The organism is bacterium, assembly GCA_035527515.1.
In the GTDB taxonomy this organism is placed as follows: domain Bacteria; phylum B130-G9; class B130-G9; order B130-G9; family B130-G9; genus B130-G9.
In genome coordinates this window covers 1-57,671 of record DATLAJ010000132.1, presented here as the reverse complement: position 1 = coordinate 57,671, position 57,671 = coordinate 1, and the positions used below count along the sequence as shown (strand labels likewise).

Here is a 57,671-nt window from a genome sequence, read left to right as displayed (position 1 = left end):
TTTCCGAGGGGAGCTCTGCGCTCACGGATTCGCTTTTCAGTGGTGCGCTCGACCTCGATCCTATCGATATCGTCGATCACATGGGCAGATTGAAGCCCTTACCAGATGTATTCGATGAGGCAGTGGTGCGGGATGCCAAGCGTATCGCAAATGCTGTGGCCAACGTAGATTCGAGCACGCGTCTGACTTTTTTTGAGGAAGAGGTCCAGACGATTGGGAAATCCCGTGCAGCGGCGGCGCTTCTCTACCTCTGTGAAACAGAAGAAGCGCCCGAGCGAGCTTGGCTCTTGGTGAGGTTTCTCTCATTCATTCCCTCGTGCACAACCAAACTCGCGCTTGATCGACTGGCGAAGACACATCCCAACTCAACAGTCAGGACTCTGGCCAAGAGAGGCTGTAAAACACTGCTTCGGAAACACCCGATAATCTTTCACACAGAGCGGCTGCTCTCCGACAAGACACCCCCTTCGGTCGCACGCAAGGCTGCCGCAGCGATCGCTATATGCGACAGCGAACTCGCGGTAGCTGTGCTGACCAGTGCCCTTGCGCTCAACCGCCCTGTGGTTCAAGACGCCGTGATCAGGGGTCTTGGCATGATAGGCACCGAGAGCGCCTTAAGGGTCATTTTCAGGAGGCTCAGGATATTCAAGCTGGTTCGTGAGACGGCCTTTTTCAAGGACCCCTACAGCCCCAGGGAACATCTCTCGTACCTAGAGGCGCTGGCCGCGACACTCAAGTCCGCTAGTGCAGAGCATCCTGAGGCAGCTCGGGAAGCCGCCCGCGATCTCCGCTCCAAGAACAAACAGACGAAGCTCAAAGCAATAGAGATCGTGGGCCTTTCACGAACACCGCTCTGCTGTGAACTTCTCGCCAAAAGCATCGAGTCAAGCGACTGGCGAGTGCGCCTGGCGGCGCTTCAGGCGGTCGCCAATTCACCCGGTCCCCACGCACGCGATGTGATCCGTGGTTTCATTGATGACCCTAACCACACGGTCAGCAACTCCGCGATGGAAGCCCTGGAGCGACTGAAAATGAAGGAACAGATCAGAGGCGCTCTTGGGGACCAGAAGGACCGGATCAGAAGCTCAGCAGCAGCAGCGCTCGGCCGGCTGGCAGACAAGGACTCCGTCTCTGAGCTCGTCCCTCTGGTCTTCGACGATGACCCGGACGTTGCACATGAGGCGCTCAAAAGTCTGGGAAGGATTGCTGACCCCACCTGCATCCCAACCATCCAAGACTTTCTCTTGAGATGCGACACGCCGGAGCTCATCGCCGACGCGGCGTCCTGTTTGGGCAATGTCACGACCGACGCCTCACTTGAGGTACTCATCGGTCAGGCGGAGCAGTTGATGCGTTCGGATGATTTCCGGCTGCCGCTTTTGATCCGCGCAATCGGCTCTATTATCAACTCTCGGGCCTGGCAGCGAAATGACACGCTCGTCGCAAGAGCGATTCGCATCTTCCAGCAGGCGAGCCTTTCGGGAGGCGACGCATCAAGGCTCGAGATAGCTGGCATCCTACTTCACATAAGCGGGCTGAACCTCAAATCATACTCCACAATGCTGGCACTGCTTGAGAAGTTTGCCATGATGCGGTCTGCGTCAAGTCCGAAGCAGCTCAGAATGGTCTCGATCTCTCGCAAGGCTATCGAACGAATCTACAAGAGAATACTAAGACTACGGGAAGTCCAGAAGACCTTTGACAAGGTCCAACAAGTGCTCGAATCACTGCCAGCACGACCGGAAGGAGAGAAACACCGGTCGTTCGCGGTGCTCGGTAGTTTGCTGTCCTCCTTGCCACACTCCGAGCGGGACACAAACACCGTGGCGAATCAGGCGGTTGATGAGCTCGTCAATACGCTCAGCAATCCGAACACAGCATGGAGAGACCGCGACGCAGCTATAAGAGCCCTGAGTGCCATCGGCGAGCGACGCGCTCTCCCCGCCCTTCGAGAGATTGAGAAGACCGGCCCGCCGCTTCAGAAAGAGCTCGCCAAGCAGGCGAGTCGCTCGATAATTAGGAAGAACCTCCTGGTGCATGCGCTACGCAGGATGCCCTTAAGTCCCATCCCACGGCGAACGAAAGTGGAATCTCAGACGTCAACCCGAGCGCACAACGGCCCCGCGCCAGCTGCCGCGTCGCCCGTTGGCAGGCGAGCGCCGGCGGCACATTTCTTCACCGCCTGAAGAGGCAGCCAGACCACTCGACGCTACCTCCAGTGCCAGGAAACCGCCGTTCGGAAGCATCGAAAGCATCATCAGCCCAGAACGCAACATATATCCAGCCTACTTCGCTGCGAGCGCCCGCGCCACGAGCCGCTCCATTGCGTTGACCATTTCCTCCCATGACTTACCTTTGGCCGCATCTTCGAGCCGGGCTCTAGCCTCGGAGCCAAGTCTCAGGCATCGGCTCACTGCGTCATCAAACGACGAGGGGCTGTCGAAAAACTCAACGAGCTCGGAGTAGTCTGCGACCACGTCTGGCACCCTGGACGAGACGACCGGAAGCCCAGCGCTCATGTACTCCAGCGTCTTCGTCGGACTGATCTTCAGCGTCAACTCCGTCAGCGCAAACGGCATCATAGCCACATCAAACGCCTTCATAAAACTCGCAAGCTCCGCGTATGGCTTGGCCCCGAGATAGAAGACGTTCGGCATTCCGAAAAGCCTCTGTGGATTGACCTTCAGAAGAGGCCCTATCAGCACAAATGACCAGCCCGGGCTCTTCTTTGCACTTACCTCGAGCAGCGAATAGTCGAGTCGCTCGTCAACCGCCCCAACGTAGCCAATGATGGGCCGAGGCACTTGCCTCATCTCATCGGCAAGCTCCGTATCCGGGGCCGTAGCCCGTGCGAAGTGGTCGAACTCCACGCCGCAGGGGAAGAGATGGGTATTGCGGTTCAATGCCCTCTTGGCCTCAAATAGGGAACGCCCGCCGGCAAAGACGACGTCAGCTCGCCCAATCAAGCGCCGTTCACACTCCCTCGTCTCAGGTTCCGAGTGCATGAAGGCTCGGAACTCGTCCATGCAATCATAGACAACAAGGTCAACATCAAGGAGGTCAATTATCCGATAATCCTTGGGGTGATACAGCCACAGCACGAGCGGTCTTGTGGACTTCCCCTTGATGATCGAGGCGGCCTTACGCGTGTAAAGCCGCCGGTTTATGCTCCTGAACAAACGCCACTTGCCGGTCATCGGCACGAACGGAAGGTAGTTGACGTTGACGTTCGCATCGGGCGAGAAACTGTAGCAAAACGTGCTCTCTCTCGGAAGAGACCAGAACAGCCTCGTGGGCACCTGACAGAAGAACTCTATCGGATGGCGCCTCGCCAGCCTGCTCATCACCTGCTGCGGTCTCTGGAACAGGTTCTTGTCCCAGGTCAGATGAGACAGGCATGCGATCGAGAACTGTTTGGGGCTATCGTCCTGGCCCCGTGCTGCTGCGGGATCAGCCATCGGACTTCTGTGACTTCGAGACCGTCTCAGTCGTCATGTCGGCGTGCGTCCCGCAGTGCATGATACGCCTCGTTGATCGCCTGGAACCGCTGGTTGGCAAGCTGAATGAACTCCTTGCCGAGGTGCGAAACACGGTCCGGGTGGTACTTCCCCGCCTGCTCGTGATAGGCCTTCTTGATCTCCTCATCAGTCGCGCCTTCGGACAGACCGAGCACCTGATAATAACGGTCCTCGTCCGAGACGAACTCGGACGCTATCGACCGCTTCTCGCTCTCGGAAATGCTGAGATGCTTTGCTATCGCGTCGATGACGCGCCTCTCCTCGGGATGGAACTCGCGGTCAGACATCGCAACCATGTAGAGCGTCCTGAGCAGCAGCAGACGGTCCTGTCGCTTGGCGATACGGCTGAACTCACTGCACACGGCGGCCAGGTCCGGCTTCTGTCGAGCAACCTCCTTCACGATGCGCTTTATGAGGTCCAGATCGCCGCCTGCAAAGCCGTTGCGCTTAAAGAAGGAGAGGATCGAGCGCTCCTCCTCGGGCCTAAACACGCCGTCTGCCATCGCGACCGAGACCAGCAGCGTCGCCAGATTCGTCACGAAGATAAGCTGCCTGTCGTCATTTGAGAGGTCGCGGACACGATCGTATGTCTGCCGCGGCCTGGCTCGCTGTGCCTGTTGGTAGGCGTGTGTCTGTCCGGCCCACGGGTCAGAGCCCGGACCCCCGTGGCCTTCAAGCGCCGCCCTCCTATTGGCCTTCTCATCGTATCCGTGCCCGATTACGGCGCCAATGATCGCCCCAAGCGGACCCATCAGGAACCAGCCGAGGCCTGCTCCTATTGCCTTCCCTTTCCATGTCGCCATCTTGTTCCTACCTCAATCCCATTTCCCACAAGTGCTTCTCATTGTCATTCTGCGTCGGCGCCATCATAAGATCAACATAAGCCCGCCGCCTTTCGTTTCGTGAAACCAGGGCGTAGATTCACGTCACGAGAATGAAACTTGTAGCTTGGAGCAACAAATGGAACAGGCGACACCAAACACAGCTCATCCGGTAGGGCCTCGATGGCCCCGACTGCGCCGCGAGCTGCTGATAATTCTCTTCCTGGCAGCCTTTGCGATAGCCGTAACCTGGCCGGTTGCGCCTCGAATGACGCGGGAGATCTTCGGCAGCTGGGGCGACGTGAATCTGAATTTCTGGAACTACTGGTGGTTCCGCTACGCTATTTTAGAGCTCAAGCAGAGCCCGTTCTTCTGCCCGCTACAACTCTACCCATACGGGGCGGACCTTGCATTCCACACGTTGTGTCCTCTCAATCAGATCATCGCTCTGCCGATTCACGTTCTGTTCGGGATACGTTTCGCCTACAACTTCATCGTCTTCTTCTCGCTCATCATGGCTGCGTACACCGCCTACAGGCTCGCGTTCGATGTGTGTGGCCATCGGATTGCGGCAGTGGCCGCCGGGGTGATGTTCGGCTTCTCGCCCTATATGCTCGTGCGCGCGACCGGCCACATCAACCTGATTGGCTCTTGGCCCTTACCCTTAGTTGTCATGTTCTCAATGCGCGCCTTCAAAAGCGGCAAGTTTCGGTGGGCCGCTCTAGCTGGGCTCTTCGCCGGCCTTCAGCTAGGGGTCTCTATGTACTACACTCTTTTTGCCGCCATCCTATTCGTGCTCCTATGGATTAACGCCGCCATCTTCGAACGTCGAACCCTCCGCAGTCTGCTCTGGTGTCCCGTCGTCACCGCAGCATGCGCCCTCGGCGCTGCATCACCCGTCCTAGTCATCCAGCTCCGGTCAATGCTGATATCAGGCGCTTCCTTCGCCCCACCCACCTGGATGAGCTTCACTGGCGGTGTGGACCTGCTCGCGTTCTTTGTCCCGCCCGAATTCAGTATGACCTATGGTTGGCTAGTGTGGCCCGCCTACGGGCATTTGCATTCAGGGTGTGTTGAGGGTCTGGCCTTTGCCGGAACAACCTGTCTGATCGCTGCTGTGATCGCGATGTATTCAGCTAGAGAGAGGTCCAAGTGGCTGTGGGCTGTTCTGGCGCTTCTATTTGCCGTGGCTGCATTGGGAGATAGGCTGCACATTCTGGGGCGTGGGGGGGCAACGGTATTCGGCCAATGGGTCTTTGTTCCGCTTCCCACAGTCGTTTTCAAGATCGTCCCAATCTTGAATCTCATCCGGGTCGCATCCCGCTTCGTCATTCTATACCAGCTTGCGCTCGTCTGCTTGGCCTCGCTTGGGCTTCGTTATATCTTGACCCGTTTCTCAGGACGTCATCGTAGTATTGCGATCGGCCTCCTGGTGCTTTGCCTGTTCGTTGACTATTCGTATGCCCCATACATGACGATGCCAATGCGCTTCGGGAGACTCTATGACATCATCGGCCGAATGCCGGTTGAGTTCGCGGTATTGGATGTGCCGTTCGGAGTGGGGGATGCGCTCAACTGGTATGGCAGGAATGATGGGCAGCTGTCGCATTGGCTCACAGCGCAGACCGTCCATAGGAAACCTGTCATTGGGACTGTGGCATCAAGGATGAATCCAGGGGTTTTTCAGAAGCTGTCACATAATCCGCTCTTGCATGCCATTGTTCAGGCACAGGACGGGAAGCTGACAGCTGAGACCCTGGAGGAACTTCCACCTAGTGTTGTGATGCGCGAAGTGCGCCGGCTCAACCTGAAGCTAATAATTGTCCATCGCCTGTCCCTGAATGCTCACAATGAAGGTCAGTTGGCGTATCTATTCAAGCACATGGGCTTCAAGCTTCTTTATCATAATGATGAGATCGCCGTCATAGAGGCGCCGCTTGGCCCATCGCTCGAGAAGTACGTGCCTCGCGACTTAGGATAGCGCGAGGGGCGTGTCAGGTCATGAGTATGCCATTGAAATGCAGTATGGTGAAAAAGACCAAGATCATAAGGAAAGCGGCAGCCAGGGCCATGAAAACTCTTTCTTTACTAGTCTTGATACCAAGCCAAATGAAGATCGGGAATAGCACGTGAGCGTATCTGAGCATGGAGTTAGGAGTTCCCGTTGATAAGGGAAGTAACGCCCCCATGCTTACGAATATCGCGGCCGGAATGCCGAGCTGACGGCCTATTGGCACAATTAAGATAAGAACAAGGAACGCAGCAACGATGCACGCGCCGTCTGCTATGGTAACCTGCAGCTTGTTGAAGTATTGCACGGAGATGTTGAGATCGAAGGTCTTCCAGTCTCTGATCAACACTGAAATAGGGTTCTGCATCGGATATCTCTCCCATGCTCTCTGGGCCGACACACTTGCGAACATGTCGCCTGTCTGGGCGTACTGGACGAAGCCGAACAACACTAGCCCCAATGGGATCATCAATAAGTAGGCGACGTCCAGCCTCAGTCTCCTTGGGTTGAAGCGAATGTGCTTGGCGTATTCCCAGAGCCCGACGGGCACGAGGATGATTCCGACGGATCTGGTCAGCAAGGCCAGAATGCCGCAGATGCCTGCCGCAAGCCATTTTCGGCTGCCTGCCAATGAGAAGAAGGCCAGGCAGAAGAGCAAGAATATCGATTCGGTGTAGATCGCGGAGAAGAAGAAGGAGACTGGCCCCACTGCCAGCAAGAAGACTGACCTCCTTGCGACGTCTTCACCCCACTTTTTAGCGGCGAGGTTGTATAGGAGACACAATGCCACCGGGAATGCCAGATTAGAGACGACAATCCCCGAAATGGTCATATTGCCGAAGAGGATATGCAGCGCTCTGATCAGGAAGGGATATAGGGGATAAAAGGCCGGTGTCCCACCTGGATGTGAAAACTCATATCCGGCTTGGGCGATATCAACATAAAAGGCGGCGTCCCAATGCACCAGCAGTTCTCGCAACGATTTTGGTGCACCGTGGAAATAAAGGCGGCTGATGTAGGCGATGAGCGCGAGTGGGATTCTGGTTGCGAAGAAGACGAATAGCGAATAGCTCACGAGCCGGCTTCCACCGAAGAGTAGCGAATAGGCCTTCCACGCCAGATACAGCGCGACCGACAAAGTCAGGAGCCGGACAAACGCGTAGTTTCTTGCGAGGAAATCAGGATAGCAAAGGGCCACAAGGGCGATTGCGGCAACAATGATCTTGTAGGCTAGCTTCTTTCGATTGAGGAATGCGTCACGATACCACAGGTAGGTTCCCACAAGGATCGCAAGTGACGCCGAGACAATCAGAAAGGCTCTTGAATGCAGAAGCCAGAGAACCGCGATGCCCAGAATGGGACCACCGATCAGGCCGATTCTGAAAGCTCTTGGCCACTCTGTGTCGTGGTTGCCCCTAGCAAAGGCGGCCATCAGGAGCACAAGAATGGCGATCAGGGCGATTGTGTTGATCTCCGGCAGGACCCTTCTGAACAGGAAGTAGAGCCTCATGACCGGGTTGGGGTCGAGCGCAAGAACGGCGTGCTTTCCCCATAGCTCCGCGACCGGGGAGAAGCGACCGTCTCTTCGCGCCGAAATAAGAATGTGCCCCCCGTTCCAGACGGGATTCTCCTCGATGCTGCATCCCATTTCGGTCAGCAGAGTATGAAACTCCTTGGAAAGGAATGCTGACGAGAAATCGTGGGCGACCACGACAGTCACGATGTCGTCGGGAATGCCGGCAAGGACCTCTGAGAACATCAGACCGTCGTCCGCGGTCTCGTGCGTGAGCGAGCCTTGCCAGATGATTCGTCCGGTTTGAGGCGAAATGATTCCCAGACCGAAGCCACTGCTTCTTACGTAAAAGACCTGATCCCCAAGTCGCCAGCGAGAATAACCGCTAACACCCGCGCCTCGAGACTCGGCTATCAATTGCGGCGAGCCGGCGATTGGCGCCGGCACATCCGGCGAGGCATACGTGATTCTTGCGTTTTCCTGAGACGGAATGAAGAAAGCAAAAGCAGCCATCAGGCAAGCAATAATCGGTAGTCTGAGGCACAATGGGGACCGCAACGCCAGCCAAGACCAGGCGCTTCGGACCCAATCTGCCGCGATCGCGTGGAAGGGCTTCTCTTTCCTGCGAGCAGCATCCAGCCTCGTTGCCAGGAATGCCGCCGTGACGACCGATGCGAACAGTCCCCACACGAGTCGGTAATACCTCGGGGTAAGATAGGCGATCAGGGCGTTCTCGCTCGCAGAGCCGTGGAGCAGAATCGCTGCGACGAGGCTGAGTGCCAACACCGCCATGACAACATAAGAAAGAGCGAGGGCCAGCCTGGTAGCCCATTCGCTTGTTATCGCGTTTGTGAACCGATCAAGCATTCACAGCCTTTCCTCCGCAGAGCAATCTGGGGATACACGGGTCGAACGAGTAGGGGTTCAAGAATACGAACGTGCACACAACAAAAAGGCAACACGCCAGCCAGAACCAATAGTCTTTGAGCGCTCTTGTCATGATGTATCGGTACACTAATACGAACGCTCGCAGAATCAAGCACTCCGGCCAGGCGCTTTTGGTCGAGGTCAAGCCGCGAAACCGCGTACACAAGTTGGGGACATTGATGATGCGCTGAAGTGCGCGTTGCCCGGCCCCAACAAAACGAGAATCTCGGCCAACAAAACAGGGATTCCCCGATCATTTCACGGACTTTGGTGAGTAGGTTTCAGGGCGAACGATCAACAAGTAACGAGCGAGGTTTAAATGACTTCTAGCGAGCACGAGGAGGCAGGACGCGAGTGTCAAAGCGGCTTGATGGCCAAGTGGCAGACGCTGTTGAGGGTGGTTGAGCGGCGGTTCAAGACGGCCGTAGCAAAAGAAGAGAAGAACGGACGGCTGAGGCCCGAGACCGAGAAGACGGTAGCGACTTACATCAAGACGCTTCAGGCATTCGCCAAGGAGGTCAAGCAGATCGAGCAGGACGGCCACGGGCAAAACAGTGCTGCGAAGGAGGTCGCCAAGGACCTCTGGGCGCTCTCGCTGTCGAGGCGCGACAGAAGTGCGATCGCATCAATTCTGAAAGAACTGAACCTTCCCGTGGGCAAACGACCCGGCACAAGAGGTAGCAAATCACGTGAACAAGGCGAGACAGACCAGAAAGTACAGCAAAGAGAAGAGCATCAAGCAGAGCTTTCGTTCGATGAACCCGCTGACGAGGGTGAGGATGGCGAAGGCGCTTTGGGGACTCATCGAGGGGGCCGAGGCTGAGTTCATGGACATCCAGCGGAGCATATTTTGGGACCCAGTCTATCAGCGCCCTCCCTGCGGCATGGAGGAGTTTCTGCTCTCAAACGACTACTTGGGCCTCACTGACGCCGCTGGCGGACCCTATGTGCACCGGCGGCTGATGCAGCTTCTGGTCCTTGCCGACGACGATGCGATCAGGGAGATATATCTCTGCCTAGGGAAGGATTCGGGCAAGTCGTTCTTTGCGGCATGTATGGCCTGCCGAATGGTCTATACGCTCTCGTGCCTCGTGCCGTCGCCTCAGCACGCCCTGCCCAACATCGCCCCCGGCTCTGGTATCCAGATCATAAACCTCGCTACTGATAGCCAGCAGGCCAGGCGCTCCGTCTTCAAGGAGCTCGAGATCAAGATCGCCGGCAAGGCCGGCAAGAATCCCGCCCGCTGGTTCGAGCGATTCGGCTTTGAGAAGCTAGCCGACAGATTCATCTTCCCCAACAACATCGAGATACTCTGCGGCCACTCCAGGGCCGAGGCGTGGCTCGGCGCCAACACGATCTTGGGCATCATTGACGAGGCCTCGTATTTCACTGAGGCGAAGGGATTGAGTTCGCTTTCTGACAGCGGCTACCCGACCAGCCTTGCCGAGAAGAACTACAACGCGTTCTATGGCAGCTGTAGGACCAGATTCCCCAACCATTACAAGATCATCCTGATCTCCTCGCCGAAGCACCGGGGCGATTTCCTGTTCCGTAAGATCGAGCGCATCAAACAGGCGGGCAGCGTGATAGACGTCGATTCAGTTCCGTTGCGGGCGCCTTGCCATGCGCCGAAGGTGGCCGAGGCCGACGCGATCAGGAGGGCTGGGCTTTCAGAGTTCGACATGGGCATCTGTGCGTGCACCGATGGCTCGCGGCTCGCGGTTCAGGCCCCATCGTGGGAGCTGAAGGACGACGAGACAATCCTCGACTACGAGGATGACTTCAAGAACAACCCAATAATGACGGCGAGAGACTTCGGAGCGCAGCCCTACCTCGCCGAGTCGCCGTTCTTCGATTTTGCGCGCATCACATGCTGCATTGACCGCGATCGAAAGCCGCCGCTGCCGTTTCTATCCCCACCCGGCGAGCCTGAGATGGATATTCCCGAATCAGTGCTGATGCAGAAACGGCGGCTCTCAAACGAGTTCTCCGGCCATCCCGAGCGGGAGTACTTCGCACACATCGACTTCGCAACCGGCGGCAAATCTGGCAAGGGCGACGCCTGCGGGTTCGCACTGGGGCACGTGGAGCAGGCCGTCGGGCAAGGGGGACACGTTCTCTATCGTGTTTTTTTCGACCTTGTTACGAGATTTCAATATGCGAACCAAAGGCCGGTCGATGCGGAGGACCTGTGCGATTTCGTGCAGTTTCTGAAAGCTGGCCGAGGCGAGTTCAGGCCGGCGAGGCGCCTCGAGCCGTGGGAGACGCACGACGGCGCGGGGTTTTATCGGCTTTCGGTGAGCATCGATGGCTTCAACCGGGAGCTGTTGTCGCAGCTGCTCACGAAGCGCGGCTTGCAAGTTGACTACTTCTCTCCTGACAAGAGCAGAGAGTGTTGGCAGCTGGGCGAGTTTGCCCTGTATAAGGGCTGGGTGTCGCTGTATCCGCATCCGATTCTCGAGGCGGAGATCAAGTCGCTTCAGGTAACGGACAGCGGCATCCCCGACCACCCTCCGACCAGCTCGAAGGACATGCTGGACGCCGTCATCTCGGTCATATACAGGGCGTTGACGACGGCGCGGGTTGCTCTGCCGGAGCACAGATATGCGGGCGTGAAAGGATAAGTGGAGATGATGAGCGAGATAGGGAAAGGCGAGAAAGGAGAAACAATGGACAGAAAGACGAGGAGGCGAGTGCGTCTGATGAGGCTCTGCCACAAATATGGTTACGACGAGACAGCATCGATTCTAAAGAGGCGGATCGAGAGGGCCAGACGGGCTCAATTGGCCCAGGGCACGCCGATTCTTCAGAACCTTTCCCAGCAGGAGGATGTGTCGAGATGACGATATGCGGCGAGTGTGAAAAGCGCGATACGTGTACTGAGTTGTGTGACAAGGTCAGAAAGCTGTCTTATGGTGGCGGCAAGAGTCGGAAGCGTCGGACATATCCCATGGATTATCACGGTTTGGAGGCCAAATCGACGGTAGCGATGAACCGCTTCCAGATCGACGCAATTCAGGCCATAAGCTATAAACCGACTGACCGGACCGATCTGCGCATGCTGCTGGAGCAGACCTTAGCGTTGTTGTCTTCTGGCCAGCGCTTCGTCTTCGTCAAGAAGATGGAAGGCTACACCAACCGTGAGATCGCCGAGCTGGCAGGTCTGACCGAGAAGGCCATCGAGCAGAGGCACACCCGCGCCCGCAAGCGCCTCAAGCGCCTCTTGGCCCGGACGAACGGCGACTTTATGTAGGCGCTGGGTGCTTTGGACTGCGGTGGCTTGACACCGCTTTAGCTTACCGTGGCTTGACGCGGCGCTGGGTTTGAGAAGTCGCCGCAATGTGCGCAATTGTCACGTATGGTGGTTGGCCGGCACTCAGTCAGAAGGTGGTACAAAGCCACCACCAAAGAAAGCGGCGTCGAGCCGCCGCACTCCAAACGGCCGTCTCCTGCCCAGGTCAATCTGATTTTTCGGGACGGGTCAGCCCCTTGCCGCTCAATCTGTGATTTAGTATCCTCGTGACATGCAGCGATCGAGCTCGACTGACAACAGAAGCAGCACCGCCAAGAGCACTTGGGTTCTCGTAGCCATCATCGGCGTGGCGGCCGGGATGCTCCTCGCAGGCATCCGTAAGGACCTGCCACACATCAGCGAGGTTGACGAGGAGATCTTCGTGAATCCGGCCCTGAGAATCGCCGCCACAGGAGACCTGAACCCGCATTGGTTCGGCAATCCCGGCTCCACAGTGATCTATCCACTCGCTCTCCTTTTCAATGTCTGGAACTGCGTCGAGCACGGAGGCAACTTCCTGCGCCCCGACCAGCAAATAATGAGATCAGCAAAGGAGAACTCATCCGAGTTCTTCATGCTGGCCCGCCTGCTCACCGTGTTATATGCCCTCGCCAGCATACCGTTTATCTTCCTGATCGGGCGGCGCCTCTTTGGCGAGAACGTTGGCCTTATCGGCGCCTGGCTTTCAATCCTGTCCCCCCTTATCATCTACTACGCTCGGCTGGTCAGGACGGACATGGCCGGCCTGTTCTTTGGGGCGGTGGCCATCTGGTTCTATTTGAAGTTCATCGACCGGCCTTGCCTCAAGCACTCGGTGCTGGCGGGCCTCGCGACAGGCCTTGCGATTGCCTCACGATACTTCATGGCTACGCTCATCCCTCTTCTTGTGGCCTTTGACATACTGGCCATAATTCGCCGCCGCAACGACAAGCAGCGGCTTCTAGCCCTGTGGCGGCCAATCGCGGTGGGACTAGTCGCTCTTATTCTTGGATTTGCGCTCTCCAGCCCCTATTTCTTCCTGGATTTTGAGACGGCAAAGGCGAACCTGCGCTCCGAAGACCGCTCCCAGCATTTTGGCGCGGACGGGCTCTCCTATACCGGCAACCTGACTTGGTACATTACTACCGCGATTCCAAGAGCTATCACCTGGCCGGTCGCTCTCCTGGCAGTTGCAGGTGCGGTTCTGACGATCATCAGACGGCGAGCGGAGCAGCTCATCGTGCTTGGCTTCGTCGCGGTGTTTATCCTCTCGGCATCGCTATCAGGCCTCCACTGGGCGAGGTGGATGATACAGATTCTGCCGCTCATATCCATCCTGGCGGCCGACGCGGTTTACTCAGCCGCTCTCGGTCTATCCGCAATCTTCAACCTCAACCGGAAGCAAAGGGCCGCTCTGACCACTGTCTTAATCCTCTGCATCTCAGCTATGCCGCTGAAAAACGTTCTCCTGATGACACTACGCGAGGCGAGCCCGAGCGCAAGGGTCATTGCCCGCGAGTGGATGCTGCGGAACCTGCCGCCTGGGAGCAAGGTCGCCAATGAGACGTATTCCGCGGTGCTCGACAATACGGACCTCGTGGTTCAGGACAACTACACACTGGCCGAAGTCCGCAGCCTGCGGAACTATTATGATGCCGGCTATCGCTACCTCGTGGTCAGCAGCGCCATATATGGCAGGTACTGCTCGATGCCGAGTCGCTATCCCCGTCAGGTGAGGTTCTACAAGGAGCTCTTCCAGAAGGGCCATCTCTTGAAGGAGTTCACCCCGAATCCTCTCCGCGGCGGGCCGACAATCCGCATCTACCGGCTGGGAGAACCCTCCATAAAGGAACGACTGAGTAGGAAAGCGTCCACAGATTTCGCAGATTTCACAGATTGAAATGGAGCGTCCTCCAACCGAACAGACTGTCCACGAAAAACACAAAGAGACGCCAGGTCTCTTTCTTCGTCCTTCTTTATCTCGATTATGGGCCTAACCAAGCTTCTCAATCTGCGTAATCTGTGTAATCTGCGGATAGACCTCGCCTCGCTCTATCCCATGTCAGCGGAGAGCTACTTGCCCGGCTGGATGCGCCAGGTGGACTGCGCGAGGTCGCTGAGGACGCAGCCGAAATCGCCCGTCCCGAAGATGCCGGCGTAGGCTATGTAGTCTCCCGTCGGTGCGCTATCGGGCACCTGCATCGTGAGTATGGGATAGTTTGATAGCTCGAAACCTGCTGGGAAATCAAGATCAAGCCCGGCAAGCGACATCCCCCAGTCGGGAAAGTAGATAAGCTCGCCCGTCGGCAAAACGATCGCTGCGGCGAACATGGCCGCAAGATCGGTTGACGCCATGTTGTTGATGCTCAGCGTCAGGTTCAGAGTGTCCTGCGGCCACAGGACGTCAGAATCGACCGCAAGCGATAGCGTAAAGTCGCCAACGGTCGGGCCCTCTGCCAGCTCGGCCTCAGGGGACGCCGCCGCCCCGCCCTTCGTATCGACGAAACGGAAACGATACCGCACTTCGCCGGCCGGCACGCTCGTCTCGACGGAGTAGGTCCCGTTTGCGGCAGTTCCCGATGTGAGTTCGAGCTGGGCAGGAACTACCTCGCCGCCAGCGTGCAGAATCACCCGCGCGATGCCAGGCTCGTTGCCGTCCTCGTCGAAGTAATGCACCGAGAACGTGAACGTGTCCTGCACGGTGCCGCATTGCGGCCAGAAACTGGCATCACTAAGCGACGGGGGGTTATTTGACTGGCCAACGAAAGGCCCTGAGAAACTGCCCGTCTCGGGGAGCCTGACCTGTGCGCCCTTGCTATCTACGAAGACGAAGTAGTATTCGTATGTGTTCGTGCTCAGCGAAGTTTCTAGTGTGTATTCCCCGTTCGAGGGCGACTCGCCAGTTACGAGCTCCATCGTCTCGGAGCTCGACCAGCCCGAGGCCTGTATGTGAACCTCAGCCTCGGAGGGAGCACCCCCGGCTGCATCGTAGTAGTGCGCGGAGAAAGTGAATGTCCCGTTCCCGCTGGAGATGACCGGATCGACCCCGCCGGTGTCCAGAAGCGTCTCGTTCCCTTGTCCCGCGAGATTCGGCCCATAGAAATACCCCTCCTGGGGGAGGCGCACCGAATCGCCGCCCTTCGTCACGAAGCGGAAATAATACCACTGCGTCTGAGCTGTAAGCCTGGTCTTGAACGTGTAGTCCCCGTCGAAGAGCATCCCGTTGCCAAGCGTCATCTCTGCCGAATGCGTCAACTCCGTCTTGTAGTAAAGCGTGGAGACGGAAGGCTCGTCCCCAGCCGCGCTAAAGTAGTAAACCCGAAACTCAAAATCCGTGCTCGTTGAGCCCAGCGACGGCGAAACGCCACCGTAGGAGAGAATGCTCGGCGAACTCTCGCCCGTTACAACCGGGCCAATGAAATATCCGACCGGCGGCAGCTTCACACTTGCGCCTCGTTCATCGACGAAGTCGAAGTAGTAGCTGTATGTGCCCGCCGGAAGCGAGGCGCAATATGAGAAGGTCCCGTCGTCCGCGGTGCCATCTTGAAGGACCATGTCCCAGGAGTATTCGCTCGTGGAGCTCTTGACGACAACTTTCGCCGTCGATGCTGCGTCCTCATCGAGGTCCCAGTAATAGACCGAGAACCAGAATGTCGTCTCGGCATCGCCCGTCGGGGGGCTGAGCATGGGAGAGGCGAGCATGGGGGCGGTGTTGTGCCTCTGAACTTCGGGCCCAGAATAGTAGCCCGTCTCAGGCAGCCTACACGAGGCGCCGAAGGCATCCTCAAAATCGAAGTAGTAATAGTAGCTGCCCTGCCCGAGGCTGGTTGCCGCCTGATACGTGCCGTTGTATGAATACGTTGAGAGCACCTGCATTGGGAGCGTGGCCACCCTCGTCTCGCTCTCATCCACAATCACCGCATCAGCGCGATCGGGACGGTCGTAGTCCTCGTCCACGTAATCCACATAGAAGCTGAAAACATCATCGGTGTCTCCGATCGGCGGGTTCACCGAGCCATTCTTGAGAGTGGGTGCTGTGTTGCCGGCAGTTGTGAAGGAAAAGCCGTAGTCGGGCATCTGGTTGCCCTCGACGTCGGCAGCGCGAACCGTGACGTGGACCTCAGAATCAGGCGGATAGCCCACCGCTGGCGCAAACTGCACCGTCGCGCCCTCGCTCGAGGTTGTTACAGCGAAACTCACGCTATCGCCATTGACGAGCAACTCGACCGCCCCAATATCCATGTCCTCGTCGTAGTCATAGAGCAAGACCGTTATCTGGGCGACCCTTGCGACGTCTGTATCCCCGTCCTCGGGCGTCGTCTCGACGACAAACGGAGCAGAATGCAAAAGAGACAGGTAGGCAACGACATATCCGTCCTGGTTGGCAACGACCATGTCCGTTGACCCGTTCCCATCCAGATCTGTGCACAGCATCGAGGTTGTGTCCTCTGCATCGTCAGAAACCCACGAGGCAGAGGTCTCGATCACGCCATTTGAGTTCGAATAGATAGCGTTAGCCTGGGACCTGAACGTCGCCACGGCCACGTCCGGAAAGCCGTCATCCGCAAAATCGCACCATCTTATCGACCGCGTTGCGCCAGCATCGCTCGATGTCCAAACCGGCCCATCACCGAAGTCGCCCTCGTTGTTGGCGAACACCTGGTCAGCTCCGTCAAGATTGCCAACCAACAGGTCGAGGTCGCCATCAGCATCATAATCCCCGAGGTCGAGGGAGTACGTGGCCTGCCAATCGGGCGACGTCCAGACGGGGTCGTCCTCAGGAAGCCCCGCTGCGATGCGATAGATGCGGTTGACGCCGACGTTCCCAACCGCAAGGAACGGCACGCCATCGCCGTTGATCTCACCAATTGCCGCCGCACGCGTCTCGATGCGACTCGGCGAGACCCAGAACGGCGCAGCGTCGAGGCCAGCGCCCAGATTCTTGTATATGACGTTCTCGCCCGAGCCCCCCGCGAAAATGTCGATGTTGCCATCGTGATCGAAATCGTAGGCGAGCACAGCGTTCGTCCACCGTGCGTCGAAAGAGCTCCAACCGGCCGCCTGTGACAGACCGCCCACCGAGTTGACGTTCAGCCGGTTGCTCTGCCCAATGCTGTTGCCGGAAAAAAGGTCCGGCAGGCCATCGCCTGTAACATCCGCGAGCGCCAGCGAGAGCGTGTAGTCCGCCTCAGCCGACTCCCACTCAGAATATCCAGAGAAATCCCCGAACTTGTTGAGATAGACGACATTCGGCGAGTTGTAGCAGGCAACGGCGATGTCGAGACTCCCGTCCCCATCAAGGTCGGTTATCTTGAGGTCCTGGGCCGCAAGCGCATCCGGTGTGAGAAGGAGCGGTTCAGTTGAGAGCGGCGTGCTTGCTGCTTGAAGGATTGGCGCCGAGAGGGCGAACGCCGCAAACGCTGTGAGCATCGCTGCGATTAGTAAGCTTGGCTTATACTTCATTAGTCTAAGGCTCCGTGTCATTTTGGAAGGATGAATTATGAAGGATGAAGGATGAATCATCGATCGTCGTTAGGGTCAACGCCGTGTCTTCATAGTTCTAGCGGGCCAGAAGCTGCATCGCCGTCAGATGAGGCCATATTCCCTCAACACCGCAAGTAGCCGTTCCTTGTTGTCAGGCTCCATCTCGACCAGCGGCAGCCGAAGCTCGCCAGAGCACATACCCATAGCGGCCAGGGCGGTCTTGACGGGAGCCGGGTTGGTCTCGATGAAGCAGGCGTTGATGACGTCAGAAATCTCCACCTGAATGCTGGCCGCCTCGGCCACCTTCCCCTCGAAGAAAAGCCTGCACATATCCGCCATCTCCTTCGCGAGGATGTTCGCAGACGCCGAGATGACCCCGCTGCCTCCGATCGAGAGGATCGGCACGACCATCAGGTCCTCGCCCGAGAGAATCGTCAGCCTGTCTTTGCAGAGGCGCCTTATCTCGAGCACCTGCTTCATGTCGCCGCTCGATTCCTTGACGCCGATGATGTTTGGCACGTCGCAGAGTCTCTCAAGCGTCGAGGGGAGTAGGTTCACAGCGGTTCTGCCGGGGATGTTGTAGATGATTATCGGCAGCCGTGTGCTCGAGGCTACCTTGGTGAAGTGAGCGATGTGCCCCGCCTGCGTTGGCTTGTTGTAGTAGCAGGAGATCGCAAGCAGTCCGTCGATTCCGATCTCCCCGCAGATGCGAGCGTTCTCGATTGCTGTGCGTGTGTCGTTCGAGCCGATGCCCGCTATTATCGGCAGCTTGCCCTGAAGCTCGCGCTTCACGAACGAGAGAATCTGCCGATATTCATCCCTCGTAATTGTGGCCGATTCGCCCGTTGTGCCGCACAGAAGCACGCCGCTCGTGCCCGACTGCAAGTGATACTCCAGCAGCCTCTCGTAATCCTCAAAAGATACCTTCCCATCCTTGAAAGGCGTTACCAGCGCAACAAACGACCCCTTGAACATGCCCCTGAGTCTCCCTATTACATCTCACAAAAACGTTCGGCGAAAGCTCTGTAGTACAACACCGATGTAGCCCCCATCGTTTCGATTATCCTACGAGTTCTCTCAGGATTTGGCAATGCAATTGAACTGGGAGCTTCTATTCTTCAGGAGTTTCCCCAAAATGGGTAGCTGATTTGTTGGGTTGTTGGCTGTGGGGCCTGGTTTTGCTCAAGAAGAAACTCGTGCTTCGTAGCCTTCGCGGAGTAGCAGTGGAATTAGGATTGACGTGATGCCGCGTTCTGGTTCCCCGAAGGGGGGGCACATTTTGGATTGCGGATTGCGGATTGAAAGCTCCGCTTCCGTTCTGGTTTCGCTAATCCTCGTGGTTCTTCGTGTCCTTGGTGGATTCCCTGTTCTAACTGACGACGAGATCGACCGGCTGGTCTTTTGAGCTCTACGGCCTGACGGAGGCGGAGATTAAGATTGTTGAGGGGAAAGCCTGAGTTTGGAGTGCGGCGGCTTGACGCCGCTTTCATTTGCGGTGGCTTGACACCGCCCCTTAAAGGACAGCTCTTTTTGCCTCGACAAAAGCAATGCGGATGATAGGAAGCAATTGATCATGGCCAAAGTCGCATCAAGCCGCGACGAGCCAAAGCGGTGTCAAGCCACCGCACTTCAAAGGGACTTGCACCTACGGTTCTGGCACGGACAGCGCACGGCAGATTCTCCTCGCGAGTTTGTCGGGAATCTCTGTATGACGCGGCACCGCCTCTATATGACCAGTTTGAGGGTCACACCACAGGGAATGCGATCTGCCCTCTCGTTTGAGATAGCAGCCGTTACGCCGGAGATCTCTGAGTAAGATACTGCGCTTCATTATACACTGACAATAGCCCGCTCAGCATTTTCTGGAACACCGCGAAACGCGTCTTCTCGCCGGTCCTCGAGGATGAGAGCGATTGCCTCGGACAAGTTCTTGAGACACTCATCCTTCGTGCGCCCTTGTCCATTAGCGCCCGAGACCTCTGGGCAATAGGCTATGAACCAGCCTTCATCCTGCTCAATAATTGCCGTAAATTCATTGTGCATTATAGTCTCCTCCCAACCAGCATCTCGCAGCGAAATCCCACATTGACTCAGACATAACCGCCCTACGTCAAGATTCACACAATACGCTACGCTCTAAGACACAGTATATCGCCGACTGCTGCGCACGCAATAGTCCGAATTCAGCGGGTTCAAGGTTGCGTTCTGGCAAAAACAGCCTCAATGTGCGCTCCTTCCAAGCGGCAGATTGAGGCGACAGACGGTCAGATTGCGGACTGCGGACTGCGGATTGCGGATTGAACGTTGCGGCCGCGTCGCTATATCCCCGCTTCTTCGTGGTTCTTCGTGTGCTTCGTGGTTCGCCTCCTTTCTTGGTGGTTCTTCGCGTCCTTGGTGGATTGCCACTTCCGACGGACGGCGACATCGACCGGCTGGCCTTTTAAGCTCTACGACCTGACGGAGGCGGAGATTAGGATTGTTGAGGAAAGCTCCGGGTAGTAGGTTAAAGCAACTTTGGATAGCATCCGTCAGCTCCCCAACGTTTTCTGAACTACCGAAGAACAGCTGTTGTGCTAGGAAAGACCAAACCACATTTTGAGATGACATAGATACAGGAATCGATGGATACTCCCACCCAGGCGCTCCTTGGGGCCGCACTGGTGCAGTCGTTTCTTGGCAAGAGGCTCGGCACAAAGGCGCTGGTCGTCGGCCTCATCGCGGGAGCGCTGCCGGATGTCGATGTTTTCATTAGGTCCTCGAAGGACTCGCTCTTAGCATTGACGATGCACCGGCACTTCACGCATTCCCTCGCGTTCGTTCCCATTGGTGCCCTCATTGCGGCTGGAATCTGCCACTTGCTTTACAGGAGAAGGGAGAACTTCAAGTTAATCTATCTTGCAAGCTTTCTGGGATACATCACGCACGGGCCCCTCGACCTCTGCACGAGCTACGGGACGGTCATCCTCTGGCCATTTAATAGTTCGAGATATGCGCTGGACTGCATCTCGATCGTTGATCTGGTGGTCTCTGTCCCGCTCCTGATTGGCTGCATTCTGTCCGCCAAAAGGCGAAGCAATGCGCCCGCCATAGTCGCAATGCTGTTCGTGATCAGCTATATAACGTTCGGCTTCACGCAGAATCACCAAGCCCTCGCTGTTCAACGAGAGCTGGCCCAAAGTCGCGGACATTCCGTCCAACATGGACGGGCCACACCCACGCTCGCCAACCTGTTCGTCTTCAGGTCTATTTATCGGGCTGGAGGCCAGATATATGCGGACAAGGTCGTGGTTGCTCCCTTCAGGAAGGCCAGTGTTGAGGAGGGCGACGAGGTCGAGGTCTTCGCGGAGGACGGTCTGATTAACAGGCCCATGACACAACAAGCCGTCCTGAGGGACTTCAGGAGGTTCTCTAGATTCGCCGACGGCTTTACGGCAAAGGTCTCGGACCGCCCGGATGTGGTCGGTGACATGCGCTACTCCTTACGAGCGAAGACCTTTCAACCACTCTGGGGGATCATCATTGACGCAGACGACGCGCAGCACCCGGTCAGAAGGGTCTCATTGACCAGGGACCACGACTTCTTCGATTGGTGGGACTGAGGGTTAGTCCTTACTCGTGAAGAATCCGTCCGCCCAGCTTGCTCACTCGGGCTGGTCCCCTCGGTCTCCGTTGGAAGCCGCCTCGGCAGACAGACTCTCGTCCTTGCACAACTCAAAAAGGTATTCTCGGGCGGCGTCTTTTTCGTTCGCTATCTGGCCGGTTAGCACTGCATCGAGGAGTCTGGCCTTGTATTTGCCGACGAGTGGGCCAGGCTCGATGCCCAGAAGCGCACATATCTCATGGCCATTCAACGGGGCTTCAATCTTGGCGACCTGCTCCCTCTCGTCGATCGTCTCGATCCGCCTGCGCAGCTCGCGAGCGGAGTCCAGCAATTGCTGCGATCGTGTGAGCGCCCCGATGTCCGCCTCATAAAGGTCGAGCTGCTTTTGCAGCGACTGGCCGAGGCGCTTGATAAGCCTTCGGATTGCGGCGTCCGTCCACTCTCCGGAGTAGTTGATCATGTGGTTTCTCACCAGCGAGGCGACCTCATTGGTGAGTTTGTTTGGAAAGCGCAGTGCACGGAGCCTTTTCAACGCGATCTCGGCCCCGATGTGCTCGTGACCGTAGAACACGACGCGGCTGTCCTTAAACATCTGCGCCTGACGTTTGCCGGCATCGTGGAATACGGCAGCGAGCCTCGTTGCGAGGTCCTTCCGGTGCACGTTTGCCAGCACAGAAAACGTGTGGTGAAGAACGTCCTGGCTGTGGAAGCGCTTGTCCTGCATAATCCCGCCGAGCGCCTCGATCTCGGGCATGACGACCTGCAAGAGGTTCAGGTCGTGCAGCATCTCAAAGCCATCTTTGGGCCTGTCGGAGAGAATCATGAGCTCCAGTTCCCTTCCGATGCGCTCCACCGCCGCCTCATTGATGAGGGACGGATTATGGGCAATGCACTCTCGCACCGAATTATGGACCTCCAAAGCGAGCGAGCAAGAAAGCCGGACCGCCCGGAGCATCCTGATGGGGTCATCGGCGAGGGTAATGTGAGGTTCAAGAGGGCAGCGCAGGACACGCCTCTTGATGTCGTCGATGCCTCGCCCAGTCAGGTCATACAATCGTCCGTAATTACCCCCATTTAGGCCGACAAGCAACGTGTTGGCGGTGAAATCCCTCCGCATGATGTCGCTCTCATCGCCAATGACGAAGCTGTCGGAGACGCGAAGTGGAGCACCAACTATCTCGACCTGCATTGAATCGCTCTCGGGACCAACCACGAAGTGAAGCGTGCCAAAGCGGTCGAAGCAGACCGGATGAGTGCCGTGTAGGTGGTCTGAGGCGATGTTCGCGAACTCGTCGGCCGAGATGCCGGCTCGGTTGGCGGTGTCGATGAGCAGATCGAGGTCAAGGACAGGTCTTCCGAGGATAGTGTCTCTCACCGTGCCCCCGACCACAAAGCATGGCACGTTTTGTGCATCGGCAACCTGGGAGACGCTTTGAAGGATTGAGGCTATCTTTGGCTCGAGGCGCAAGTGAGCCCGTTGCATTGGCGGCATCTAACGTTCAAGAGACGTTGAAACCACGGATGCGCACGGACCTTTAACAACAGCCTCTCGCACCCGCAGACCGGTATCAGCGTTCATTAGTCTTCATTGGCGGCTGCCATTCGGAACGCATCCACGAGCGGCTCGATGTCATCCTCAAGCAAGGTTCTGGGGTCTATTAGAACCTTTTGCTCGGCTATCCTGGTTATGATAGGCACCTCGGCCAAGCGAAGCGCCCTCTCGATCGCATCAGCGGACATCTTTGAGCTTGAAACCGACACGAGGACGGTCGGCAGCTCGAGAAGAGGCAGCGAGCCGCCGCCCGATTTTGAGCAGCCTGGCTCGATCCCAACCTCGAAGTCGGCGCCCAGCGCGGGCCGAAGGCGCGCTCGAATCTCCTCCGCCCTAACGCTCAGCCCATTGACCGAGGCCGTCAGCATCGAGAGCGTGGGGATGAACTCGGCGAAATGTGTCGGCCACCTCACGTAGAGCCTGAGCGTTGCGTCCAGCGCAGCAAGCGAGAGCTTGTCTATCCGAAGCGCCCTGGCCAGCTGATTGGCCGCGATCCTCCTGACGTAATCGCTCTTGCCAACGATGACGCCGGCCTGTGACGCACCCAGCAGCTTGTCCGCGCTGAAGGTTACGACGTCCGCCCCTGCCGCCACCACGTCCCGTGCAACTGGTTCGTCTAGCCTAAGGCCATCAGGCATGGCAAGCGACTCTTCGGAAGCGAGAAGTCCGCTGCCTAAATCGACCATCAACGGGAGTTTGTATCTCTTGCTCAACACGGACAGGTCCTGTGCGGAGACGTCCTCCGTAAAGCCGACGATTCGGTAGTTGCTCGTGTGAACTTTCAGGATGAGCGCCGTGTCGTCCGTTATCGCATGCTCATAGTCCAAAAGCTTCGTCTTGTTCGTTGAGCCAACCTCGCGAAGGACGGCGCCGGAAGCTGCCATGACGTCCGGCATCCTGAAGCTCCCGCCAATCTCGACGAGCTCGCCTCGTGAGACGATGACCTCCTTGCCAGCCGCGAGCGTGTTGAGGCAGAGTAGAACTGCGGCGGCGTTGTTATTGACGACGAGGGCGTCCTCGGCCCCGGATAGAGCTACCAGCGGCTCGACCACATGCTCCCAGCGCTTGGAGCGCATCCCCTTGTCAACGTCGTATTCCAGCGTGCTGTAGCCCGACGCAGCCATTACCACGGCCTCTATGGCCTCCTTCGGGAGAACCGACCGGCCGAGGTTGGTGTGGAGGATAACGCCAGTAGCGTTCACGACGCGCCTCATGCTGCACGAGACCGTCGCGTGAACCTTCTTGGTTACATCATCGAGCAAGGCCTTGAGATCGAGCCGCAGTTTGCCCTGTGTTTCAACGAAACAGCGCGGATTTTCTTGTTCGGAGAGAATCGAGCCGCGCAGCGCCTCCAGCACTTCGCCCGCACAGCGCGAGACGACGGACCTCTCCACATCGGGGGAGATGTTCTGTAGCTCCGGCCGATTCAGTAGCTTCTCGACCGAAGGCAGCTGCCTCAAGAGCTCAGCCCTAGTAGCCATACTCAGATTCCTTTAAGCAGTTCACAGAGCGCTCGTTCTGATCGAGCCCATTGGCGAATCTTGACTCATCTGCGCGATGCATGAAGCGCCACAAAACGTGCTATGGAGCGATCGTAGGTCTTCTCGACATCGTTGGGGAAATAGCACGCAGGCAGCTCGCCCAGCCGCCGATGGTAGGCGATGCACTCGCAGCACACACCCTTCTTGTCGCACGAATACGTGCAGTTACAGAACTTCAGATTCTGCCTCTGTTTGCACTCCATCTTGGACATCATCCTATCGTCGTTACGCTCTTATAGTATCAATCAATCAGGACTATACCACCACGAAGCAAAGAGCAAAATCCGAGGCGGGGTGTTTGAAGGGCGCCAGCGTAGGACGGGCTTTCCAGCCTGCCTTGTAGGTCGCAGATTCGTGTAGGGGTGCCGCTTGCTGCACCCTGCTTATGATCTGCCAAACAGACATAGGGCGGAGCAAGCGCCGCGCCTACGGCACGATTCCGGAAGGTCAGGGGCGAATACCCGGGTTCGCCCCTGCGCAACCCTCCGGCGTTTATATCGCAGCACGTTTATGTCAGGGGATCACTCCCCTCTCAACCCTATCTAACCTATCCTATTCCCAGGGGCACGAGCCGCTGCAATTCCAGTCAGCTTCCCTGTCGTTGATGCAGCACACGCCGTCGCGGACTTTGTCTGCTTCCCCTGCTGGGAACTTGCCGGCATTCGCAGCAACCTGATCCATGAAGTTCTGGAGCTGGGTGCAGCCGTCGCTGGTCTTGCCCTGATCGAAGTACCTCTGAGCAGTCCTCAGAATGCCGACGAGCGTTCTCTTAAGCGTCTTGTCCATCGTCAAGCCGTTGATGTATGTGCCAACGTCGTTCAGGTTGTCCTCGACGCTGTCGCCGTTGATGTCGCATTGAGCGCCCTCGCAGGCATCGCCAACTCCGTCGCCATCGGAGTCTTCCTGGCCCGGATTCGGAACCTCGCGGCAGTTGTCAACATCATCCATAATGCCGTCGCCGTCATAATCGTCGCAAACGTCGCCGTCGCCGTCGCCGTCCCAGTCCTCTTGGCCTGGGTTATAGTCGGTCGGGCAGTTGTCGCAGACGTCGCCGACGCCATCGTTATCTGCATCCTCTTGGCCTGGATTCGCAGTATTCGGGCAGTTGTCCTCCGCATTGGGGATGCCGTCGCCGTCGGAGTCGCCCTCGCCCCCCAGGCCCTCAACGTTCACCAGCGGCTCCGGGTTCTTGTCAGGATCGCCCGTGAAGCCTTTCTCACCGCTCTGCGAGGCGCCAGCGTCAATCAAGCCCTGGCGAACTGCCGCAACGTCAGCGGCAGTTGTGGGCTTGGCGTGAACCGAAATGTACAGAGCAGCGGCGCCCGCAACGTGAGGTGAGGCCATACTGGTCCCGCTTCCAATCGCGTAGTCGGTTCCTTTGAAGGTGGAAAGGATGTCAACGCCCGGGGCGGCTAGGTCGATTGCCGCGCCAGGAGAATCGACCGGATTGCCCCCAACGACACTTCGGCTGAAGTTGCTGAAAGTCGCGAACGTATCGTCGGCTCCGTAGCTTGTTCCGCCGCCCAGTCCACCAGGTTCCCCATCTGAATCAGCCAGAGCCGACACAGCCGCCACTTCAGGATAAGCCGCGGGAATAAAATCGTCTCGGGTTCCGAACCTGCCATCACGACCATAGACGTCTTTCTTGTCATTTCCAGCAGAGACGGCATAAAAGACCCCAGCAGCGACGCTGTTTTGAAGGGCCTGGCGTAGAGACTGAAGATTTCCGGTGCCACCCAGGCTCATGTTGGCAACGTCGATCTCGTCGGCATGGTCGGTCACATAGTCTATCCCGGCGATGACCCAGGAAAAGTATCCGGAGCCCGTGCTATCGAGCACTTTCACTGACCATAGCCTGGCGCCGGGGGCCACGCCAACCACGCCGATGCCATCGTCAATAGCGGCTGCGGTCCCTGCAACATGGGAGCCGTGGCCGTAGTCATCGTCGCCGCCCGGATTCGTACCACTTGTGTCTGTGAAGTTGACACCGGTATAATAATAGAGGTCCGGATGTGTGTTGCTGATGCCAGTATCTATGATGGCGATATCGACATCCACGCGATCATCTTTGCCATCAATGTTGGCCGCCGGACTCAAATCAGCGTCAATGCGATCGACGCCCGTGGGAAGTTCCCCTATGGCATAGGCAATCCTATCAGGTTCAACGAAACTCACCCGGGGATCGGATTCCACGGCCCACAGTCTTTGAGCGGGAATGTGTGCAGAGAATCCCTTCAGGGCCATGTGGTAAACATGGCCGAGAGCTAACCCATGCCGAGCTGATAACTCAAAAGCCACATCTGCCGGGCTGTCCACGTCATCATTCAAGACAACGATAAACCGACCCGGAATTACTTCGCCTGACCGCCCCGGGGTTTGGGCTGATGAATCAGCCGCAATCACAAAGGCTAGCGTCAAGACCAGAAACGAAATCATGCTAATCCTTCTCATCGGAATCTTCCTCCTTGAGGAAATAAGTCTGTTTGGACTAAAAGAACAAACGCGTCCTGTGCATTTGTTGCAGTGGCGACGAAACGACTCGCCGCCTCGTCAGACTATTCCATACGTGGCGCTTACGACTTCTCTCGCTCTCACCTCAAGGCATCACCCCTTTCGAGTCTCTTGGTTCCAATGACTGCCTCAACATTTCGTCCACAATCTTCTGCTGGAAGCAAGTTGGCGGGGTTTGTGAGCCTGCGTTCTTTGGCCCTACGCGCGCAGCTCAGACCGCCAACAGACTCCGTCTCAAGCGAAGCATACCCACAGGTACAATCAATGTCAACAGTTTTCTCGTTGGACTCGGGATCTGCCTCACAAATCAGTTGTGCATGTAAACTTCTACAAAATAGGAATCGTTGAGCCGTTTCATAGAGTTTCGGCGTCGGCCAGCGGCTCTGGATTCCCGTCAGTGTCACCCGCGAAGTCTTTGTCGCCGCGCTGCGAGGCGCCAGCGTCAATCAAAGCCTGGCGAAGTTCCGCAACGCCATCCGCAATTGCGGACGGAACCTGCCGGGAAACACAACTCGTTATGAATACCGGGCAGGTTGTCAGGGCCGAATCCGTCAGCGCCTCACTTGACTAGGTGTCTGAGCATCTCTTGCACTTCGGGCAGGCCGCCCTGAAATACCAGGTAGCCGTCATGAGGCTCACGCTCTGTTATCTCATCCATTACGGGCGTCAGCATCATCTTAACGACTTTCTCATGCTCGAGCGTGTGGCCCAAGACCCAGCAGAGCTTCATGTAGGCGACTTCGGGGAGCATGTTCGCGGCTGGAACGATGCCACGCTGCATCAGCTCGCGTCCGGTCTCATAGACGAACATCTGAACGTAGCCCCAAAGCGTCTGCACCGTCATAAAGACGTGGACGCCCTTGTCGCACGCCCGCTTGATGGGCTCGTAAAGCGGTTTATTCACGTGGCCGAGGCCTGTCCCTGCGATTACGATCCCTTTATACCCGTTATCGACCAGCGCCTCGATTATGTCCGGCTTCATGTTCGGGTAATAATAGACAATGGAGACCTTCTCCTCGAAGGCCGTATCAATGATCACATTCCTGTCGCTCCGCCGGCGGTTGACGTCCTCTCTCAGAACAACGTACTCCGTCGGCGAGACGCGTCCCACGGGTGTGTCAGCGATCGTCCTGAAGGTGCTGCGATAGCTGGAGTGCATCTTGCGGACGCGTGTCCCGCGATGCAGCAGGCAGTATTCATCGCTCGTCGGCCCGAACATGCAGACCAGAACCTCCGCTATCTCACCGAACGCCGCAGACCTCGTCGCATTGATGAGGTTGAGCGCCGCATCGCTCGAAGGTCGATCGCTCGAGCGCTGGGAGCCAACCAGGACCACAGGCACCGGCGGTTTCTGGACCATGAAGCTCAGAATGGCGCTCGTGTGGTGCATCGTGTCCGTGCCGTGGCCGATGACGATGCCATCGACGCCCTTTCGTATCTCACGTCCTATCCCGTCTGCGAGAGTGGTCCACTGAAGCGGCGACATATCCTCGCTGAAGATGCCGAAGAGCTTGATCGTCTTCAGATTGCAGATGTCGGCAAGCTCCGGCACAGCCCCGTAAAGCTCGCCCGGCGAAAACGCCGGAATCACAGCACCAGTCCTGTAATCGAGGCGCGATGCGATCGTGCCACCGGTCCCCAGTAGCGTAACGTTCGGCTTGCTGGGGTCCTTCGGGAACTCCTTCTCCGGTATCTTGTAGTGCGCCTCCTTGTAGCCAACCTCCTTGATCTCGGTGATAGTGTTCACGCTTATGCCGATGTTGTATCCAGTGCGGAGCTTCAGGACCATGTGCTGGTCGTCCGCAGTCTCCGACCTCGGCAGGATTAACCCGACGTAATGGCCTTTCGTTGTTGAGACCTCAACGTCGGCCCAGACCCTCGCGCCGAGACCTGTCAAAACATCTTTGGCTCGGCCGCGGTAGCCCTTGAGCTTGTTATCCGAAGCGACTGTCATGCTTCAACCTCGTTTGATCCCATTGAATCCAAAAGCGTCACTATTGGCGAGTATTGTTTCAAGGTTAAGCGCTGTCCGCAAGAGGATGTGTAGCCACAAGAGAATCCGGTGGGGTCCAATACTGAAGCGGCATAGGCCGAGAGCTTTATTGAGGCTTCGGCAGGCTCTCCCGCTCGGTCTTGAACCTGGCTAGAGCTTTCTTTGCTTTCTTGTGCCCAAGGCGGGAGGCTCTCTCATACCATTCCCGCGCTTTGTCCTGGTCCCGCTCAGCTCCGTTGCCGTTCTCATAGGCTTTGCCGAGATAATACATCCCGTCCTTGTCACCCGCCTCGGCTGCTTTGCTAAGCCACTTCGCGGCCTCACTATAATCCTGCTCGACGCATTCCCCCTTGTAATACATGTATCCGAGGAAATATATCGAGTGGGACTGACCCGCCGCAGCAGCCTTGCGCCGCCAATACAGCGACTTCTCGCAGTCCTGCCGGACACGCCGGCCGCGGAAGTAACTTCAGGCCGCCGATGCCATGGCGTATGCATGGCCTACCGCCGCTGCTTTGAGACACCACGCGAAAGACCTATCGAAATCCTTCTGGACACCGAACCATCCTCCGCCGTAAACGTTCGCTAGAACGTTCATGCTCTCCGCATGCCCAGCCTCAGCGGCCTTGACCAACCACATGAGGCCCTTCTTCTTATCCGTTTTGACGCCGAGGCTGCGACAGTAGGCTATCCCCAGCAAGTATGCCGCCTCGATGTCGCCCTGTCCAGCAAGCGAACGAACCTGGTCAATGACCTCCTCTGCCATCTTCCGGGCTGATTTGGCGTCCCGTTTGAAGCCACATTGGCCAGCCCGACTCAAACTCGCGACCCACATCTGCGCCAGAGGATCGCCTGTCTCGGACGCTTTCAGGAAAAAAGACTTGGCCACGGCATGGTCCTCACAGCCAGATGTGCCCGTATAGAGGCCGATGGCCTTCTGAAGGATTGTGCGGGCGTTTTCAAGGCTAGACTCGGGCGCGGCACAGCTGAGCGTCAGCAACGACACAAGGAGCGCTGGGATGAGCCAATCTAACCTTCGCGCTCTCATTTCACCAGTCTTCTCCTGTAAAGCTAGCTTGCAGGGGCAGCGCCTCGACTTCAGATGCTACGATACCGAAGCAGGCGGCCCTAAGCAAGGTCTGATTGGGTTCATGTTGGAACCGAATCGCAGCTGTTGTATCCTCGTTCCGGTGAAGCGAGGCGCGAGGCAGTTTTCTTGCCCCTTCACAGAAAGAAAGGACGACATGTTTTTGGGCTACGATTTCAAGGAACCTGTCGCGTGGGCCCGCGAGCGAATGTCCTCGAAAAAGCGGTATCGGCAAGAGGTCGCCACCACCGTTATCGTCGGCGTCGCGACGCTGGCGGTTCTGGCCGTTGCTCTGTCGATTATGGGCCTCGCCCCTGGGAGGGTGATGCTCACCGTCGGAATCGCTTTCTTGGTGGTCGATTGCATCATCCTGCGCGGAGTCGTCTATGCGATGGCGCTCAGGCGCCTCGTTCTTGATTCCGAAACGAGCGGCGTGGACGCAGGGCGCACAGCAGGCGAAATGGGTGAGGCGGGAGATGATGGTGCGTGATTGAGCCGGGCATCGCTTCCTCGACTAGACCGCTCGTGCAGGTTTATATCGGCTTCTGGGGCGCGGGGACGGTTCTTTTGCTCATTAGCCTCGAGCGAGCATTCAGCCGAAGGCGGCTATTCTTTTGGCTGGGAATCTTGTGCCTTGCAGTCGGCGCGTCGCTTGGCCTGCTCACAGACTGGGCCAACAGGCTTCGTGCGGCGATGTCTATTGCGGCTCTCGTCCTATGTATAGCTTGCATTGCTATAAAGCTGTTGAGGGACAAGGTGCGCTCCAGGAGGCACGTTCGCCTACTGAAGGACGCGATTGAGCACATGGGAGCGGAGAGGACTGATGAGGACTGACCGTCGGCGCTTGGCCATTCAATCGCTTCAAACGCGGCGTTAGCATCTAAATGATCAAGTCATTCAATTCCGGATTGCCGGGGACGGCCTGATCTGGCAGGAGGATTATTACGATGAAGTTCTGGTCAAAGCTCGCAACCTGGAAAAAGGTGCTCCTTGTTCTCGCTCTTTTGCTAGTCCTCCTGACCACCGTTCTGGTTAGCCTGGCTGCGAGGTGGTGGCTCCATTTCGGCTTTGGTCAGGGCAAGCAGATATGTATTCCCCAGGGAACGCAGACGATTCTCTTCACTACGTTGGCCTCGATCCGCGCAATTCGAACGGGAGCAGACGGGGGGCTTGAGGAGGTCTCGGTGAGGATGGCCGGGAGAAAGAGGCTGGTCTCTCCCCTTCTTCCGAGTTCCTGCAGTCCGGGTACCGACAATTCGATTCCCCTTCTAGAATGGGAGAAGAGGCCAGCGCTTTCCAAGCGTCTCACAGAATTCCCTTGCCCGGACTGGTCATACCTCTGGCAGCTTCATCTCAACTCGCTTGAGACTCACCTTGTCATGAGGACCGAGGGGGTCATTGACGCTCTCCACGCGTTCAACTGTCTGGATGGTCGCTTCATGGCATACAATTGGGATTTCGCGGGCGGGGGCTGGGGGGTAAAGGTCCCGACGATCTTCTCCTTGACAGAAGCTACCTTCAGCACGATACAAGACCCAACAAAGCTCGATCGGGGACTCATTCTTCTTGGCGAGCAGGATTACGTTGGCATTGGCTACGATGCTCAATCCGGGCGCTCCGACGAGATGTATTCTGAAAGGCCAGGTTACCTTTCACGCCGCGGCGAGAAGGTCGCCGACAACGTATATGACATCTTGGGCGTTACTCCTGACCTCGAGCGAGTCTTCTTCGTCAAGCACGAGTCTCAGGCAAGTGGCGCAACGGTTTCTGCGCTATGGACATACCTCCCTAATGAGGGAACTACGCAGAGACTCATGGAATGGAAGGGCGACCGCCTTCGCGTCACAGGCAACTCCAAGAGATTCGGCTTTCTTGAAACCGAGAAGGCAGACCAGCGAGATCAATGCGTTATTGTCGGGGCTCACATACTCGACGTGAATGGACAGGCAATCCAACATTTCCGCCTCGAAAAACCAATAAGACCAACCGGCCGGTTCTGGTCGTATGATTGGAGTCCGGACTGGGGAGTCATCGCGTATTTCGACGAATCAGATGTGGTCATTCAGTCGCTGGAGGGTGTAATCCTCGGCAGATTCAGGATATTCCGGTTGTCTGATGTTATGGACTATTACAGGTCCAAGAGAAAGGAGAACTGACGTTGCTCTTGAGTTCCGGAAAGAAACGAGGGCAATGACCGGTGCAGGCGCCGGACGGCGCGTTCTATCCAAAACGGACGAGACCTGAGCTCCGCGCCAAGCGTTAGCCGGTCTACTCCACGATGTCTAGGACGGCGCCGAGCATTTCGGTGCTCTCCTTGGATGCTCTTGACCTTTGCCTGGGCCCCTCGTTGGGACAGCATCTGATCCACCATTTCGCTGGCGATGTCAACGTTCGACATCTCCAACCCGAAGGTCGAATCCCGGGCACCGCGACAACAAGGTCCCAAAGCAGTCAAATAAGAGCTTGGTTTGGCGTAACCACCCGAAAGCAACCACTAGAATCCAATGCGCCAGCGCCTATTGAATTACCTCTGAAGCCAGAACGCCAATACAATCGTGCCCACCGATTCAACCGTGTTGAAACACGGCCAAGATAACGTAAGTCATAGCTCCTTCAATCCAGGGTCAGACCCCACATTCGGCTTTCAATTGACTTTGCTGTGCTATGACGCTTATGTTTAGCCTTCCTTTGCGACCTTCGACAAAGTAATTTTGCGATCTGATGTACAAAGACAGAACCATATCCGTAGTTATTCCGTGCCTCAATGAGCAGGAGGGAATCGGGGGCGTTCTCGAGGCCGTTCCCGATTTCGTGGACGAGGTGGTTGTTGTTGACAACGGCTCGGAGGACGAGTCGGTTGCGATAGCGAGGTCCTTCGGGGCAAGAGTGATGGTCGAGCCAAATCGGGGCTACGGTCGAGCGTATCGCACAGGCCTAAGGAGCGCAACGTGCGAGATAATCGCAACAACGGACGCGGACGGGACCTATCCGATACATCTCTTGGCGAAGCTCCTGGACGAATTCGAGGCCCGTGGCTTGGATTTTGCGAGCGCATCTCGCTTCCCGCTCCAGCGCAGGGATGCCATGAGTCTCAGGAACGCAATAGGCAACAGAATCTTCACAGTCTGTGCCCGGCTCTTGTTTTCTGCCAAGTTCAATGACATCCTTTCAGGGATGTGGGTCTTCAAGCGCGAATTGCTTTCTCGCATGCAGCTTCGAAGCGATGGCTGGTCGTTCTCCCAGGACATCAAGCTGGAGGCATTGGCCATCAGCGGCGAGAGATGCGGCGAGATAGCGATACCCTACGAGGTCAGGATGGGACAGGTCAAACTGCCGGCCTGGAGTGCGGGCGTCTCCGCCCTTGTCCAGCTTTTCCTGAGACGCCTTCGTCCGCCGGGGCGCCGAGGCTGACCAGAGGCAGGTAACAGTAGTGTTCCATTTGACAGAATGAGCCAGCATGCCATGAGAAGGTTGTTCGCCAAGCCCGAAAACGTAGCGCGACTTCTTCGCCATGCCACGGAGAAGGGCCTACCGCTCAACATCCAGATCGAGGCGTTCACGCTCAGGTTTCACTCCCGGTTTGCCTCAAAGACCAACCTTGAGACTCACCATCTTGTCCTCGAATCCTTGTCTCCCGAATACGGCAACGAGCTCTTGAGCTCCAACCGGTTCCTTTCGGTCCAGTTCAGCACCGGCAATTTCGCGGTCAGATTCTCGGCGCCGTTTGAGAAAGGCTGGAAGGAAGAGGGCAGTTGGCTCTGGCAAATAGTGTTCCCCTCAAGTGCGGAGCTTATGCGGCAGAGGAGGCATATCCGCGTCGAGCCGCCTGCTGGCAAGCCCGTCGGGGTGTATGGGGTTGTGGAAGACGAGGCCTTTCTGGGGGCCGTGGTCGATATCTCCGTTGGCGGAGCGCTGTTCACATCGAAGGTCCTCGCACCAACTCTCGAGGCTGGCAAGACGATAGCACACATGCAGCTGCGGTTGCCTAGCAGGACTATTCAGGTGGATGCGAGAGTCGTCAGGACCACAGCTCTCAACTGTGCAGTCGCCTTCACTGCTATCTCCGACGACGATCGTGCTGCTCTGCGGGAATACGTCGAAAGCAGAACGGCGGAGATACAGCGTGGATTCATGCCTTAGTATGTGCCACCGCTGTAACTCGCTAGCGAGGCTCTTGCGGCTTGCGCTGCTGCTCGGGGGAGTGGTTCAATGTAGGTTGAGGGACTTGGCCAGCAGAATCATCTCGCGCCTCACCGGCGGAGTGCCAACGGCACTCGTATAGATTCTTCGAACCTGGACGCAGCTGGTCGGCACGGTGGCTGCGCCAGCTCGCCTCCAACCCACTATGCCTCAAGCGGCGGAGAGCCTCCGCTCCCCTTCACAGATTGCAGAACTTTACATACACAACTCGTGAAGACCTCTTGGGCCGACCGGTCGAAGGCTCAGCCTCGCGGTCGCTGGCCCGTGTGCAGTCCATTTGCCGCTGGTGTCGATGTCAACCAGCCAATAGTTGTAACTGACGCCCGGCTCAACATCGCGGTCGATGAAGCTGTATGAGGCACCCGAGGCTGGTGCGCCCTCAGCGGCGATCAGGTCGCTAATCTGTTCGTAGTCAAATGTCCCCGCGACCGCCCGATAGACGACGAACCCGGCGTTGTCGATCTCGGCTCCGGTCTCCCAGTCGAGCACGACACTAGAGCCAGCCGGCCTGGCAGTGAAAGACACCAGATCGATGTAGGTGTCCCCGCTCCCCGAGTATCCCTTTGCTGGATAGTGGTAGCCCATGTCTATCGGCCCGGTGTAAGGGTCGCCGTCATCATTGCCATCCTCGCCATCCTCGCGACCGTCGGTGCATGTGGTGGTGCCCTCGAGGCCGTAGTCGGAGACGCTTCCGCTTCCGGCGTCCACGCAGGGGCTGTTGGCCGCCTGAGCGCCTGTGTGCGCCAAGTAGTACGGCGCATCGGATATCGGCACGAACAACGGATCCTTGCCGATGTTCCCGGTCCCTGTCCAGCCACCCTCAACATCGGAGTAGGTGACGGTGAGGTTGGTCGTGTCTCCGGCAATCTCGTCAGGGCTATCGCCCCAAAGGATGCAGTTCAAAAGCTCCGGCTCGCATTCGTAATCATTGCAGTACATCCCCCCGCCAGAAGACGCCACGTTGTCGGCAATCGTGCAGTTGGTCAGCGTCGGCGAACTGTAGTAGTAGCAGTGCATCCCGCCGCCACTGTATGTCGCGGAGTTACCCGTAATCTCGTTGTTGATCAGCGTCGGCGAACTGTAGTAGTAGCAGCGCATCCCGCCGCCACTGTATGTCGCGGAGTTACCCGCAATCTCGTTGTTGGTGATCATTGCCGAACTGTAGTAGTAGCAGAATATCCCGCCGCCGTTGTCCGCGGAGTTTGCCGTAATCTCGTTGTTGGTGATCGTCGCCGAATTGTCGTAGCAGTATATCCCGCCGCCATAGTTCGCGGAGTTACCCGTAATCTCGTTGTTGGTGATCGTCGGCGAACTGTCGTAGCAGTATATCCCGCCGCCGCCGTAGCCCGCGGAGTTTGCCGTAATCTCGTTGTTGGTGATCGTCGCCGAACTGTAGTAGCAGTATATCCCGCCGCCATAGTAGCCCGCGCTCCCATTCTGAATCGTGAAGCCATCAATCCTCACGCCGAACTTGGAGTCAATCATAACAACTGTGCCAGCAGCGCAGCCGTCAATGATACTCTCATAAGCCTCAGGGTCGCGTGTATCGGTGCCAGGGTCCCAACCACCTTCTAGCGTAATGTAGCTGTCGAGCACGATGTTCTCTTCGTAGGTCAATCCGGATGTTGAACCCGCGACCTTGACTAAGTCTGGACCCCCCGAGGAACCAGTATTGCAGGCGTCGATTCCCTCCTTAATGGTCTCGAAGGCGTTGGCCCAGCTGGAGCCGCCGCCCGAGCTTCCTACATTTCCATCAACATAATAGACGTTTGCCCCCATGGCGCCAGCTACCATGATCGTGAGCATCATGATGATGGTGGCGAGCGCCAATCTCATCTCTCGATAACAGTACATCTCTCTCCTTCTCCAAGAGAAATTGTTGCTTCGTCTTTACAGAACGACAAACACAAGAAAAATTCATCCCATCTCCAAGCACACCAGCCGATAGGCATCACCTCCCACATGTTTCCACACCTGTTGCATAATACGGGCGTCAAGCGCCCCAGAGTCACAACCACACACCTGATTCTTTCTCCATAGAACGTGCTCAAAAGTCATACAAAGGGAGGGAGATTGCAGGTAAATTACCCACTCAGAAAGGAAGATAGGAGATAGGCGAAACCCAGCATCCTAGCCTCGTTTCCGATTCCCTACTCGCACTTTCATTTCACGGTCTACCTTGTATAACTTATGCCTCAATCTGTGCGCTGTCAAGTGTTTTTGAAAGAAGGGACAAACTGGGAGGGGAAATTGCGGACTACGTATTAAGCAACTCAGAACTTGAGACCCGCCAACCGTCAACTGCCAACTGCCAACCGCCAACTGCCAATTGCCAACTGCCAACCGCCAACCGTCAACTGCCAACTGCCAACCGTCAACTGCCAACTGCCAACTGACTGCGCTGATACTCGACGAGGCGCTTGAGGCCTTGCTCGAAGGAGACTTTCGGCGTCCAGCCCATGACTTTTCTGGCCTTGTCGGCCGAGATGTATATTTTATAGACCTCGCCCTTTCTAGCGGGGGCGTAGATTGGCTTGCCGTCAAAGCCGGTCGCCTGCTTGATTATCCTGAATGTCTCGTTGACCGATGAGCCTCTTCCGGAGCCGATGTTGATGATCTGGTTGTCCGAGGCCGGATTGGTCATCGCAAGGACGTTCGCCTCGACTATGTCATCCACATAGACATAGTCGCGGAGCTGCTCTCCATCGCCAAAGATGGTTACTGTCTCGCCCCTCAGCATCTTGGCCGAGAAAATCGCCGTAACGCCCGCCTCGCCATAGGGATACTGCCTGGGGCCATAGACGTTCGGATAGCGAAGAACCGTGTATTTCAGCCCATCTGTCAGGTTGTAGAGAAAAAGGTAGTGCTCGACCGTGTGTTTCGATATGCCATACTGCGAGATGGGGTTGATTGGGTGCGCCTCATCCGTCGGGAGATACTGCGGTTCGCCATAGACGGCCCCGCCGGTCGAGATATAGACGAGTTTCTTGACGCCGTATTTGAGGCAGTTGAGGATGATGTTGATCGAGCCGCCAATGTTCACGTCCGCGTCAAATTGCGGCTCCGAGACGGACTTTATGACGGCCATCTGTGCGGCGTGGTGATCGACTATGTCCGGTCGCTCCTTCTCGAACACCTCCGAGATCGCGTGGTCACGGATGTCCATCTCGTAGAAGGTGGCCTTCGGATTGATGTTCTCCGCAAAGCCCGTCGAGAGATCATCAACGATAGCGACCGAGTGCCCTTCTGCAATCAACCTGTCCACAAGGTGCGACGCGATGAACCCCGCCCCACCGGTAACCAGTATTTTCATGTCGGCTCCTTTGATTGTGATCGTGGTTCAACGAGCGTTTGGCTCTATTGCGTGCCCTATTGTGGTAAGAATGCCCTTGTTTGCGATCATGTCAACAGAAAGACACTCCACCAGGGGGGAAACGCTATTCGTCGTCTTTCAGCTGAGCGCCAAGATCGAACGGGCCCGGTGTTACTTTCTTGTGGCTGCGGACCTTGGGCTTGAAGAGGGAACGTCGGGCGTCTGAGTCGCCATCAGCGATAGCTTCTAGGGGGATGGCGTTGATCGCGTCGCAGATTCTCGATGCCAGAATGCACGTGATAACCAACAGGGGAAGTCCGATGGGGAATTGAGTGCAAGAGAGGACAGAGCAGGCGACAAACATGTGTGGCTCCAGCTTCTGGGCGTTGAGTTCGTGTCGATCCACGAAGTTGTTGTAATCTTTCGGGAAACAGGCCACTGCTCGGAATACCCAATATAGGCAGAAAAAGGGGATGAATAGGAATCCGACAGCCGTGCCGGGCGTTACTCTGGCGTGACCATCCTGTATCGCCTGCCACATCACATATACGAGGCACAGCCAGACGATGGCGCCGTAGGCCAAGGGCACCAGCGCCACGAATAGCCATTCGATCGCTATTCTTGGCTTGCGTTCAAGGAGAGAAAACGCGGCGAGGAGAAGGAGGAGAATGCCCAGTGCGTACCCTCCTGCGATTGACCAAATGAAGACCCGCTTTGAGACTCTCTGCGTCATGCGGCAACCTTCCGGCTTGCGTTCAAGGCCCAATTCCCCAAGCCTACGCGGCGACCTGCCTGATTGCATTGGCCGCGTCGCAGCCTCTGGAAATGATGATCGGTATGATGACAAGGTTGGCCAGGCTCGCTAATCTGCTCACGAGCAATATTGAGCCAGTCACGGTATTGAGTGTTCCGCCTCCGGGTGCGAAATCGATCAAGAGCCCCAACAGTCTCAGGATCTTCGGCAGATACGAGAGGGAGAATGTGATCGATGCGGTCAGGAACAAGCCTTCGGGAAGCGCAGGCGTTCTGACATGGTAGCGGCGTATGTATGCGTTGTAATCCCTGGCCAATCCCCACAACGCCTGGAATGCCCAATAGACGTTGAATACCGGGATCAGAAGCAACGCAAACGCAAGACCCGGTGATGTGCGGGCGTGGCCGTCCTGTATCGAGCGCCACATATCAATGATGAAGACAATGACTGCCAATACGGAACAAAACCCAAAGAAGGTGCCTAGGGGCGCCCCCACCCATTGAAGAACATTCCACGCTTCTGTGCCCCGGAAGACGGACCACGCGGCCCGATATAGCAATGGAGCAATGAAGCTCAGCACAAGACCGCCCAGGAAACACGAGATAAGAAAAGCCTTGGACATTTTTCTTATGTTTTCCTAGATACTCCCGACCGTTACTGGTCTGTGTCCTCCCCCACCTGTGGATAGCCTCATCCGCTAACATCTAGATGTGAGTTGAAAGATGGACTAATCTCTAGGATATTATTTCGAGAGCAGCCCGACGTCAAGTTCCTGAATCTGAAGATGGGATTGAGTCGGCTACGGAATTGGCGGCGAAGCTGTATAATGGGGCGAAAGTAATATCCCATTAAGAAGGGCGGATGTATTGTGAAGAATGCACTACTTGCCATAACGTTGGGGTTCATGCTCATGAGCGGTCTGTTTTCGGGATGTGCGGGGGGTAAGCAGAACAAGGACGGCGCAGATTACCGCGAGAAGATGGTCAAGACCCAGCTCGTCCCACGAGGCATCACAGACGCCAACGTCCTGCGGGCGATGCGCACGGTGAAGCGCCATCTATTTGTGCCCGAGGCGCAGCGTAGCGCAGCTTATAGCGACTATCCTTTGCCGATCGGCGAGGGCCAGACCATCTCGCAGCCCTACATCGTGGCGTTGATGACGCAGCTTCTGGCGGCGAACAAGGATTCGAGGGTGCTGGAGATCGGGACAGGCTCGGGCTATCAGGCGGCGGTGCTTGCCGAGATTGCGAAAGAGGTCTGGACGATCGAGATAATCGAGGCGCTTGGCAAGTCCGCGGAGGCGAGGTTGAAAGAGCTGGGCTACGAGAACGTTCACGTGCGCATCGGGGATGGATATGCTGGCTGGCCGGAGCACGCCCCATTTGATGGCATCATCGTAACGTGCGCCTGTCGTGAGGCGCCACAGCCGCTCGTGGAGCAGCTTGGCGAGGGCGGTCGGATGGTGATTCCGGTCGGCGGGAGCCTCTCGTATCAGACGTTGACACTGTTTGAGAAGAAGAACGGGATACTCCACAAAAAGGACATCACCGGCTGCGTCTTTGTGCCACTTCTGGGCCCTCACGGGTGGGTTACTGGGCGGGAGAAGTAGCCGAGACTCTCCCCCAGAATCCGGTCTAGTGCTTGATGCGGATTCGATCTTTTGGTTGGTTATGTCGCCATCGAGGGTTGTATATCAGCTCGAATGTCCCGGGATTCGCTATTGGTTATCACGCAACAGCTTACTGTCGTTAGGGCGTGCTAGCCTGAACTTGCCTCGCCCGGCCATGCTGTCTGCATTGTCGAGTTCCAGGGCACTGATTCAGAGCTAACTCAAGCTTATCGGACTCGGACGTGGGTTTAATTAGCTGAATCTTGCGCGAACGCTCCGGACTTGGGGGGAGAATGGCGGCGGAGAGTCGCTTGAGACTTGCCAAAAACTGCCTATGAGAGCGGAACTTGACACCTGCACAAAAATTGGTAATACTTTGTGCGGAAGCGGGAGCGAGCGCATCTGTTTGGAGGTACCCCGACGAGACGCAATGGTTCCCACCTCTAATGTATCGGAATGCGATACGAAAAACTTTATCAAACTCAAGAAGAGGAAGGCAGCATGTATCGAGCAGACAGGCAGTTTCTTCTGACGACGATCTTTGTGGTTTGCACTTTGATCGTTACATTTGCGACGATGTTGGTCAGCGCCGACGATTTTTACGTATCGACCGGTGGGAGCGACAGCAACACCGGAACGAGCGCAGTCGACGCATGGCGAACGATCTCGTATGCGATCGACACAGTTCCGACCGATGGGACATGGGCCAACCCGCACATCATCCACGTTGCGCCGGGCACCTACACGTACACGACAGGCGGCTCGGACGACGAGGATTTCCCAATTAGCTGGTCAGAACGCCAGCTCCAACACGTCTGGCTTATTGGAGACGATCGCGACTCAACAATTGTGTCTTACGGCAACTGGGCAAGTTCTGGTGAGGAAGAGCTCGGGCTTTTCGAGGTTATCGGCTTCGCGCAATACCTCAATGACGTAACCATCTCGACGCTGACGATCCGTGATGGTCGGAGCGACGACGATGGGGCCGGCATTTACACCGCGGCCGCGGACGTTACGGTGGACAACTGCGTGGTGGAGGCGTGTCGAACTGTAACGCGAGGTGGAGGGATCAAAGTAGGAAGCCCGAATTACCCGGGGGGCGACGTTGACATAACCAGCTGCATTATCGGTAATGAGAACCAGGAGAACCAGGCGAACTACGGGGGCGGTATTGCCGCTGACAATGATACCACCGTGAACATCGTTGACTGTCTCATTCAGCATAACGAGACATTCTTCGGGGACGGTCAGGGATGTCACGGCGGCGGGATATTCATGGAGGACGCCGGCGGGCTGATCAAGGACTGCTACATCCTCGGGAACATCGCAAGTCCTGACGATTCCGGTTACGGCGGCGGGATATACCTCAAGAACTCAAGTCCGCACATTGAACACAACCAGATACGCGCAACCCTCGCTAATTATCACTATGGCCCTGGCAACCACGCCTACGCAGGCGGCGGGATATACATGACTGGCAACTCCGATCCACTTATCGACGGCTGGAACGAGATAGCTGAGAACTGGGCGGACACGAGCGGCGGCGGGATGTACATCAATGGAGTCGGGTGCGAGCCCGTTATCGAAGGCAACGAGCTCTTCTGGAACCAGGCCGCGGGGCTGAACGGTGGAGCGATCTTCGGCTACAAAAGCAAGGCCAGCGTCGAGAACAACTGGATAGGATGGAATTACGCAGATCAGGCGGGCGGAGGTATTTACTGCGAGGAGGACTATGCCGCGGGCTCCGGTCATGCTGTTTTCGCCATCAACTGGATCCATCACAATGATGCAGGCGACGAGGGCGGCGGCGCTTACTTCAAGAATGGATACAAGAGTGGAGACACAGGGAGCACTTTCGACAATAACAATCTCTGGGCCAACACGGCCAATCGCGGCGGCGGTTTGTGTCTGACCAATTCCTCCAACTTCACTGTGCAGGACAACGGCATCTGGGACAATGACGCCACCGACAGAGGCGACGGGATTCTGGTGAACGGCGGGAGTGTTACGCTATTCAACAACCTGATCTTCTCAAGCAATGGCAATGATGATCAGGGCGTTGGCATCGAGGTCGTAGGCAATGCAGACCTTACCATTAGGAACTTGACGATCGCCGACCATCCGGACTGTGGCATCAAGGGCGTCCTGGGCAACGTCTGGATTTGGGACACAATCATCTGGGGCAACGGAACTAGTGTAACCCCAGGAGGCGCGACGTTCGAGCTTTTCTACTGCGACATCCAGGGCGGCTGGTCGGGGACTGGGTCCGATAATATGAACGAGGAACCGTTGTTCGTGCCATTGGCCGGAGCGAGGGGATACCCGGAGGGCTATTTCCTCAGCCAGACTGCGGCTGGCCAGAGCCCCCCCGATAGCCCTTGTGTTGACGCAGGTTCAACAACTGCGGCAGCGTATTTCACAAACGAGTATTGCACGCGAACCGACGCCGAGAACGACACCGGCGACATGGACATGGGCTATCACTATCTCCACGAGGGCGCAACCTATATCGAGCTCGTGTCGTTCAATGCCAAAGGGCTTAACAAGAGAGTTCTTTTGAGCTGGACAACGGCGACTGAGATAGACAACGCTGGCTTCGACATCTACCGGAAGGAAGAAGGCGGCGCCAGTCTAGTGAAGGTGAATAGCTCGCTCATTTCGGGGCGGGGGACGGCCGGTGGCGGCGCCTCGTATTCCTTTGTCGATACAGGCGTTGTAAGCGGGACAACGTATCTCTATTACCTATGTGACATCGACACGAAGGGCAACGTAACATCTCACGAGCCTGTGAGTGCCACACCATACTCACTTGACCTCCCGTCGCTACAGGGCGACGGGGAGCCCCACAGCGACCTCGCACCGATCAAGATAGGAACCGCAAGATAGATTCTTTGTGAACTTGTGAACTGAAGGTAATTCAAGAGCATTTCTTAACACGAGAAGGGAGAAAAACGACGATGACAGAGAAAACAACCTATGAGGCGCCGAAGGTTATAACGCTTGGGAGCAGGGAGCTGATGTCCCAGCTTGGACCATCACTTTCGTGCACAGGCTTCGGCGGCGCAGTCGATTGTTAGCCAGGTTGGAGTCGCACAAAGCTGACAACATTATGAGCAGCAGGAGACAATGAAGTGATTAGAAGAGAGATACTAACGACTTTTCTATCCGTCCTGTTGATGCTTATCGCGATCGGCTACGTCAGCGCGGCAAACTACTACGTCTCTGTGGGGGGTGCTGGTGCGAACGATGGCTCCAGTTGGGGCAACGCGTTCGCCGAGATACAGGCCGCGGTTGGCGCTTGTGTCAGCGGAGCGGACACGATACACATTGCCAACGGGACGTACAAGGCCGTGTCCAACGGGGGTGAACAGTCGTATCCGATAAACATCGACAGCAAGACGGGCATCACCATGCTGGGCTACGGTCAGAGTAGCCATGGTCCTTGGCTTCAGGGCGACGGCCAGAGCCGGATCACCGTCATCAAACACTGCTCGGACATCACGATCAAGAACTTCAAGGTCTCTGACGGGTCTGCGACCGGCAACGGTGGCGGCATCAGGGTGGTTGGGACCGACGGTGATGAGAACGTTGACATCGTGATGTTTGACTTGGAAATCACCAATAACACAAGCTACGCCAAAGGTGGTGGCATGGCTTGGGAGTACAGCTGCGGCGTTATCTCAAACTGTTGTATCTGGGACAACAGAGCTCCGGGGAACGCCGCGGGGGCGGGCGGCGGCGGCGGCGGCATCTTCCTGATGTGGCCAGCTGCATCTAACACCTATGAGGGCTATTACGTTCGAGACTGCTGCATTTTCTGGAACGAGGCCCAGGCTCAGGGCGGCGGCATTTTGGTCTCCGGCGATCACAACAGCAGCGAGGTCCAGAACAACCTGATACGCCAGAATTGCGTGGGAACAGAGGGCGCAGGCGCGGGCATCGAGAGCAACTGCGCGCGGGTTTACGCCAAGAACAACACAGTTGTTGACAACTATCATTGTGACGACAATATGCCGACGTATGGCAAGGATGCCGCTGGCGGCCCGCCTACTCTGGATGTTTATGGCATTAAGGGCTGCGACACGGAGGGCTACTGGTTGAGGATGATCCACAACATCGTCTATTTCAACGGTCCGCCGGGATTCGACGACGTAAACATCCACAGTAACATCGAGGTTATGTACTCAGATGTTCAGATGACAGGGACCAATTCGCCCTATCCGGGCACAGGGAACATTGACCAGCGCCCGGAGTTTGAGGGCGACCAGGATGAGGAGAGGCCGTGTAACTCCACGTTCTACTTCCTCTCCGAGAACAGCCCTTGCCTCGATGCAGGGATTCCAGCCTACACTGACGAGTGGGGCCAGGGACATTGCGAGTTCGTCAACACCACGACCGGCCAGGGCAAGGACACGAGGTATAGCGTTCACTTGAGCACTGTGGAGGACAAGGATTTCTGGTGCAACGACGGAAACAACCATGACGACCATTACAGGATCGATCTAGGCTACCACTACGATTGGTATGGAATGAACTACATCGAGCTATCCTCGTTCACGGTTGAGGCCGGCTTCAACAAAGCTCTCGTGCGCTGGGAGACAGCAACCGAGATCGACAACGCCGGTTTCTTAGTATATCGTTGCGATGGCGAGGCTACCGGGTGTAGCAAGGTAAGCGAGTTCATTCCTGCAACAGCGTTTGCCGCCGCGGGCGCAGACTATTCGTTCATGGACACAAATGTGAGGCAGGGCGCAACGTACTACTACTATCTAGTCGACATCGACACGAGCGGTAACTGGACTGCGCATGGCCCTCTCATGGCCCAAACTCCTGTCAGGCTAGCTAAGCCCCTAGAACCTGAGATGATGCACGAACTGGTCGTGATGAAGTAGTAATCTGAGAAAACCAACGCTTTCTTGCCAGGCACACCTGGGTGAGGATCGATCTAGCCTCGCACGAGTTTGCCTCGTAGGCTTTAGACTATACGGAAAGGGCCGGCCTTCTGAAGGGTTGGCCTTTTCTCTTTCTTGCGGCATGCAGGAAGGAGACGTTTTGCGCGGGGTCAAGAGACGACATTGCAAAGGGAGATAGGGCTTCGCACGACACATGGCAGTACACACCACCTTACACAGCAGCTGCGCCCGCCACTGCTTGAGAGCACAGCGGCGGGCACAAAAGACCTATCTTAAGAACAAGCTGAAGGCATCGTTACAGTTTGAGCCTCATTCAAATTTGCCGATAGCCGCCCCCAACGTAAGCGCTTTCTCCTGACACAGCGTCGAATACTCTTTGATCTTGTTCTTGTTCAGTCGGTCCTTAGGCACTAGGATCGCCAGAACACCTGTGACACCCTTTTTGTTGTCAGAGACGATCGAGCTGATGCATTGTATCCTTTCGTCCTCGTGAGAGGTCGTGAAGTCGCTCGCCGGCATCGCCTCCCGAATCACTGCATCAACGTTATCAAGCTTGATCCCGAAGAAATCCTCCGAGATGCACTTGCCGAGATACGACTGAAGCCGCATAGGGTCTGGCGTCTCCCGCTCGGAAATGACCAACAGGCCGGGACACTCAGGACAAGTAACAGCGAATACCACTGTCTCCTGTGTGGCCGCCGCGATCTCGTCCATGGCTGGCTCAATCCTGGCATTATCAAAGGTTCTGCGCAACACAGCAGAGCCAAGGGACAATAACTTGGGACCCACTCTGTACGCACCCCTGGGCTTCTGGATAACAAACTTGTGCGTCTTCATAACCTGAAGGACGTGATGAGCAGTCGATTTGCTCACATCAAGCCTGTCAGCGATTTTGCTGACCGTCATCTCTTTCTCACTCCAACACAGCACCTCTAGAACCTTGAGGCAGTGAGAGACCATAGGCAGCAAGAGAGTTTGCTCGCTTACTCGCGCCATTTCGCTACTCCTGTTGTTAATTAATACCTGACACCTTCCCTAACCTGCACGTAGGTGTCACATCACTTTACATGTCAGCATATATGACATACCAAACATAACTCTTGATTACAACTATATATTTTCGCTATCCACTTCAACATTGTCAAGAGGCAATCTTTAGACATACCATTTTGAACATATAAAATGCTTTTAGGCTCCCTGTTGTGTATTTATGATGCCTTCATTGCGACTCACATATACGTGCACAAAACATCATAATATAGGCGTGAAAGCCCAGTTTACACTCCAAGAACAATACCCCATGCCCCCGGTCTGCCAGGCTCCCCTTGTCACAAAACCTTCGTTCCACTTGCAGCGGAAGTGCCGGCAGAGAATGCCTCCAAAGTGAAAGGGCGCGGCATCAAGGCCGCGCCCTTCTGAAACTGCGATATTTTCGGCTTTCCGATGGGTCTTTAATACATCCCGCCGCCTGGCGGCATCTGGGGCATTGAGGACTCCTTCTCTAGGATGTCGGTTACCATCGCCTCGGTCGTGATCATCAGTCCAGCAACGCTTGCGGCGTTCTGAAGCGCTACTCTAGAGACCTTCGTGGGGTCGATAATGCCCGCCTTCATCATGTCAACGTATTCAAGCTTCTCGGCGTCAAAACCGACGTTGCCCTTCTCTTTCTTGACATGCTCCACAACGATTGAGCCTTCTTGCCCCGAGTTCTCGGCGATGTGCTTAAGCGGTTCTACGAGCACTTTCTTGACTATCTCAACCCCGATCTTCTCGTCGCCATCTACCTTCAGCTTATCAAGCACTGGAATCGTGCGAAGATAGGCGACTCCGCCGCCAGGGACGATGCCCTCCTCAACCGCCGCTCGTGTTGCGTTCAACGCATCCTCAACACGGGCCTTGCGCTCCTTCATCTCGCTCTCGGTAGCCGCACCGATCTTGAGAACAGCAACGCCGCCAACCAACTTGGCGAGGCGCTCCTGCAACTTCTCTTTGTCGTAATCCGAGGTCGATGTCTCGATCTGATTCTTAATCTGCTTAACTCGACCCTGAATGTCCTCAGATTTGCCCGCACCTTTCACGATCGTAGTGTTGTCCTTGTCAATAACGATCTTCTTGGCAGTCCCAAGGTCAGCAAGCGTGATCTTCTCCAGCTTCAAGCCGAGGTCCTCGGTGATCGCCTTGCCACCTGTCAAAACGGCAATGTCCCCAAGCATGGCCTTCCTACGCTCGCCAAACCCAGGCGCCTTGACCGCCGCCACCGATAGCGTCCCGCGCAGCTTGTTGACAACCAGTGTCGCAAGCGCCTCGCCCTCGATGTCCTCAGCGACCACCAGAAGAGGTTTGCCCATCCTCGCGATCTGCTCGAGAATGGGGAGAAGGTCCTTCATGTTGTTGATTTTCTTCTCATGGATCAGAATGTAGGGGTCCTCTAAAACGCACTCCATCCGCTCCGCATCCGTCACAAAATAGGGCGAAAGATAGCCACGGTCGAACTGCATCCCCTCGACGAGGTCAAGCGTGGTCTCCATCGCCTTTGCCTCCTCAACCGTGATGACGCCGTCCTTGCCAACCTTCTCCATCGCATCCGCTATCAGTTCGCCTATCTTTCTGTCGTTATTCGCAGAGATCGTGGCAACCTGCGTGATCTGCTCCCTCGTCTCGGTCGGAATGCTCATCTTCTTCAATTCGCCCACGACCGCCTCAACGGCGCTGTCGATGCCACGTTTCAAACCCATCGGGTTCGCGCCAGCGACGACGTTCCTGATACCCTCACGAAACAGAACCTCCGCCAGAACAGTCGCCGTAGTTGTCCCGTCCCCAGCAACGTCCGAAGTCTTGCTCGCAACCTCGTGAACCATCTGGGCGCCCATGTTCTCAAACGGGTCCTCTAGCTCGATCTCTTTAGCGACTGTAACGCCATCTTTTGTTACAGTCGGTGACCCAAACTTCTTGTCCAAAACAACGTTCCGTCCCCTCGGTCCCAACGTTATCTTAACGGCCTTGGCCAGCTGAGCAACGCCCCTTTGCATAGCGTTTCTCGCTTCCTCAGCAAACTTAAGCTGCTTCGCCATATTGGTCTCCTTTCAATGTGGAGTTGTGAGTTGTCTGCAAGTTATCATGAGGAATCCTATTTGAAGGTACCAAGAACATCGTCTTCCTTCATCATCACATACTCCTCATCATCTATCTTCACGTCGGTCCCGGAGTACTTGCCGAATAAGACTCTCTCGCCAACCTTGTACTTCACCGGAATCACTTTGCCCTGAAAATCGCTCATGCGCCCGGGGCCGACCGCGACAATCTTGCCCTGGACAGGCTTCTCCTTCGCGGTATCGGGAATGATGATCCCGCCCTTCTTGACCTCGGTTTCCTCCGTTCTCTTGACTAGCACTCTGTCCTGAGAGGGCTCAAACTTCATAAACGAACCTCCTGTTGAAGTTGTTAGTATTTGGTATTAGCACTCATTCTCAACAAGTGCTATTACTCGCCATCCACAATTCATCCAATATCAAAAACGCTACTTTATGCCCCCTGCCCCAGACCAACGCTTGCATTCAACCTAACAACGCATCAGCCAAGACAGTTCCCACACTCTAGACTATACCTCCTATTGAACAGAATGCAACATGAACCTCGCATCAGCATCGCAGCTTGCGGGGACCGATTCTTCAGCTCGAGGACACGCCACGTCAATCTGTGAAATCTGCGTAATCTGCGGACACGAAGACCAGTCACCGCAGTCCAAAAGGCCGCCCCTGGCTTGGCTCAATCTGATTATTCGGCAGACCCCCAATAATCAGATTGAAGAGGGGAATGTTGCGGCCGCGTCGGGGACGGGGCGCATGGGATGCTGCCCGAAAGGGCACACCACAGGTAGCCGCAGGCGTCAGCCTGACGGTAAAAGAGAGCTCCTATGCCTCGATGATAACCCTCCCGTTGCATTGCATGCACGGCTACCCACGGTATCCCCTGTCGGGGATTGCAGCCTCACTCCTTCATTTACACCCGCCAGGTGAAGGAGGCAGCAGTTCGGACTCCAACATGAACTCATCTATCTACGTGTCAGGCAACTTCAAGAGACAACTTCGCCGACGGTCAATCTGATTTTGGGAAGACCTATTGAGCTTTTCTCGCTAAAAATAGTCTGGTAGAGTCACAACAGCATAAAACTGCGTGGCGGGAGACTCGTTTCCAGGAGGAGGGTGATGGCCAGACTCAGGAAGATACCGTATATGTTGCTTTATGACGGCAACGAGGCGCCAGAGACCGCTCAAAGGGCCGCTGCGTCGCTTTATGAGTCCGGCGCTGTTATGCTGAGCATGGAGGAACTGACTGACCTTTTTCTGGGAGACAGGGGAGAGCTGCCGATCGAGCTTACGGTAATCGAGGCGCAGCTCCAGGAGGCCACGTTCGAGGACATAGGGTTTAGCGGACGATTGCGACGTGTCGTCAACGAATATGACAAGCGCACGGATGGTGGTGCGTTCGTCAGCCCAAAAAAGGATTACCGGCGCTCGGTAATGGACCAGGGCATCACCGGGATGTTGGCCTTCGGCGGGATTTGGTTTCTCGAGCTGTTGTTCTTTCTTTCGCCCTTTGAGCTTCTTAGGACGCTTTTCTTCCCTGGAAGCACTGCTGTCAAGCTGCTGTTTCTCTCGCTACTGCTCGGTGCGGGTCTTGCCGCTATTGAGGGTTACTTCACGGGCATCTTCATGGGCATCTTCGGTCTGGAATGGCTGATAGGGATACTCTTAGGCATCATTCTGGGGGGCATCAGGGCAACTTGCCTCGGCCAACCAATGCCGGCGGCGATGTTTCAATGCGTTGTGGCATCAACAGTCATAGGTGCCGATATCACAATCAAGAAGGACGACATCGATTGCGTGCCCCCGGAATGGCGCGCGGCCATCAAGGGCAAATTCCCCGAGGTCGTGACGATAACCTTGATCGCGCACCTGCTCGTCTATGGGATCAACTGGGTGTGGAGCGAGCTCCTTTTATGAGCGCCAGCATCTCTCTGATGGCTCTGTCAAGGCCCACGAGCACCGCTCGAGCTATGATGCTGTGCCCTATGTTTAGCTCCTGAATATCGCCGATCCCGGCGACGGGCACAACGTTGTAGTAAGTTAGGCCGTGGCCGGCATATACATCCAGGCCGATATTGTCAGCGTACGCGCACGCCTCGGCGACTATCTCCAGTTCATGGGCTTGCTGTGGCAAGCCACGAGCGTTAGCGTAACTTCCTGTGTGTATCTCAACCGCGTCAGCGCCGATCTTTTTGGATGCATCGATCTGTTTCTTGACAGGGTCTATGAACAGACTCGTCTCGATTCCAGCGTCCTTGGCAGCCTCTACCGCCCTTCTGACCGAGCCTTGATCAGTGTCCACGTCGAGACCACCCTCCGTCGTGATCTCCTGGCGACCCTCCGGCACCAACGTTATCTGGTCGGGAATGACCTCGCAAGCGGTCTTAGTCATCTCCTCAGTCGCGGCCATCTCTAGATTGAGCTTTATCTGACAGACCTCTCGAATCAGATGCAGGTCGCGATCGTTGATGTGCCGCCTATCCTCACGTAAGTGGATCGTGATCCCGTGCGCCCCCGCCAAATGAACAATGGTAGCTGCGAAAACGGGGTCTGGCTCAAACGTGCGCCTCGCCTGTCTCATGGTCGCAACATGGTCGATGTTGACGCAAAGCTCCGCCATATCACTCTCCTCCTACACAGTCGTCTCTAATGATGATAGTTACCTTGTCTGGGTCCCTGCTCTTGACTGATATTCCCTCCGGGAAATCGAACCGTGGAGTCCGCAGATAGCGCCCTTTTCCCAGGTCCATTACATCAACTATGCCAACTAGCTGCTCCTCCTGCACGTTCGCAAGTGCCGACACAGGGCCTCTCAGGTCAACGTTGATCCGCGGCGGGACTATCGAGACCGGCCGTTCCGGCGGGACCTGCTGGATCGGGACCGAGAGGAATTTCCTGATTGTGGTCCTCTCCTGAACATCGATTCTAACCAAAACGCTTTTGGTATCGACGAAGTTCACGAGCGGATGTATGGGGATCAGGTAGGCCCGTCCAGCAAATGGCTCGGTCACGCCACTCACATTTATCGCCTCGGTCCTGAGGGAGTCCACGTGGGATAGCACGGATTCTGGCCCCTCCAGGAGGACGGACTTGGGCTCCGAAGTCTTGCTCACGATCGTGAAATCGGGCGCTGGCGTCCCCTTGATGTCGAGATCGATGGGAACCCTCACCGTCGCTTTCCTGCCGACCTTGAGCCGAATGGATGACGGCATCACCGAGGTCACCAACGTCCCCGCAGGAACCTTAATCTGTTCCGGAAATATCCGAACCGTGAGCTCCTTGGGCGAGGAAACATCCGCCAAACTATACGATGCACTTATCTGGTCAGCCGTCAGCAAACTGATCACGCGAGACGTTCCGCGGATTGTTACGTCGATCTTTTCCACCGACTGCTCAAGAATCAGGAGATTAGGCCTCAGTCCCTCGAACTTCAAGGCAACCGGCATCCTTATGTTCTCCTTGTAGCCTGACGCCGCCATAATCCAGAGGAATATCGCTATTAGTCCGGCGAACAACTTGAGTGGCCAATCAGCAAACAGGTGCAATTGCCCTAGCCTGATTCTACTCCACCAGGCCAGCGAAGAGCGAGAGCTCTCATTGCTATCCTTACCTTGCGGGGCGCTATCCATTGCAGCTACCAAAACCATCCCGTCTCATAATACAAATACGCCGTAACTAACTCACTGGCCGGTCGGCGTGTTGTCATCGTCCATTCTCAATATGCGCGGTTTGAAGGTGCGAACCTCCGATTCGTCAATCATTCTATAAGTAACTATAATAATCTTATCGCCCGGCTCACACAACCGGGCCGCCGCACCTTTGACGCAAACTACCTTACTTCCTCGCTTGCCAGCGATCATATACGTCGAAAACCGCACCCCATTCATGACGTTGTACACATCAACCTTCTCTCCAGGAACTATGTCAACCTTGTCCAGAAGGTCCTGGTCCACCTCTAAGCTGCCCTCGTATTCAAGCTCGCAGCTTGTTACGCTGGCCCTATGAATCTTACCGCCGAGAACAATCCTTAGCATCTTTTGAAAACCTCATTAAAAAAACAATTAACTCCCACCATCAAGCCTCAAATGAACCTGCGCCGGGGTCCAGAATGATGTTATCGATCAGCCTAGTGCCCCCAATACGCGCCGCCAAGGCCAGCAGCGTCCTACTCTCCACCCGCGACAGCTCCGCCAGACTCTCAGCATCCCTAGCCTCCAAATACTCCACATCTATCTGAGGTTCACCATCGAGAATAACGCGCGCCGCAGCAACAATCCGCCGCACATCCCGCTCTCCAGCCTCGAACAGACGCCCAGCCTTACTAAGCGACTCGAACAACCTCGAGGCGCAAGCGCGCTGCCCCGAGGAGATGTATTCGTTGCGCGATGATAGCGCAACCCCATCCGGCTCGCGCACCGTCCGCATCACCCTTACTTTAACATCAAGATCAAGGTCGCGAACCAGACGGCTCAGAATGATCGCCTGCTGAGCGTCCTTGCGACCGAGATAGAGAGCATCCGGCCTGACGATATTCAAAAGCTTCGCAACCACAGTCGTAACGCCTCTGAAGTGGCCAGGCCTAGAGGCGCCACACAGCACATCGCCGAGGGCCTTGACCTCCACGAAAGTTGTGAACCCAGAAGGATACATGTCCTCGACCGATGGTGCGAAGACGAGGCTGGCCCCAGCGCCCTCTGCGATGCGGAGGTCGCGCTTCAGGTCTCTCGGATAGCGGCCAAGGTCCTCGTCAGGCCCGAACTGTGTCGGATTGACGAAAATGCTGACGACTGTGTAGCTAAACTCTGACGACGATGCCTCGATCAGGCTCGTGTGCCCCTTGTGCAGCGCACCCATCGTCGGCACAAAGCCGACCGTCTTGCCATCAGCTCTTGCCCGGGCTATGAGGTTCCCAGCTTCGCGCTTGCTTCCTGCAAACTTCATCTCTCACACCTTCTCAGCATCCTGTTGACGGGCAAAAAAAGCCCGACGCTCATCAGCTTTCAGGTGAAATGAGTGCCCATCCGTGGGAAATACCCCCGAGCGGACCTCCCGCACGTAACTTGTGACCGCCTCATTCAGCACGCCAAATCCGTCCACGTATTCCCTAACGTGCTTTGGCCTCTTCTCGCCAGGCCCATTGAGACCGCATAGATCATGAAATACGAGAACCTGGCCATCACAATCAGGCCCGGCGCCTATCCCGATCACAGGCACGCTCACTTCGCCTGTTATGACGGCGGCCACCTCCCTCGGCACAACCTCGATTACAATGCAGAACACGCCGGCACGAGCAAGCGACTTGGCCTCGTCCACCAACCTGCTCGCATCGTCCGCGGCCGACCCCTGGACTTTGAACTCACCAAGCTGATGAATCGATTGCGGCGTCAGACCGATATGTCCCATGACCGATATGCCGGCCTCGCACAGCGCCCGAACCGTGTCGCACCTGGGCCCCGCGCCCTCTATCTTGACGGCTGAGGCGCCGCCCTGCTTGATAAGGACCCCGGCGTTTCTGATCGTCTCCTCCGCGGAGACGTTGAAGCTCATGAATGGCATGTCCGAGACCAGCAGTGCCCGGCTCAGGCCTCTCGCAACCGCCTTCGTATGATGCAACATCTCATCCAGTGTAACAGGCATTGTGCCATCGTAGCCGAGCACCACGTTGCCAACAGAATCACCCACCAGCACCACGTCCGCACCTGCTGCATCCGCGACGCGCGCCGTTGGATAGTCGTAGGCAGTAACCATCGCGATCTTTTGACCCGCCCGCTTCATGGATAGCAGCGCCGGGATAGTTACGCTATTCTCAGCCAACTTCCTTCCTCCGTTGCACAGCTTGCACCCCTGAGCAAGAAAAATGGACCCGAGGCAGAGCCTCGTTCAACAGGAAGGGAAAACCTGCGCCTCGCGCATCCGTCTCGGTCCTATCTGCTCGTGGATCCAAGCGGTCTATAGTATCTCGTACCCTCCCCCATTCGGTCGATCTCGCCGACCAGGTCCATCAAGTCCTCTGGCTGATTGACGAAGTCGATGTCGGACGTGTTGACGACGAGAAGCGGCGTCTCGACGTAATGGAAGAAAAAACAGTTATATGCCCGATTGACTTGGTCCACGTATTCCTCCGTGATCGGTCTCTCATACTCGAGTCCCCGCGTCCGAATCCTGTTCATCAGGACGTCTGTCGTGGCTTGAATGAAGACCACCAGGCTCGGCTTCACCAAGCGGGCATCTAAAAACCCATAGATTCTGTTGTACAATGCTAGCTCGTTCTCATCGAGGTTCAAGTTCGCAAATATCCTGTCCTTGCCAAAGATGTAGTCGGTGAATGTTACCGTCCCAAATATCTCCTGCTGGCTTAGATGCAACAGCTGCTGATACCTGTTGAAGAGAAAAAACAGCTGAGTCTGGAACGCATAACGCTCCTTGTCCCTGTAAAAGTCCGACAGGAACGGGTTCTTGCCCGGCTGCTCCAGCACCGCCTTGCCCTTATAGTGGCTGGCCAGAATCCTAGCAAGGCTTGTCGTCCCTACCCCTATCGGGCCCTCAACTGCGAAATATCTCGTATCCTTCATTGAACAGCTACCCGAACAGACTGGCCAGAGAAGCTCTCGCGATTCATGCCACTACTCAGACGCCGCAGAAGCTCCCGGCACCTTAGCCCAAGAACCGGGTGCACAACGTCAGGTTCCAACTCGCAAAGAGGCGCAAGCACGAAACGCCTCACGTGCATCAAAGCGTGAGGGATTACGAGGTCAGGCGCAAGCACGAGCTCGTTACCATAAAGGAGAATGTCGAGGTCGATGAGCCTCGGCCCCCACCGCTGACGCGAAGGAGCTCTGCCCATCCTCTTCTCTATCCCCTGAAGAGCCTTGAGCAGCGAACGAGGCGAGAGCGATGTCCTGACCTCGGCCACAGCGTTGATGAAGTCCGGCTGGTCCGACCGACCGACCGGCTCGCACTCGTAAAACGACGATACGCCTAGAACGCTAAGACCGGAGACAGAATCAACCAAATCAAGGGCCGTTCGTATGTTACTCTGGCGGTCGCCCAGGTTCGAGCCAAGCCCTACGAATGCCAGAACTTCGGCCTTGGGGGGCGGCGACCCCCGTTGAGCCCTCTTCACTCGCGAAACCTCCACTGCCATCGTCTGCCTTCGCTCCGTGCAACACCGCGCACCACTTCTAACTCATCGTGCAATCGACCGCATCGGCAAGCTCATCGCACCAGCGAGGACAAGCCGACGCGACCACTCACCGAAACTGCTGGAGGCAACATACAATCAGCGACTCGGCAAGTCAACATCCTGACCAAGACCCCAAAAACTGCCAGGCTGAGTAACAAAACAGACCGTCTCTCGGCGCTGAGGCCGGCGTTTTTTCGTCAGCCTCGGGACTGCAAATCAGAGACACATAAGGCATGGAGAAAAAAGAGTCTTTCCTATTATGTGCATTCGTAGTTAAGCAAGATAAACAAATGGTCTTCTAGTATCAGGCAAGGCTAGCTCGCAGATTCTCTCCCACGACTTGCTATCTCGCCCGTCAATCTGTTGAAGTTAGGCAACGTATTCAGTAGATTCGTTTGAGGATTGCGGACCAGTGTAAGAGCTAGGCTTTCAGCTTGGAGAAGAGTGATACGGTGGAGCTAGTTGATTTTTCCGATCCTGATGTTCGGGAGCGGCAGATAATTGAGATGGTCCCCTACGTCAAGTATATCGTGCAGCGCATAGCGTTCAGACTGCCGCCGCACATTGAGACTGACGACCTTGTCAATGCGGGCATACTCGGCCTTATAGATGCGATGAACAAGTTCAACCCAGACCGCGAGGTGCGCTTCAAGACCTATGCTGAGAGCCGTATCCGCGGCTCCATTCTCGACGAGCTCCGTTCACAGGATTGGATACCGATCTCGGTGCGGCGAGAATCGCGCCAGATCGAGAACGCGATACTTCGGGTCTCGCAGGACAGAAACAGGATGGCCACCAACGAGGAGGTCGCCGACGCAATGAACCTCTCGCTCGCGCAGTTCGAGCACCTACTGTCGAAGGTCTCAAGCGTTACGCTGCTAAGCCTCGACTCGTTTCTGGCCAGCGAGGATGACAAGTGGAGTCAGGACAGGCTGTTTCTGGACGCCTCGTCACAAGTTCCCACACCCGACACCAAATACCTGACCGAGGAAGCAAAATCCTTCTTGGCGAAGGAGATAGATAAACTGTCGCGAAAAGAGAGGCTGGTCCTCGCCCTTTACTATTACGAGGACCTGACGATGAAGGAGATCGCGACAATACTTGACATAACAGAAGGTAGGGTCTCCCAGCTCCACGCCGGGGCTATCCTGAAGCTCCGCTCCAGGTTGAGATCGTTCTTTGGGAAATAACGCTCGAGCGGACCCGGTCGAAGTGTCCCCCCCAACACGTCCCGGACAGAATATGAGAGCTAAACGATCCAACACAAGCGATCGAAAAGACTGATGAAACCTGCGAGTGATTAGCACAATTCTCAATGGATAAAACATTCGTTGGCTGACCAAGAGAGCAGCTCCAGCGGGAGCGTAGAGCAATACTTGAAGTGGTTTAACGCTGAGCGTCTCGACCAGCGGTTGCTTGGACTGGCGAGGGAGCTGGATTACAATCTATACGCGCTCACCGGGCCATCCGAGCTTGATGAGCAGAGACAAAGCGATCACGTGAACGGTCTGATCAGGGCCGTGGTAACTCATTGTGAGCTGCTGGCCCGCTCGATAGGCCCCGCTGGCGGCAACGGCGGTGCTAACACCGATCGGTGCGAGGTCAGGCTGCTTGTCGCGTCAAGGGAGGATGAGGAACGCCTCAGGGAGTTGCTCTCACAGTTTAATGCTAGGATTGTGTCAAGAATCCCTTACGAAGCAGTTTGTGACGCCAAAGAGGCCCCGGGATTGACCGCACCCACGGACGCTCCCCCAGGGGGAGTCAAGCGGGCTTCCAGCGAATCGCCGGACACGCATTTGATGAGAGAGCGGGCCGAGAGAGCCTCTCGCGGCACGCTCAATTTTGCCTACCGATTCAAGGAGAACTCGCTTAGAACCATCGACCGGGCCTTGAGCGGCCTTGCGCGGTTCATGGCCGACCGCGACAACCGCCAAGCCTTGCAGGGCGTTTTGAGGTCAATCCAGAAGCTAAAAGGCTTGGGGATCATGTTCGGCTTGCAGGGCGTTGCCAAGCTCGCCTACACCATTGAGTGGTCGCTCGAGAGTGCATTGAAGAGCGATGAGACTCTCGATGACGCATCTCTCGAGGCGCTCCAGAGCAGCATCGGTCTGCTTCCGCGACTCGTGATCAAGTCCGACAGAGGCGAGGCGAGCGTCAAGGAGATCGAGACACACATTGAGCAGTTAAGGGCATTGTTCGTGCTGTTCGCTTCAGGTCAACTTAGGCTGGATGCTCCTGAGCAGAACGCGCTTGAGGCGGAGCTTAACCTTGACCCAGCGTTCCTCGAGTCAGCTTCTCCGTTTGAAAGAAGGCTCCTTCTTGACGCTGTTGAGCGGGGTAAAGAGTGCTACATCGTCTCCATCCGGCCATCAGAAGGGATACTCAAAACAGGGCTCGAGCCTCTGGACCTATACGGAATGCTGGAGGTCGCAGGCGATGTGCTGCTGAACCTGCCCATCCTTGAGGAAGTGCCTGACATAACGGAATACGACGTCAACAAGTATTACTTCCGCTTCAAGTTCCTCATCGCCTCGGATTACAATTCCAAAGAGCTTGAGGGCATACTCGCGACGTTCTACGAGATCGGCGAGATAGAGTTTGAGTTATGCAACCGACTCGAGGTGACCCGTGGTCCGACTTCTGCCGACGACTCGTGGACAGAGGAAATCAAGAGCCGACCCGGTCTGATGGTCCCAGTGCCCTCAGGACACGAGGTCTCTGACGCTGCGATTGCAGACCTGTCTGGACGGGTGGAGCAGATCGCACAGTTCGCCCAGAGCATT

General features: G+C 56.4%; 48 protein-coding genes (1 of these 48 running past the window's edge). 20 read left to right on the top strand and 28 right to left on the bottom strand.

Features of this window, described 5'->3' with window-relative positions:
* Positions 1–2,186, top strand: the 3' portion of a protein-coding gene (locus tag VM163_10895; GenBank protein ID HUT04385.1) for a HEAT repeat domain-containing protein. It extends 412 nt beyond the left edge of the window; 2,186 of the gene's 2,598 nt are visible here — the last part of the coding sequence; the start codon falls outside the window, past its left edge; its stop codon occupies positions 2,184–2,186.
* Between the two features lie 99 nt (positions 2,187–2,285).
* On the opposite strand, the gene VM163_10890 is transcribed toward VM163_10895, so the two are convergent.
* Positions 2,286–3,458 (bottom strand): glycosyltransferase, encoded by a 1,173-nt coding sequence (locus tag VM163_10890; GenBank protein HUT04384.1) that lies wholly within the window; start codon positions 3,456–3,458, stop codon positions 2,286–2,288.
* Between the two features lie 26 nt (positions 3,459–3,484).
* Positions 3,485–4,321, bottom strand: a complete 837-nt coding sequence (locus tag VM163_10885; GenBank protein HUT04383.1) for a TerB family tellurite resistance protein — start codon at positions 4,319–4,321, stop codon at positions 3,485–3,487.
* 157 nt (positions 4,322–4,478) lie between these two features.
* Between VM163_10885 and VM163_10880 the strand changes: the two genes are divergently transcribed.
* On the top strand, positions 4,479–6,320 hold the full coding sequence (locus VM163_10880; protein ID HUT04382.1) for a hypothetical protein: 1,842 nt from the start codon (positions 4,479–4,481) through the stop codon (positions 6,318–6,320).
* 13 nt (positions 6,321–6,333) lie between these two features.
* Here VM163_10880 and VM163_10875 read toward each other — a convergent pair whose 3' ends face one another.
* Positions 6,334–8,730 (bottom strand): mannosyltransferase family protein, encoded by a 2,397-nt coding sequence (locus VM163_10875; protein HUT04381.1) that lies wholly within the window; start codon positions 8,728–8,730, stop codon positions 6,334–6,336.
* Positions 8,731–9,109: 379 nt separating this feature from the next.
* Between VM163_10875 and VM163_10870 the strand changes: the two genes are divergently transcribed.
* The 5 genes from VM163_10870 to VM163_10850 all read left to right on the top strand — a co-directional run bounded on the left by VM163_10870 (position 9,110) and on the right by VM163_10850 (position 13,961).
* Positions 9,110–9,613 (top strand): hypothetical protein, encoded by a 504-nt coding sequence (locus VM163_10870; GenBank protein HUT04380.1) that lies wholly within the window; start codon positions 9,110–9,112, stop codon positions 9,611–9,613.
* Positions 9,570–11,414 carry a hypothetical protein gene (locus tag VM163_10865; GenBank protein HUT04379.1) on the top strand — a complete coding sequence of 615 codons (1,845 nt, stop codon included), beginning with the start codon at positions 9,570–9,572 and terminating at the stop codon, positions 11,412–11,414. Before VM163_10870 ends, VM163_10865 begins: the two co-directional genes overlap by 44 nt.
* A gap of 45 nt (positions 11,415–11,459) precedes the next feature.
* The gene (locus VM163_10860) at positions 11,460–11,633 is read left to right on the top strand and encodes a hypothetical protein (GenBank protein ID HUT04378.1); all 174 of its coding nucleotides are present in this window, start codon (positions 11,460–11,462) and stop codon (positions 11,631–11,633) included.
* Positions 11,630–12,043: a sigma-70 family RNA polymerase sigma factor gene (locus tag VM163_10855; protein ID HUT04377.1), complete on the top strand. Its 414-nt coding sequence runs from the start codon at positions 11,630–11,632 to the stop codon at positions 12,041–12,043. Before VM163_10860 ends, VM163_10855 begins: the two co-directional genes overlap by 4 nt.
* Positions 12,044–12,314: 271 nt before the next feature.
* A complete protein-coding gene (locus tag VM163_10850) occupies positions 12,315–13,961 on the top strand; it encodes a glycosyltransferase family 39 protein (protein ID HUT04376.1) in 1,647 nt (548 codons plus the stop codon).
* Between the two features lie 173 nt (positions 13,962–14,134).
* Here the strand turns inward: VM163_10850 and VM163_10845 are convergent, their stop codons facing one another.
* The 4 genes from VM163_10845 to VM163_10830 all read right to left on the bottom strand — a co-directional run bounded on the left by VM163_10845 (position 14,135) and on the right by VM163_10830 (position 19,588).
* Entirely contained in the window at positions 14,135–17,524 is a 3,390-nt protein-coding gene (locus VM163_10845; GenBank protein ID HUT04375.1) for an FG-GAP-like repeat-containing protein, read from the bottom strand.
* Between the two features lie 123 nt (positions 17,525–17,647).
* Positions 17,648–18,520 carry a 4-hydroxy-tetrahydrodipicolinate synthase gene (gene dapA, locus VM163_10840; protein ID HUT04374.1) on the bottom strand — a complete coding sequence of 291 codons (873 nt, stop codon included), beginning with the start codon at positions 18,518–18,520 and terminating at the stop codon, positions 17,648–17,650.
* Between the two features lie 670 nt (positions 18,521–19,190).
* Positions 19,191–19,376: a type II toxin-antitoxin system HicA family toxin gene (locus VM163_10835; protein HUT04373.1), complete on the bottom strand. Its 186-nt coding sequence runs from the start codon at positions 19,374–19,376 to the stop codon at positions 19,191–19,193.
* Entirely contained in the window at positions 19,376–19,588 is a 213-nt protein-coding gene (locus VM163_10830) for a type II toxin-antitoxin system HicB family antitoxin (GenBank protein ID HUT04372.1), read from the bottom strand. The genes VM163_10835 and VM163_10830 overlap by 1 nt, the downstream gene beginning before the upstream one ends.
* 254 nt (positions 19,589–19,842) lie before the next feature.
* Between VM163_10830 and VM163_10825 the strand changes: the two genes are divergently transcribed.
* Positions 19,843–19,989, top strand: a complete 147-nt coding sequence (locus VM163_10825) for a hypothetical protein (GenBank protein ID HUT04371.1) — start codon at positions 19,843–19,845, stop codon at positions 19,987–19,989.
* A 177-nt stretch (positions 19,990–20,166) separates the two neighbouring features.
* Positions 20,167–21,144 (top strand): metal-dependent hydrolase, encoded by a 978-nt coding sequence (locus VM163_10820; protein HUT04370.1) that lies wholly within the window; start codon positions 20,167–20,169, stop codon positions 21,142–21,144.
* Between the two features lie 42 nt (positions 21,145–21,186).
* Here VM163_10820 and VM163_10815 read toward each other — a convergent pair whose 3' ends face one another.
* From VM163_10815 to VM163_10785, 7 genes are all read right to left on the bottom strand, one after another.
* A complete protein-coding gene (locus VM163_10815; GenBank protein ID HUT04369.1) occupies positions 21,187–22,629 on the bottom strand; it encodes an HDIG domain-containing protein in 1,443 nt (480 codons plus the stop codon).
* A 95-nt stretch (positions 22,630–22,724) separates the two neighbouring features.
* Positions 22,725–24,179, bottom strand: a complete 1,455-nt coding sequence (gene selA / locus VM163_10810; GenBank protein ID HUT04368.1) for an L-seryl-tRNA(Sec) selenium transferase — start codon at positions 24,177–24,179, stop codon at positions 22,725–22,727.
* 65 nt (positions 24,180–24,244) lie between these two features.
* On the bottom strand, positions 24,245–24,442 hold the full coding sequence (locus VM163_10805; protein ID HUT04367.1) for a DUF6485 family protein: 198 nt from the start codon (positions 24,440–24,442) through the stop codon (positions 24,245–24,247).
* Positions 24,443–24,791: 349 nt separating this feature from the next.
* Positions 24,792–26,690, bottom strand: coding sequence for a S8 family serine peptidase (locus tag VM163_10800; protein ID HUT04366.1), 1,899 nt, complete (start codon positions 26,688–26,690; stop codon positions 24,792–24,794).
* 619 nt (positions 26,691–27,309) lie between these two features.
* Positions 27,310–28,704, bottom strand: a complete 1,395-nt coding sequence (gatD, locus tag VM163_10795) for a Glu-tRNA(Gln) amidotransferase subunit GatD (protein ID HUT04365.1) — start codon at positions 28,702–28,704, stop codon at positions 27,310–27,312.
* A gap of 145 nt (positions 28,705–28,849) precedes the next feature.
* Positions 28,850–29,122: a tetratricopeptide repeat protein gene (locus VM163_10790; GenBank protein ID HUT04364.1), complete on the bottom strand. Its 273-nt coding sequence runs from the start codon at positions 29,120–29,122 to the stop codon at positions 28,850–28,852.
* Between the two features lie 90 nt (positions 29,123–29,212).
* A complete protein-coding gene (locus tag VM163_10785) occupies positions 29,213–29,791 on the bottom strand; it encodes a tetratricopeptide repeat protein (GenBank protein ID HUT04363.1) in 579 nt (192 codons plus the stop codon).
* On the opposite strand from VM163_10785, the gene VM163_10780 reads away from it, so the two are divergent.
* The 5 genes from VM163_10780 (at position 29,763) to VM163_10760 (ending at position 33,970) form a co-directional block, all read left to right on the top strand.
* Positions 29,763–30,320, top strand: coding sequence for a hypothetical protein (locus VM163_10780; protein HUT04362.1), 558 nt, complete (start codon positions 29,763–29,765; stop codon positions 30,318–30,320). The genes VM163_10785 and VM163_10780 overlap by 29 nt on opposite strands.
* Positions 30,317–30,664, top strand: coding sequence for a hypothetical protein (locus VM163_10775; protein ID HUT04361.1), 348 nt, complete (start codon positions 30,317–30,319; stop codon positions 30,662–30,664). Before VM163_10780 ends, VM163_10775 begins: the two co-directional genes overlap by 4 nt.
* Before the next feature lie 113 nt (positions 30,665–30,777).
* A complete protein-coding gene (locus tag VM163_10770) occupies positions 30,778–31,986 on the top strand; it encodes a hypothetical protein (GenBank protein ID HUT04360.1) in 1,209 nt (402 codons plus the stop codon).
* Positions 31,987–32,551: 565 nt separating this feature from the next.
* On the top strand, positions 32,552–33,241 hold the full coding sequence (locus tag VM163_10765) for a glycosyltransferase family 2 protein (protein HUT04359.1): 690 nt from the start codon (positions 32,552–32,554) through the stop codon (positions 33,239–33,241).
* Positions 33,242–33,292: 51 nt separating this feature from the next.
* A complete protein-coding gene (locus VM163_10760; GenBank protein ID HUT04358.1) occupies positions 33,293–33,970 on the top strand; it encodes a PilZ domain-containing protein in 678 nt (225 codons plus the stop codon).
* Positions 33,971–34,225: 255 nt separating this feature from the next.
* Here VM163_10760 and VM163_10755 read toward each other — a convergent pair whose 3' ends face one another.
* From VM163_10755 to VM163_10740, 4 genes are all read right to left on the bottom strand, one after another.
* Positions 34,226–35,884, bottom strand: coding sequence for a right-handed parallel beta-helix repeat-containing protein (locus VM163_10755; protein ID HUT04357.1), 1,659 nt, complete (start codon positions 35,882–35,884; stop codon positions 34,226–34,228).
* Positions 35,885–36,404: 520 nt separating this feature from the next.
* Entirely contained in the window at positions 36,405–37,343 is a 939-nt protein-coding gene (locus VM163_10750) for an NAD-dependent epimerase/dehydratase family protein (GenBank protein HUT04356.1), read from the bottom strand.
* 124 nt (positions 37,344–37,467) lie between these two features.
* Positions 37,468–38,076 carry a hypothetical protein gene (locus tag VM163_10745; GenBank protein ID HUT04355.1) on the bottom strand — a complete coding sequence of 203 codons (609 nt, stop codon included), beginning with the start codon at positions 38,074–38,076 and terminating at the stop codon, positions 37,468–37,470.
* Positions 38,077–38,119: 43 nt separating this feature from the next.
* Entirely contained in the window at positions 38,120–38,551 is a 432-nt protein-coding gene (locus VM163_10740; GenBank protein ID HUT04354.1) for a hypothetical protein, read from the bottom strand.
* A gap of 525 nt (positions 38,552–39,076) precedes the next feature.
* Here VM163_10740 and VM163_10735 point away from each other — a divergent pair.
* The 3 genes from VM163_10735 (at position 39,077) to VM163_10725 (ending at position 44,598) form a co-directional block, all read left to right on the top strand.
* Positions 39,077–39,706 carry a protein-L-isoaspartate(D-aspartate) O-methyltransferase gene (locus tag VM163_10735; GenBank protein ID HUT04353.1) on the top strand — a complete coding sequence of 210 codons (630 nt, stop codon included), beginning with the start codon at positions 39,077–39,079 and terminating at the stop codon, positions 39,704–39,706.
* A gap of 501 nt (positions 39,707–40,207) precedes the next feature.
* Positions 40,208–42,592, top strand: a complete 2,385-nt coding sequence (locus tag VM163_10730; GenBank protein HUT04352.1) for a right-handed parallel beta-helix repeat-containing protein — start codon at positions 40,208–40,210, stop codon at positions 42,590–42,592.
* 245 nt (positions 42,593–42,837) lie between these two features.
* On the top strand, positions 42,838–44,598 hold the full coding sequence (locus tag VM163_10725; GenBank protein ID HUT04351.1) for a right-handed parallel beta-helix repeat-containing protein: 1,761 nt from the start codon (positions 42,838–42,840) through the stop codon (positions 44,596–44,598).
* Between the two features lie 330 nt (positions 44,599–44,928).
* Here the strand turns inward: VM163_10725 and VM163_10720 are convergent, their stop codons facing one another.
* The 3 genes from VM163_10720 to VM163_10710 all read right to left on the bottom strand — a co-directional run bounded on the left by VM163_10720 (position 44,929) and on the right by VM163_10710 (position 48,037).
* The gene (locus tag VM163_10720; GenBank protein ID HUT04350.1) at positions 44,929–45,615 is read right to left on the bottom strand and encodes a helix-turn-helix domain-containing protein; all 687 of its coding nucleotides are present in this window, start codon (positions 45,613–45,615) and stop codon (positions 44,929–44,931) included.
* Between the two features lie 455 nt (positions 45,616–46,070).
* Positions 46,071–47,690, bottom strand: coding sequence for a chaperonin GroEL (groL, locus tag VM163_10715; GenBank protein ID HUT04349.1), 1,620 nt, complete (start codon positions 47,688–47,690; stop codon positions 46,071–46,073).
* Between the two features lie 56 nt (positions 47,691–47,746).
* Complete coding sequence (locus VM163_10710; GenBank protein HUT04348.1) at positions 47,747–48,037, bottom strand: co-chaperone GroES; 291 nt, start codon at positions 48,035–48,037, stop codon at positions 47,747–47,749.
* Between the two features lie 787 nt (positions 48,038–48,824).
* Here VM163_10710 and VM163_10705 point away from each other — a divergent pair.
* Complete coding sequence (locus tag VM163_10705; protein HUT04347.1) at positions 48,825–49,622, top strand: hypothetical protein; 798 nt, start codon at positions 48,825–48,827, stop codon at positions 49,620–49,622.
* Here VM163_10705 and VM163_10700 read toward each other — a convergent pair.
* From VM163_10700 to folK, 7 genes are all read right to left on the bottom strand, one after another.
* Positions 49,591–50,325, bottom strand: coding sequence for a pyridoxine 5'-phosphate synthase (locus VM163_10700; protein HUT04346.1), 735 nt, complete (start codon positions 50,323–50,325; stop codon positions 49,591–49,593). The two genes, VM163_10705 and VM163_10700, sit on opposite strands and share 32 nt — an antisense overlap.
* Position 50,326: 1 nt before the next feature.
* Positions 50,327–51,352: a CdaR family protein gene (locus VM163_10695; GenBank protein ID HUT04345.1), complete on the bottom strand. Its 1,026-nt coding sequence runs from the start codon at positions 51,350–51,352 to the stop codon at positions 50,327–50,329.
* A gap of 33 nt (positions 51,353–51,385) precedes the next feature.
* A complete protein-coding gene (panD, locus tag VM163_10690) occupies positions 51,386–51,739 on the bottom strand; it encodes an aspartate 1-decarboxylase (protein ID HUT04344.1) in 354 nt (117 codons plus the stop codon).
* Between the two features lie 40 nt (positions 51,740–51,779).
* Positions 51,780–52,646: a pantoate--beta-alanine ligase gene (gene panC / locus VM163_10685; GenBank protein HUT04343.1), complete on the bottom strand. Its 867-nt coding sequence runs from the start codon at positions 52,644–52,646 to the stop codon at positions 51,780–51,782.
* A gap of 3 nt (positions 52,647–52,649) precedes the next feature.
* On the bottom strand, positions 52,650–53,519 hold the full coding sequence (gene panB / locus VM163_10680) for a 3-methyl-2-oxobutanoate hydroxymethyltransferase (GenBank protein ID HUT04342.1): 870 nt from the start codon (positions 53,517–53,519) through the stop codon (positions 52,650–52,652).
* A gap of 110 nt (positions 53,520–53,629) precedes the next feature.
* A complete protein-coding gene (locus tag VM163_10675; protein HUT04341.1) occupies positions 53,630–54,277 on the bottom strand; it encodes a deoxynucleoside kinase in 648 nt (215 codons plus the stop codon).
* Positions 54,274–54,828 carry a 2-amino-4-hydroxy-6-hydroxymethyldihydropteridine diphosphokinase gene (gene folK, locus VM163_10670; GenBank protein ID HUT04340.1) on the bottom strand — a complete coding sequence of 185 codons (555 nt, stop codon included), beginning with the start codon at positions 54,826–54,828 and terminating at the stop codon, positions 54,274–54,276. Before folK ends, VM163_10675 begins: the two co-directional genes overlap by 4 nt.
* 512 nt (positions 54,829–55,340) lie before the next feature.
* Here folK and VM163_10665 point away from each other — a divergent pair.
* Entirely contained in the window at positions 55,341–56,078 is a 738-nt protein-coding gene (locus VM163_10665; GenBank protein ID HUT04339.1) for a FliA/WhiG family RNA polymerase sigma factor, read from the top strand.
* Between the two features lie 141 nt (positions 56,079–56,219).
* On the top strand, positions 56,220–57,671 hold a 1,452-nt coding region (locus tag VM163_10660; GenBank protein ID HUT04338.1), incomplete at its 3' end, for a hypothetical protein.

What these genes read in the sequence shown, in the direction of transcription:
- VM163_10890 (HUT04384.1), bottom strand. Translation starts at nt 3,458, where the DNA reads ATGGCTGATCCCGCAGCAGCACGGGGCCAGGACGATAGCCCCAAACAG.
- VM163_10885 (HUT04383.1), bottom strand. Translation starts at nt 4,321, where the DNA reads ATGGCGACATGGAAAGGGAAGGCAATAGGAGCAGGCCTCGGCTGGTTC.
- VM163_10880 (HUT04382.1), top strand. Translation starts at nt 4,479, where the DNA reads ATGGAACAGGCGACACCAAACACAGCTCATCCGGTAGGGCCTCGATGG.
- VM163_10875 (HUT04381.1), bottom strand. Translation starts at nt 8,730, where the DNA reads ATGCTTGATCGGTTCACAAACGCGATAACAAGCGAATGGGCTACCAGG.
- VM163_10870 (HUT04380.1), top strand. Translation starts at nt 9,110, where the DNA reads ATGACTTCTAGCGAGCACGAGGAGGCAGGACGCGAGTGTCAAAGCGGC.
- VM163_10865 (HUT04379.1), top strand. Translation starts at nt 9,570, where the DNA reads ATGGCGAAGGCGCTTTGGGGACTCATCGAGGGGGCCGAGGCTGAGTTC.
- VM163_10860 (HUT04378.1), top strand. Translation starts at nt 11,460, where the DNA reads ATGGACAGAAAGACGAGGAGGCGAGTGCGTCTGATGAGGCTCTGCCAC.
- VM163_10855 (HUT04377.1), top strand. Translation starts at nt 11,630, where the DNA reads ATGACGATATGCGGCGAGTGTGAAAAGCGCGATACGTGTACTGAGTTG.
- VM163_10850 (HUT04376.1), top strand. Translation starts at nt 12,315, where the DNA reads ATGCAGCGATCGAGCTCGACTGACAACAGAAGCAGCACCGCCAAGAGC.
- VM163_10845 (HUT04375.1), bottom strand. Translation starts at nt 17,524, where the DNA reads ATGAAGTATAAGCCAAGCTTACTAATCGCAGCGATGCTCACAGCGTTT.
- dapA (HUT04374.1), bottom strand. Translation starts at nt 18,520, where the DNA reads ATGTTCAAGGGGTCGTTTGTTGCGCTGGTAACGCCTTTCAAGGATGGG.
- VM163_10835 (HUT04373.1), bottom strand. Translation starts at nt 19,376, where the DNA reads ATGAAGCGCAGTATCTTACTCAGAGATCTCCGGCGTAACGGCTGCTAT.
- VM163_10830 (HUT04372.1), bottom strand. Translation starts at nt 19,588, where the DNA reads ATGCACAATGAATTTACGGCAATTATTGAGCAGGATGAAGGCTGGTTC.
- VM163_10820 (HUT04370.1), top strand. Translation starts at nt 20,167, where the DNA reads ATGGATACTCCCACCCAGGCGCTCCTTGGGGCCGCACTGGTGCAGTCG.
- VM163_10815 (HUT04369.1), bottom strand. Translation starts at nt 22,629, where the DNA reads ATGCAACGGGCTCACTTGCGCCTCGAGCCAAAGATAGCCTCAATCCTT.
- selA (HUT04368.1), bottom strand. Translation starts at nt 24,179, where the DNA reads ATGGCTACTAGGGCTGAGCTCTTGAGGCAGCTGCCTTCGGTCGAGAAG.
- VM163_10805 (HUT04367.1), bottom strand. Translation starts at nt 24,442, where the DNA reads ATGGAGTGCAAACAGAGGCAGAATCTGAAGTTCTGTAACTGCACGTAT.
- VM163_10800 (HUT04366.1), bottom strand. Translation starts at nt 26,690, where the DNA reads ATGAGAAGGATTAGCATGATTTCGTTTCTGGTCTTGACGCTAGCCTTT.
- gatD (HUT04365.1), bottom strand. Translation starts at nt 28,704, where the DNA reads ATGACAGTCGCTTCGGATAACAAGCTCAAGGGCTACCGCGGCCGAGCC.
- VM163_10780 (HUT04362.1), top strand. Translation starts at nt 29,763, where the DNA reads ATGAGCCAATCTAACCTTCGCGCTCTCATTTCACCAGTCTTCTCCTGT.
- VM163_10785 (HUT04363.1), bottom strand. Translation starts at nt 29,791, where the DNA reads ATGAGAGCGCGAAGGTTAGATTGGCTCATCCCAGCGCTCCTTGTGTCG.
- VM163_10770 (HUT04360.1), top strand. Translation starts at nt 30,778, where the DNA reads ATGAAGTTCTGGTCAAAGCTCGCAACCTGGAAAAAGGTGCTCCTTGTT.
- VM163_10765 (HUT04359.1), top strand. Translation starts at nt 32,552, where the DNA reads ATGTACAAAGACAGAACCATATCCGTAGTTATTCCGTGCCTCAATGAG.
- VM163_10760 (HUT04358.1), top strand. Translation starts at nt 33,293, where the DNA reads ATGAGAAGGTTGTTCGCCAAGCCCGAAAACGTAGCGCGACTTCTTCGC.
- VM163_10755 (HUT04357.1), bottom strand. Translation starts at nt 35,884, where the DNA reads ATGTACTGTTATCGAGAGATGAGATTGGCGCTCGCCACCATCATCATG.
- VM163_10750 (HUT04356.1), bottom strand. Translation starts at nt 37,343, where the DNA reads ATGAAAATACTGGTTACCGGTGGGGCGGGGTTCATCGCGTCGCACCTT.
- VM163_10745 (HUT04355.1), bottom strand. Translation starts at nt 38,076, where the DNA reads ATGACGCAGAGAGTCTCAAAGCGGGTCTTCATTTGGTCAATCGCAGGA.
- VM163_10735 (HUT04353.1), top strand. Translation starts at nt 39,077, where the DNA reads ATGGTCAAGACCCAGCTCGTCCCACGAGGCATCACAGACGCCAACGTC.
- VM163_10730 (HUT04352.1), top strand. Translation starts at nt 40,208, where the DNA reads ATGTATCGAGCAGACAGGCAGTTTCTTCTGACGACGATCTTTGTGGTT.
- VM163_10720 (HUT04350.1), bottom strand. Translation starts at nt 45,615, where the DNA reads ATGGCGCGAGTAAGCGAGCAAACTCTCTTGCTGCCTATGGTCTCTCAC.
- groL (HUT04349.1), bottom strand. Translation starts at nt 47,690, where the DNA reads ATGGCGAAGCAGCTTAAGTTTGCTGAGGAAGCGAGAAACGCTATGCAA.
- VM163_10710 (HUT04348.1), bottom strand. Translation starts at nt 48,037, where the DNA reads ATGAAGTTTGAGCCCTCTCAGGACAGAGTGCTAGTCAAGAGAACGGAG.
- VM163_10705 (HUT04347.1), top strand. Translation starts at nt 48,825, where the DNA reads ATGGCCAGACTCAGGAAGATACCGTATATGTTGCTTTATGACGGCAAC.
- VM163_10700 (HUT04346.1), bottom strand. Translation starts at nt 50,325, where the DNA reads ATGGCGGAGCTTTGCGTCAACATCGACCATGTTGCGACCATGAGACAG.
- VM163_10695 (HUT04345.1), bottom strand. Translation starts at nt 51,352, where the DNA reads ATGGTTTTGGTAGCTGCAATGGATAGCGCCCCGCAAGGTAAGGATAGC.
- panD (HUT04344.1), bottom strand. Translation starts at nt 51,739, where the DNA reads ATGCTAAGGATTGTTCTCGGCGGTAAGATTCATAGGGCCAGCGTAACA.
- panC (HUT04343.1), bottom strand. Translation starts at nt 52,646, where the DNA reads ATGAAGTTTGCAGGAAGCAAGCGCGAAGCTGGGAACCTCATAGCCCGG.
- VM163_10675 (HUT04341.1), bottom strand. Translation starts at nt 54,277, where the DNA reads ATGAAGGATACGAGATATTTCGCAGTTGAGGGCCCGATAGGGGTAGGG.